The sequence below is a fragment of the Desulfoluna sp. genome (assembly GCF_030145185.1).
Classification (GTDB): Bacteria; Desulfobacterota; Desulfobacteria; order Desulfobacterales; family Desulfolunaceae; genus Desulfoluna.
Genome location: NZ_JAQYWB010000018.1, coordinates 1 through 56,956, shown reverse-complemented (window position 1 = coordinate 56,956; position 56,956 = coordinate 1). Strand labels below are relative to the sequence as shown.

The following is a 56,956-nucleotide window of genomic DNA, read 5'->3' as shown; positions in this document are numbered from 1 at the left end:
CGGTGGCCAAAATAATGATGATGGCAGCAAATACGTGTCTGCCGATATGTTTTAAGGAGAAGAAAGACAATGACTGTAGCAAAGACACAGATTGAGTTGGCCCGGGCGGGCGTGGTTTCCCCCCAGATGCAGCAGGTTGCCGAAAACGAGAATTATGCCCCCGAGCGGATTCGTGATTTGGTGGCCAAGGGGGAGATCGTTATCCCCAACAACCCCAAGTTCAAGGGGCCTGCCGTAGGCATCGGCACCGGCCTGCGAACCAAGGTGAACGCGTCCATCGGCACCAGCTCAGATATCTGTGATATCAAAAGCGAAATTGAAAAAGCCCTGGCCGCTGAGGAAGAGGGTGCAGATACCCTTATGGAACTCTCTGCCGGAGGGGACCTGGACCTTGTCCGTCGTGAAGTGCTGGCTGCAACCAACCTGCCCCTGGGTAACGTTCCTCTTTATCAGGCCTTTAAGGAGACGGCACGTAAGTGCCAGGATCCTTGCAAGCTGGACCCCGAATACCTTTTTGACCTCATTGAGCAGCAGCTTCAGGACGGTCTCTCTTTTATGGCGATCCATTGCGGGATCAACCAGTATACCATTGAGCGCCTTCGTAAGCAGGGTTTCCGCTATGGCGGCCTTGCCTCCAAAGGCGGCACCTTCATGGTCGCTTGGATGGACGCCACCAAGCGTGAAAACCCTCTTTATGAGCAGTTTGACCGTGTCTGCGCCCTGATGAAGAAATACGACGCGGTCCTCTCCCTGGGCAACGGCATCCGTGCCGGTGCTATCCACGACAGCCACGACAGAGCTCAGATGGCCGAGATGATCATTAACTGCGAGCTGGCCGATCTGGGCCGTGAAATGGGTTGCCAGATGATGGTGGAAGGCCCCGGCCATGTGCCCCTCGATGAAATCGAAGGCAACATCATGCTTGAAAAACGCATGAGCGGCAACGCCCCTTACTACGTCCTTGGCCCCATTCCCTGTGACTCCGGCGCTGGCTACGACCACATCACCGCTGCCATCGGAGCGGCCAGTTCCGCCCGTTTTGGCGCTGACCTCATCTGCTACATCACCCCCGCCGAGCACCTGGCCCTGCCCACTGTGCAGGATGTCCGCGAAGGCGTGCGAGCCACTCGCCTGGCCACCCGCATTGGTGACATCGCCAAGTATCCCAATCGTCGTGAAAACGAAAAGATGGCTGCCATGGCCCGTCGTGAAATGCGCTGGGATGACCTGGAAAAGTATCTCCTCTTTCCTGAAGTGGCCAAGTCCATTCGAGCAGAGCGCTGCCCTGAAAATGAAGACACTTGCACCATGTGCGGCGATTTCTGTGCCATGAAAAAGGGCATGGAAGTCTTCGAGCCCGACATCAAAGGCGACAAAATCTACAAAGGGTAACGCCGACCAAGCCTGCCTCCGAGGTCCAGGGGATTTTTTGATAGAGTGGTTTCCCCCCCTGGACCCCAGGTTCCAAAGACTTTCACCCCTCGTTCTTCGCGGTGAGATTTATTTGAGACGATTTTTCTGGGCAGCGCGCAACTGAGTTGTATGTGTACTTAAAATTTGGGGCTGGAGGTGTCGCTTGGGACTTTATCCGGGCTCAGCCCGAAGCGAATGTGATCGATCGAGCATTCGCACCCTGCTTTCGAGGTGGCTCACCTCGCCGCCGGAGGCCGTTTTTTTGCTTTTTTAACATGTGAGGAGGTTTCTGAATGAAATTGCTTGAAAAGACCCTCGGTTCCATTGTTGGGATTGATCGCGGAATTGAGGCGGTGGCTCTGAAGCGTCTGGCTGATCAGGCGCGGCCCCAGGGAAGTTTGGGGGTGCTGGAACCTCTGTCGGCAAGGCTTGCTGCCATTGCCGGGGTGATTGACGTTAAATTAGAAAAAAAAGTGGTGGTGACCTGCGCCGGCGATCACGGGATGGTGGAGGAGGGCGTCAGTCTTTTTCCCCAGGAAGTGACCGAGCAGATGGTGCACAACTTTGTGATCAAAGGAGCCTCCATCAACGTGCTGGCCAAGCACGCAGGGGCAGAGTCTCTGGCTGCGGACATTGGTGTGAAAGCCGAGTTTGACCCGACGCTGCCCATTATTCATAAAAAAGTGGCCCGGGGAACTGAGAATTTTACCAAGGGTCCTGCCATGACCCGTGAGCAGGCCGTGGCGGCCATCGAGGCGGGCATCGAGATCGTGGATGAGCTCGTGGCCGAAGGCCGGTTGGATATGCTTGGCACCGGAGATATGGGCATCGGCAACACCACGCCATCGACGGCCATCATCGCTGTGCTTTCCGGCGAGAAGGTGGAAGACCTCACCGGGCGCGGTACCGGAATCAACGACGCGGCGTTGCAGCGCAAGATTGATGTGATCAAAAAAGGGATTGCCGTGAACCATCCCGATCCCACGGACCCCATTGACGTCCTCGCCAAGGTGGGCGGTTATGAGATCGGCGCACTGGCCGGGCTCGTTCTGGGGGCTGCCGCCCACGGGATTCCTGTGGTGTGCGATGGCTTTATCTCCACAGCCGGCGCCCTGATCGCCGGCGACCTGGCCCCGATATCCAAAGAGTACCTCTTTGCCAGTCACCGATCCGTAGAAGTGGGGCACACCTTCATGCACGACCACCTTGGCGTGGATCCTCTGCTGGACCTGGGCTTCCGACTGGGTGAAGGCACCGGTGCGGCGCTTACCATGGAACTCCTCGATGCCTCCACCCGCATCCTCGCCGATATCCTCACCTTTGAAGAGGTGGCCATTAAAGACCCGCACACCAAAGGGTAGATCCTTTTGGTGATCCGTTGTGATACGATACCCCGGCATCAGAGATGCCGGGGTCTTTTTTTTGAAAACATGCCTTATTTGTGTGGTGTGTGGAACCACGTATCATGCATTACAAGTAGGCGAGTCGCACTGAATGGCTACATTTTTGGGAGGATGTATGGGCGATATGACGTCATATCTGAAGTTTAAAACCCTGTTGACGGGATACCGTCCGTATCGGCTTTTGCAAGCGGCTTTTGATGCCGGGGTGTTTGATTGCGTGGGAGAAGAGGCGGTGGCGGCTGACGTCCTCTGCCGGAAGGTCGGTTGGGACGAGGCTTTTGGATGCCGGGCGCTTTCTGCGCTGGTTGTTCTGGGCCTCTTGGAGGCGTCGCCCACAGGTTTTTGTCTGTCGAAAGAGGGGGCGCTCTTTTTTGGGACCGGGGCGCCTCATCCCATGGGCGGTACTCTGGATTTTGAGAAGCGACTCGTTGATTCCTGGGACCTTCTGGGTCAGACCTTGAAAACGGGGGAACGGGTCTATGCCGCTTCGGAGAAGAGTGAGGCGGAGTACAAAAAAGATCTGGCTCAGTATATCGACGCCATGGATGAGGCCGCGCGGATCAGAGCGGCAGAGCTCTGGCAGCTGGTGAAACCGGACACGGATCAGGGGCGTTTTGTGGAACTGGGCTTTGGCTCCGGGGCCTACAGCCTCTCCTTTTTAGAAAAGCATTCCGGTTGGACAGGGGCGCTTGCGGATCTCCAGGACGTGGTGGGTTTTTTTGCCGAAAAAAGGAAGCACCATCCCGCCTTCAGTCGCATCGGGCTCTCCTGCGTCAACCTTTTGGATGACCCTTGGGATCTCTCCGGGTGTGAAGGGGCGAATCTGCTTCTGCTCTCCAATCTGGTGCATTGCCAGGGAGACGTCGAGACCTTGGGGATCGTTCGTCGTGCCGCCGGCCTTCTCGCCCAGGGCGGCACCTTGGTGGTCCACGATTTTTATCGGGATCGGGGCGAAGCCGGAGGGATGTACGACCTTCACATGATGCTCAACACCTACAATGGAAAAGTCTACACCGTCGGCGAGATGCGGGCCATGGTGGAAGAAGCCGGGCTCTCTTTTGCCGGAGACATCTCGCTTCCGTCAGGGTCCTGCGCGGTGCTGGCACGAAAAGCGTAAGATAAAAATGCCTCCGGCTGCAAGGAGGCGCTCATTTTAACCTGGCATGGATCGCCCATCCTTTGGCCCCTCATCCCTTTTGTAAACCCTTTACAACCCGCCGTGCTCTGGCTATGATTCGGGCATTCTGAGTCACACGCAAGTAACTGACGCATGCTGCCGGCAGGTCGGCACCATGCTCTCATAGAGTCTTGGATCATTAGGCGCACGGCGCCTGTCATGATGAAAGAGTGGGGTTATGAAGTGGAACAGAGAGGTGTTTCTCCACAATCTGGAGGAATTGGTGACGCGCGAGTGTGGAGGACAGCTCGGTGAGCTGGACCGTACCGTTGGGATGACTGGTGCCTTTGAGTCATGGCGAGACGGCATCTCTCCGACCATCGATGCTATTTTTAAAATCTGTCAGACTTTTGACTGCGATATTACCTGGCTTTTGAATGGGTATAAGGGAGAGCAGGGATCCGTTATGGTGAACGCTCTGGTTTATATTCCCAAATACCGAGCGACCCTTTCCGGTGGCGGTGGCTCTTTTGAGACCACGGCCGAAGTGCTTGAAACCTGCCCCTTTGGAGAGCTATGGCTCAGGAAAAAGGGGACACCGTCGGCACTGGTTCTCTTTGATGTGGTGGGCGACTCCATGGCGCCCATGATCTGCGGCGGCGATACCGTGATGGTGGATCGTTCCCGAACCGGGGAAGATGGCGGTTTCAAAGGAGGGGTTTTTGCATTTCGCGAAGGCGACACCATCAAGATAAAACGGCTTTTTACCGAAGGCGCCTGTGTGCGCGTGCTCTCCGACAACAAGGCCGAGGCCGTGGACTATCAAGCCGACCTGACCCACTTTGAGGTGATCGGCGAAGTGGTTTGGGTGGCCCGGGATATCATATAATAAATAGGTGACCCCGATTACCATTATCAATCGCTATATTCTGAAAGAGCTGCTGCAGCCTTTTTTGCTTTGTCTGGGCTTTCTCAGTCTGGTCTTTCTCCTGACCAAAATTATCGACATCACCGACCTGGTGGTGAACTACCGGGCGAGCCTTTCCACTGTTCTTGCCATGGTGGGGTATACCCTCCCGGTGATGATGCAGTACACTCTGCCCATGTCCGTGATGATGGCGGTGCTGCTGACCCTGCTTCGAATGTCTGCCGATCAGGAAGTTGTGGCCATCAAGGCGGGTGGTGCGGGGCTTTCCGCTATTTTTTATCCGGTGGGGGCCTTTTGCCTGCTGGGGTCTTTGCTCACCCTTGCCGTTACGGTTTACGCCGTCCCCTGGGGAAACTATTCGTACAAAAAGATGGTGGTCAATATCGCATCCGCAGGGGTGGATGCCTCTATAAAAGAAGGGACGTTCAATACCAATTTTGACGGAGTGATGCTCTATGTGGAGCGGATCAACCCCGAGGACAAGAGCCTGCATGGTGTGTTTATTCGAGATACCCGAAATCCCGAGAGTGAGGTGTCCATTACAGCTCCCAGAGGGGTTCGGTTTTTTTCCAAACAGGCTGAGACCCTTACCCTTCGCCTGTTCAACGGTGAGGTGAACCAGGTGAATCTGGTGGATCGGGCGGTCAATGCCATCGGTTTTTCCACCTACGACATCCGGGTGAATTTTGGAAAACTTCATTCGGACAAGTCGCTGGGCAATAAGGCGCGTGATGAAATGAGCCTTTCGGAGCTTTCTGCTTACATCGCGTCGGAAAAGAAGGCCGGGCGTATCCCTGCCACCGCCATTATGGAGATCAACGAAAAATTTGCCCTGGCCCTGGCCGCTTTTACCCTGGGTATTCTCTCTATTTCCCTGGGACTTCGAAGTGCTTTTTCCCGCAAGAGTTCGGGTATGGGCCTCGGGCTGGTCTGTTTTCTTCTCTACTACGTGATGCACGCGGCCGGATGGTCTTTGGGGAAATCCGGGGTCCTTGCTCCGGAACTGGCGCTCTGGGTCGGAAATATTGTGATGGGGAGTGCCGGTCTGATTTTTCTTGCACGGGTCGCCCGTGAGAAGACTCTGGGGTTTGATGTGCTGGGCGGTTTTTTTCTTTCTCTTTTTCGGTGGGCCATGGCACCCCTTCGAAAGGGGGGCCGGTCATGAGTCTCATTCAGCGGTATGTCCTGAAACAGTTTTTTAAGTACTTTGCCATGATTCAGGTGGTGGTCTTCTTCCTCGTGGTGGCCATTGATTATCTTTCCTGGATTTCAAAGTTTCTCCAGGTGAATTACAACCTCCTGCACGGGGTGTGGTTCGTGGTGATGAGAAACCTGGGGATTATCGTGATGATGACCCCTGTCTGCGCTTTGTTGTCAAGTGTTGTCCTTTTTGGTCTCATGCGGAGAAATAACGAGATCATTGCCCTGATGGGGGGGGGGATCAGCGCATGGAAGCTTATAAAACCCCTTTCCGGGGCGGGCCTTTTATTGACGGTTCTGGTGTTTATTCTGGCTGAGACCGTGGTGCCTGTGGCGCTGAACAAAGCCACGCATATCCGTATGGTGGATATTAAAAAGCGAAATATTCAGACCACCCAGGGAAATAATATCTGGCTGCGGCATGGGCGTGAAATTATTTATATCAAGCATTACACCATCGCCACCAAGACCCTGTCCGGGATCTCCATCACCCGCTTTGCCGATGACTCCTTTGTGCCCGTTCGGCGCGTGGATGCGGCCTCCGGAGTTTATACGAGCAAAGGCTGGGCCTTGAAAGACGCCATTGTCCAGGAACCCTCGATCTCGGGCGGGCAGCGTTCTCAGTATGTGGACGCCGCCATCGATATGGTCGGGGTGTTGCCCGAGGATCTTGGGAGTGTGGTGAAAAAAGCCCGTGAAATGAGTTTTTTTAATCTTTGGGATTACATTCGAAAGATGGAAAAAGAGGGGTACGATGTCACCCGGTACCGGGTGAATTTTCAAGCCAAGATGGCCTTTCCTCTTCTTTGCCTGATGATGGTGATGATCGGATCCGGGATCGCCCTGACACGCCCGCGTCACGAAGGGATTCCTATCTCTGTGGGGATTGGGATTGGCATTGCCTTTCTCTTCTGGATCTTCTACAGCCTCTGCCTCTCCCTGGGGTATGGTGAGATGCTGCCCCCGTTTATCGCCGCCTGGGCCGCCGATGTGGTTTTTTTCTGTGCCGGGGGGCTGCTGTTGCAGGATATTGATTAAAAAAGAGCGTTCGTCGTTCCTGATTGCCGAGGCGCTGCGCTTCATCACGTTGGATCATGACCTCAGGATAAAAATTTGAGTGTATGGGAAAAATGACGGATTACATTGAACGTGCCTTTGAAGATGACGGCAGGACCTCGCTGATGTCTCCAAAGTTTGCCTTGCTGGGTCTTTCGAAAGTGTACGGCGCTTTGGGCCGTGCCAAGCGGGTGGCGTATGAGAAGGGTGTCCTGGAAGCAAAGCATCTCCCTGCACGGGTGGTGGCCATCGGCAACCTGACGGCAGGCGGTACGGGCAAGACCCCCATGACCCTTTTTGCAGCGCGGTGGTATCGGGCGCAAGGGGCTAAAGTGGCGATTGTGAGCCGAGGGTATGGCGGGAGCCTTTCGAGTCAGGGTGCCGTGGTTTCCGATGGGGACGCGATTTTTCTTTCGCCTTTTGAGGCGGGGGACGAGCCGGTGATGATGGCCGAGCAGCTTCCCGGTGTTCCGGTGGTGATCGGCAGCGATCGTTATGCCGCGGGCCTGGAGGCCTGTGACCGGTTTCGGCCTGATGTGGTGCTTCTGGATGATGCCTATCAGCATATTCGGTTGGCCCGGGATTTGAATATCCTCCTGGCCGATGGCGCGCGCCCCTTTGGGAACGGTCATGTCCTTCCACGGGGGCCTTTGCGCGAACCCCTTTCGGCCTTTTCATGGGCCGACGCCGTGGTTCTGACCCGGGCTGGAGCTGGGGATGTGACGCGTTTTTTGAGCCATCTACCCGGGCCGTTGAGAACCAAGGCTGCCTCCCTTCCTGTCATTGCCTCCACACATCGCGTCTCCCTGTCGGATGGGGCAGGCAACCCCTTGACGCCCCAGGCACTCGGCCCCGCCTTTCTTTTTTCAGGGATCGCAAAAAACCATGCTTTTGAAGAGGGGGCCAGGTCCCTTGGGGTGACCGTCGTTGGTGGGCACTTTTTTGAAGATCATCATTCCTATACCGAAGCGGAGATCGTCGCCCTGGAAGCAGAAGCCAGAGCCAGCGGCGCCTCCGTTCTTCTCACCACGGACAAGGATCGGGTGAAGGTGCGCACGCTGGCCTCTCTGCCCCTTTGCACCGTCTCCGTCTCCATTGAATTCAACGACGATCTCCCCGCCATCACGACCCTGTTAGCTACCCAGCTTTGATGAAAAAAGGGCCGCTGCCCAGCACAACAAAAAAGGCCTCCGGCGGCAAGGTGGCGAAGCAGCGGTAGCAAAAAAACGTGAACCCGGGTTTGTGCGTGCTCAACGGCTGTCGGTACCCTCAACTTCTTGTGTTTGCCTTCGCGTGAAGGGAGAGGGTAACGGGTGATTTGCCTGTAATCGTATCATTTACACGATTTCATCCTGTGAAACCCCTCTGTTGTGTGCTAATCAACTAGTTGACGATTCTATGTCAACGCCGGAGGAGAGTTCGTGTGGGAGCGGCTCTCTTCCGGCACTTTTTTTGAAGGCTTCGTCAAAAAGTCGTCGACTCTGTCCCACGATAGAACAGCTCATGGCCGGGCGCTTAAGATATTTGATATTGAAAAGCAGGTGGGATGACGTATCCAGAGACAAGGGGCATTCATTTGGCCCTTCGCTGGCCATGTCGTGTTTTACCGGCCCTGTTTCCTGCAGACCCCATGAAAAAAGAGGTCGACATAGTTGTCGGCGATCTCCTGAATGGTCAGAGGCCCTTCCGGTGTGTACCAGTAGGAGATGCCGGTGCACATCTGGAGCAGAGCCCGTGAGGAGAGAGTGACGTTATCAATTTCCAGTTCCTCTGTATCGATACCTTCCTGAAGCATTTTTTTGTAGATGCCCTCGTACTGATCCCGCATGCCGACAATTTTTTTGTAGTTGGTTAGGTCAAGACTTCGGAGCTCCGCGTCGGAAACGTAGGTCTCATCAGCATCCATGGCGTGAAACGCCACATGAGCGCGAATGGCCTTTCGTAATTTTTCTCGGGGGCTGGTCACCTCCTCGATCTCCCGGGAGACGCGAGTTATGAGGTTGACCATGGTGTCCTCCATAATCATAAAGAGGATCTCCTGCTTGGAGTTGAAATGGTGGTAGATGCTGCCGCCTTTGACCCCGGCGCGTTTTGCGAGCTCACGGAGGGTGGATCCGCTGTAGCCTTTTTCACGGAAGAGGCGTGCGGCTTCTCGAAAAATAATGGTTTTGCGCGAGGCGATGTGTGAGCTGCTCATGGGTGTGGCTCCTTGGGCTCAGTATCATGAGTGACTTAACCCGGATATTTCATGAGAAAACGGCCATGCCAAAATAATGGTATTTTATTACAGCGGGTTATCAAGAAAGGAATAGGCGTCTCAAAAATGCAAAATGTATTTCACCGTTTTCTGCTCGCCTTTCTCACCCTTCGGGCGAGCCGAGTGCACCCATCTTCTGCGTTATCAGAGCTTTGAGGTAAACCAATAGATCTGCAGCACTGATGCCTTGAATATGGGTGCACTCGACTCGTGAAATATTCGGGCTAACGTTAGTTAGGTTAGGATTCTATGGAAGGGAAAGTCAAGGGGGGAAAATAGGCTTTAATTTTTACATGAAATAGACTAATAGCAAAGGGTTGTATAATCTGGTGCGAACCATTTATGCCGATGTTATGATTGTTCACCCTGTGGGTGAGGGCAGGGCTTCGGCGTGTTTAACTTTTTTTGGGGTTTATTATGACATACCGTGGGCTCGTGCGTCCGTCCTGGAGCCGATTCTTTGTTGAGTTGCAGAAAGATCTGAAGTTGCTCTTTTTTTTGATCCTGTCCCTTCAGCTGTACCGTTTTTTTATTGTTTTTGTCTTTCGGTCCGCCATTGCGGAGAGTGTGAGCTCGGCCGATTATGGCCTCGCTTTTTTCAGCGGGATCCGTTTTGACGCACGGGTGTCCATGCTCTCTCTGATCCCCTCCCTGCTCGCCTCTCTGTCCTGCGGGGTATTTGACCTGCAAAGGTTCTCCACCGGCCTCAGAAATTGGACGGCACGGTTAATGCTCCTCTTGAATGCCATCATTTTTTCAGCGAACTATATGTTTGTCACCGAATACAAGGACACCTTCAATCAGTGGGTTTTCGGAGCGATTTATGATGATTTTGGAGCGGTCATCAAGTCGGCCTGGAGCACTTACCCTGTGGTGACCATCGCTTTTGTGGCCGTGTGTTTTTATTTTTTGAGCTCTAAGTTGGCTTTAAAGGCCATTGAAACCCCCATTGCTTCGGAGGTCTGGCTCCATCGCCTGGGGCGCTCGATTCCCATGAAGGTGGTTGCCACGACCCTGGTGCTTTGCCTGATGACCTTTTCCGCACGGGGTTCGGTGGCCCATCGCCCTGTTCAGCTGAAGGATGCGGGGGTTACCCGGGACTCTTTTTTGAATCGCATGGTGTTAAACCCCTGGTCAGCCCTTCGGTATGCCATCAAACACCACTCTCGGCTGTCGGGGGTCTCAGGGCTTGAAACCCTGCTTCCGGGGGGGGATATTGTCGGCGCTGCCGAAAGGGTGTTCGGACGCACCGGGTTTCATAACCTGGATGACGCCATGCAAAGGACCAGTCAGGGGATTGCTGAGAATCGGCCGCAGCATATCTTTTTTATCGTCATGGAGAGCATGGACAACTGGCCGATGATGGAGCGGTATCAGTCGATGGAGCTGATGCCGGAGATGGCCAGGCTCGGGCGCGAAGGGGTCCAGGTGGACAGTTTTCTGTCGGCTTCTTACGGGACCATGATCTCCCTGGCCGCCATTATGACAGGCTTGCCGGATGTGGGGGTCATCACCAATTACCAACCTTCGGCCCAAGCCCCCTTTCCCACATCCCTGGCCCCTCAGTTTAAGGGCTTGGGCTATGAGACGAACCTGTTTTACGGGGGGTACCTCTCCTGGCAGCGTCTGGATGATTTTTCCAGGAACCAGGGATTTGAGCACAGGTATGGCGGTAACCATATGGGGGATTGGCTCAAAGGCAATGAGTGGGGGGTGGATGACGAACTCCTCTTCGATTTTATCCTGAAGCAGCTGGACAAGGAGACCCCTTCGTTCAACTTTATTATGTCCACCTCCTACCATCCGCCCTACGACTTGGATGTTTACGGCAAAGGGTTTAACCTCAAAGAGATCCCGCAAGATCTTAAAGAGGCCTATGACGGCCAGGTCTCTCTCGATGTGCTTGGGCACCTTTGGTATTCGGATCACGAAGTGGGCCGGTTTGTGACGGAGGCGGAAAAACGGTTTCCCAACGCCTTGTTTGCCATCACCGGTGACCATTGGTCTCGAAGATTTTTAAACGAACACCCCTCACTTTATGAGCGTACCAGTGTTCCCCTCGTCCTTTATGGTAAAAAAGTGCTTGAGGGGGTTGAGATTCCTGAGCAGATGGCGGGCAGTCATATGGACATCATGCCGACCCTGTTTGAGCTGGCCGCCCCGGAAGGGCAAACCTATTATAGCCTGGGATCCAATATTTTAGATTCAAAGAGGGTGCAGATGGGGATTGGCCGTGGAATGATGGTGACACCTGGGGCCATGATCTCTGAGGGAAAGGTAGAGACACTTCCCTTTGGGGCGGGGACCCTTGCTCCGGACCCCGACGAGGCCGGTCGCCTTGTTCAGGCCTGGCAGGGCTTGGGATGGTGGCGGATTATGAAGGGAAGCGATTTACCGGGCGGGTGAAAGCCTGTGGCCGGAGTCGCTCCCTGACCCTTCACGCGAATGCGGACGCGAGGTGCTCAGAGTACCCACAGCCGGAGAGCATTCGCAAACCCGCATTCAAGGTAGCCTTACCTTGCTGACGGAGGCAATTTGGAAAAGGGCGACACGCCGGGGCGTGTCGCCCTTTTTTTATGACTGATTGAGGATGCGCTGCTCGATGCCCGTGGTGCTGTGACCTTCGATGAGGGGGACCAGGGCCACGCGACCGCCGTAGCTCTCCACCACCTCTTTGCCCACCACTTCGTGGGGTTTGTAGTCGGCCCCTTTGACCAGAATATCCGGCCTGACGGCCCGGATCAGTTCAATGGGGGTGTCTTCGTCGAAAATGACCACAAGATCCACGGAGGAGAGGGCGCTTAAGATGGCTCCGCGGTCCTCTTCTTTGAGGATGGGGCGCCGTTCGCCTTTGAGTCTGCGCACCGAGGCGTCGCTGTTGAGCCCTACCACCAGTCGGTCTCCCAGGTTTCGGGCTTTGTAGAGGATGTCGACATGGCCGGGGTGGAGAAGGTCAAAGCAGCCGTTGGTAAAAATGACCTCGTCGCCGTTTTCCTGCCATTGAGCCACCTTGTGGGCGGCGGTGGCACGGTCACAGGTCTTGATGAAATCAGGCCTTTTTTTGTCGCTCTCGATCTGTTTCAGCTCGCCGATGGTGACGGGGCGTGTGCCCAGTTTTCCCACCACAATGCCGGCTGCGGCATTGGCCAGCCGGGCGGCGGCCCCAAAGGGGATCCCGGCGGCCACGGAGGCGGCCAGGGTGGCGATGACGGTGTCACCGGCTCCGGAGACATCAAAGACTTCCCGGGCTTCTGTGGGGATGAAAAGGGCCGCTTCTGCTTCTCCTTTAAGGCACATGCCATCAGCCCCTCGGGTGAGGAGGAGGTGGGAGAGGCCGTAGGTGGTGCGGGTCTCCTCTACCTGGTCTGCGACCGCCGTTTCTCCCTGGTCCAGTCGGTGGCCGAGGACCAATTCCAGCTCGCTGGTGTTGGGGGTGATGCAGGTGGCGCCGTGGTAACGGTCCCAGTCGCTCCCTTTGGGATCGACAAAAACGGACACTCCGCTGGCTTCTGCCATGCGGATGAGTTGCTGGCAGAAGCCCTCGGTTTGCATCATCCCTTTGCCGTAATCGGAGAGGATCAGGGCGTCGGTTTTTGCCATGGCCGCTTCGCAGGTGGCCACCAGTTGAGCCTCATCAATTTTGGAGAGGGGGGCGACCACCTCGCTGTCCAGCCGGAAGAGCTGTTGCTTCTGGGCCATGATGCGGGTTTTGGTGGTGGTGGGACGGCCCTCTGACGCCATGAGTTGGGTGGTAATGCCCATGTCTTCGGCCAGCCAGGACAGTCGCCGGCCCGTCTCGTCATCGCCGAGAAGGCCCACGAGTGTCACCTGGCAGCCGAGGCCAGCCAGGTTGGCCGCCACGTTGCCGGCTCCGCCCATGATTTCTGAGGTCTCGCCCGTTTTTACCACGGGCACCGGGGCTTCCGGGGAGATGCGCTCCACCTCTCCCCAGATATATCGGTCCAGCATGATATCGCCGACGACAAGGACGCGGGCGCTGCTGAAGGTATCGATTTGGATTTGCATGATTTATCGCTTTCTTTGCTGTCACGGTTCAGCTTAGGGCTCAGGCAAAAAATAAATGCCCAAATTTCATAATAATGCCGCTGTGATTTGACCCGAGGAACGAGGGTTAAAACGCTGCGGCAACCTGCTTTCAAGGTGGCTCACCTTGCCGCCGGAGGCAAGGTTGCTAAAGGTTTCCCGCTTCGACTTCCATGATGGCCGAGGCGAGAAGGGGAATCATGATCTCGTGGTGGCCGGTGATGGCGTAGCCCTTGCCTCCGGGCATGACGGGGCGTGAGACCACGTTGACATGGGGGCGGTAGTGCTGGATCATGTCGAAGTTGGCCGTGGTGAAGTGGGTGACCTTGTGGCCGAGGTTTCGGGCCACGGCCAGGGCCTTTAAAAAGACCTCGGGCATAATGACTGCGCTGCCGAAATTGAGCACCACGCCGCCATCTCCGAGTCCGGAGACGCTGTGGGCGAAAATACGAAAATCTCTCAAGGAGGCTTCGCCGATGGCGGCTCCTTTGGCTGTGGGGTGCTGGTGAACGATGTCGGTGCCTATGGCCACATGGAGGGTGTAGGGGATCTCCAGCTCAAAGGCCCGTGCCAGCAAGGCGCGTCCTCTGTGGGGGGCGTCTTCTTCGATGAGGAGGGCGCCCACGGCCTGTCCGAAGCCTTCGGTTCCTGCCGCCGCTCTGACAGCAGCCTTGTTCACCAGGGCGGCCGTGTCTTCGGCCATGCCAAAGGAGCCGTCTTCAAGTTGGGTGGCCACATCTTCGGAGGTGTGCCCGAAACGGGCGAGCTCGGTGTCGTGGATGCCTGCCGCTCCGTTGGAGCCGAAGTGGGTGATGAATCCTTTTTGGGCCAGGTCTGCCAGGATGGGTGAGCAGCCTGTCTTGATAACGTGGCCACCGATCATGGCCATGACGGGTTTGCCCTTTGCCTTGGCAGCTACCACGGCGCGGGCCACGGCGAGCAGGTCATCGGCTTTGAGGATGGATGGCAGGTTCTTAAAGAACTGGGCCATGGGGATGCCAGCCTCAGACGGTGTCCCTTCAAGGGCGGTGGTCACCTTGGAGGGGCGCTGGGTGGCGGAGTAGGTTCGGACCTTGGTAATGTCTATCTCTTTATATCGGGTCATGGTATCACAGAGTCGTTGTTTGGGTTATGACGGCATGGGTCGCCTGGCGTGGGTTTGTATGAGGGGCCGTTTTTATGCGTTAAGTCATATCACAGCGTTGCCTGGCAGTGAAAGGGGATTTTCCCTGTGTACAGGGGGACGGTTGCGTGGCTTTTTCGCTTGTTAAGCGAATGTAACTATTCAGCTTGTGCCTTCGCGGCCCTGCCGGGGGTTAAATTTTTGAAAAGTTGAACAAACAGGTCTTGGTGGCTATCTCAGATTTACATCAAACCAAAGCGCATCTGCAAACCTGATTTCAAGGTGGCACGCCTTGCTGCCGGAGGCTTTTTTTTATAAAATTTATGTAAGGAATAGGGGATGGGGATAATTCCAGCCAGAAAGATTCTTGTGATTCGGACCTCGGCCTTGGGGGATGTGGTTCATGCCATGGCCATGATGGGTGCCCTGCGCCACGGCTACCCCGATGCGGAGATTACCTGGGTGCTTCAGCCCCTGGCTTATGAGATGGTTAAGCACCAGGGGGTGGCGGATCATTACGTGCTCTTTGACCGCAAAGGGGGCCGGGATCACTGGAAGGCCCTGAGGCAGCGCTTTAAAGGCGAGGTCTACGATGTGGTGCTCATGCTTCAGGTGAGCATCAAGGCCAGCGCTATCTCCACCCTGATCAAGGGGCGGATCAAGCTCGGATTTGACATGGCACGATGCCGGGAGTGCCAGTGGCTCTTTTCCAATCGCCGGATCCCGAAAAAAACGCCGGGCCATGTCCAGGATCAGTTCTTTGAGTTTGTGGAATATCTTGGGGTGACGGATTACCCCGTGGCGTGGAACTTCGGGTTTACAGAAGAGGAGGTGGCGGCGCGAGCCGCGTTTTTCGGCAAGTTCGCTGCACCGGCCGTTACCTTTGTGGTGGCTTCCTCCAGCCCCGATAAAGACTGGCCCGCCGAACGGTATGCCCGGGCGGTGGATCACGTGGCTCGAAAAGGGCTGGTGCCGGTTCTGACCGGTGGGCCCAGCCCGCGTGAAAAAGAGCTGGCCGATGAGATCAGCCGTCTCTCAGAACATACGCCGGTCATCGCCCTTCAGAACGGGATTCGAGACCTGCTCAAGGTGCTCTCCGGTTCCCTTGTGGTGGTCTCTCCCGATACCGGTCCCCTGCATATGGCCGTGGCCCTTAATGTGCCCACCGTGAGCCTTTTCGGGTACTCGAATCCCCGGCGCTGCGGGCCGTATCGCCGGTTTCAGGACCTTCTCATTGATCGGTTTACCGAAACCCAGGCCGAAAACAGCGCCAAACGCTATTTTAAAACAGGGCGCATGGAGTACATCTCCGTTGAGGATGTGATCGAAAAGATCGACCTGGCGCTGGAACGATACGTAGGGCAGGCGGGGCGGACGTAAGGGGCGAAGTTAAAAAAAATGTAACTATTCAGCTCCAAAAGAAGCCTCCGGCGGCAAGGTGGGGCCACCTTGAAAGCGGGTTTGCGAATGCTCTAAGGCTGTCGGTCTTCTGGGCGCCTCGCGTCCGCATTCGCGTTACGGGTGAGGGGGTGCATCGTACGCCGCAAGCGCATAAGCTGCGGGTGCTGCCGTGATGCCTTGGATGGGGCATATTTTTGCTATTTGTTCCCTGTCGATTTCATTCCTCTATGTTCTCAGGCGGCTGGAAATAAATAATCATACCTGCTTTCAAGGTGGCTCACCTTGCCGCCGGAGGCATTGCTTTTTGTACTTTTATATTTTTCTTGCAACCTTAGAGACTTTTCATCATTCGGACAAAGCTTTCACTCAAGGCATCGGGCAGGCGGTGCTTTTTGACGGCTCGGATCCAGCGCTTTACATAGAGGGTGGAAAGGGCTTTTCGGTTGTTTATGCCCTCCCGGGCTTTGTCAAAGTCGATGAGGACGGGGTGGCCTTCTTTCGTGACAATGATATTTCCCGGGTGGAGATCTACGTGGTGGAGACCTCGGTCAAGAAGGGCACTCATCTGTGGGGCGAGTTTCGAAAAGAGGATATCTTGCTCTTGTGGGGTCAGGGGCGCGGTGGCCAGGGTGTGATCATGGGGGAGGGTCTCCATGAGAAGCCAGCAGCAGCGAATAAAACGCCCCGATTCAATGACGCCCAGTGGGGTCGGGGTTTTGACCTCTGTCCCGGATAGTTTGACCAGGAGCTCGTATTCTTTGAAAGCCCGGGTTTTTCCCCGTTCAAGATAGTATCTCCGGTTTACCCTGCCCACGAGCCCGCCCCGTAAGTATGGCTTGATGGCCACATGTTTCCCCGAAATCCCGTCGATAAACTGCAGGGCACCCCGACCCCCTAATGTTTTTTGGCCTTTTATCAGGGTGGCGGGAAGGGCGGCTGTAAGGTAAATGCCTTCGGTCTGTGTGAGGGGCAGGTGGCTTGTGAGGGTGTAGGGTCCGATCTTCATGGGAGGTTTCCTTCAAGGAGGCGTTCCACAGCCGCGAGAACCTGTTCCGGGGTGATCTCTCGCATGCAGGCTTCGGTGCCCTTGGGACACTCCCGTTTGCCGTGGCGACCACAGGGCCGACAGGGGAGCTCTTTTTCCACCACAACGGCCCTGTTTTTCCAAGGGCCGAAGCCGAAGGCCGGGGTGGTGGAGCAGAAAATCGCCACGTTGGGAACCTTGAGAGCAGAGGCCATGTGCAGGGCCATGCTGTCGTTACATATGATAACCTTCGCTTGCTTGGCGAGCCAGATCATCTCCCCGATGCTCGTGTGCCCGGCCAGGTTCACGGCAGGAATCCCTTCGGACGCCCGTCGGCAGGCACCAGCTTCATCGGGGCCTCCGGCCACCACCACAGACAGGCCCCTGGCAAGAAGCGATTCCGCGACCTTGTGGTATCCTTCGGAGTGCCACATTTTTGTTTTCCAGGCGCTTCCCGGAACCATGAGAGCAAAAGGACCCGCCGGAAGGGCTTTTTTGACCGCATCGGAAATGTCATCGTCTGGTGGGGGAAAAAGGCGCATGTCGACATTTAATGCAGACACGTCGGTTTCACCCTCGAGAATGGCAAGGTTTCTCAGGACATCGTGGACCTCTGGATTACGCCGAAAGGTCTGGTGATAGAGAAAACGCCCTTTGGCATTTGAGAAACCGATTCGTTCCGGAATGCCGGCCAGAGCCAGCATGACGCTGGTACGGATGGATCGGTGCAGGGAATAGACCCGGTGAAAGCCCATAGATCTGAGGGAGGCTGCCATGGCTCGTAGACCCTTGATGCCCTTGGCGCTCCCACGCTTGTCAAAGGGGATGACCCCTGCAAGCAGGGGGTCGTGTTTAACAAGATGGCTGGACAAGGGCGTGGTCATCATCCAGAGCTCGGCATCGGGGTGGAGCGCTTTTATGCCCTCAATTACCGGGGTGGAGAGGATGGTGTCTCCAAGGAAGCTGGTTTGGACGATCAGAATTTTCATTGATTTTCGTGCGCTCGTAGGGGGTAAATGGTGCCTCATTCGTGCCATTGGATGTTTGTTTTCAAGATTGCCGGGGGCGTTCCACCTATAGCCGTGTGCTCTTCATCGAAGGTATTGCCGGAGAACAGCGTGGCTGATGCAACCACCGTATTCCCGGGAATGACGCTTCCTTTTAAAATCGTGCATCGTGCACCGATCCATACATGATCTCCAATGGTGATCCTTTTATTAGGATTGACCCTTTTCTCAGATAGCTGACAAGAAATGGTATGTTGGTCGGTGTCCATGATTAGGATATCCCAGGAGAGAAGCGTGTCGTTTCCAATCGTGATGGCCTCGGCGCAAATGATGGTGGACGCCGATGAAATTTGAAAGTTGTGCCCGATGTCGAGGGTTCCGGTAACGCTCAAGGCTGATCCATAGCCTATTTTGGCCTTGCCCCTGAACCTGAGAGTGCCGTCAAGCATGAAGAGGGTTCGTCTTGACTTAAAGTCAATTGTATCGACACTGCCAAACCCTATGCGTACGATACCCGGTTTGATAACGCCTATCTCTATACGGCCGCCGAGGTGAATGAAGCGTGTATTGTGGGAAACAATGACCGGAAACTTCAGAGCCACTGGGAGTTTAAAATACCTAAAATTGAAAATAAGCGTTTTGGGTATGGCCAAAACATACCGAAAAAACAAGATTAATTTTTTTTTGTGATTGTAGGATATTATCATTTCTATATTTCAATGGGGAGTTATTATTGGGTTACTTAGTAAATGGACCAAACTTAAGCAAAAATGGTAGGGGGAGCGTTCCCCAAACACCCCTGTAGCTTTTGCCTGCTGGGAAAACATGTGTATTGAAAGCCGAAATATCATTATTGATATACTAAATCAAGAAATTCCTTGATTTTGATGGCTTGTGGATTGTCCGCTGCTATGGTATTTCCATCTTGGAAATTGGGCCTGCTTTGGATATCACCTGAAATGTATTATACGATGTGATGCTGGAATAATAGCCCCTTGTTTGTTGATTCATAGGGCACTCATATCAAATGTTCGGGAGTTTAATGTGACTTTTTTTACCCCATTGTTCCCAGTCGGTTTACGTGAAGGCTCGTGTGATAACCGCTGTGAGCTCTGGTTCTCGTGTATTGGCTTTGTTGTTGTCTGCTTTTTTTTTCTGGTTAGTTTTTTTTCCAAGGCAGCCTTAAACATTACCGGAGGGCTGGCGCTGCTTTGTGCGTTGATTTATGTCGTGATATATGGCCGAAGCGTCTTAAACGATGTCTCGGGGCTGAAGTATCTGATTTATCCTGTGATCATCGGAGCGGTCGTCGCTCTGTTTTCCAACGATGGGGGGCCTCTGGCACCTTTTGAGTTTTTGAACAGGATGAAATTTATGTTTGTCCCTTTTTTTATGGGGGTTTTTGTCCGGTCCCGCAAGCAGCTGTATGTTCTGGTGGCATGCCTCATTATTTCAGGGCTTATAGCGACTCTGTATGGGGTGTTGCATCCTCAGCAACTGAACTTCGGATATTTCAAAGGGTACTACAAACTGGATCGAAGCGCGTCCTTGATCCTAACCATGTGCCTTGCCCTGTTGGCTGTTCTTCTTGAAGGGTGGCGGGAGATCCCGGGGAAGTGGCGTTGGTTTCTGTTAGGGCTTGCGTTTCTGTTTCATTGGGAACTGGTGATGTGCTCTATTCGTGGCGCATGGCTGGGCTATGTGGTGGGGATTGTGTTGCTTGTATTGGCGTCGAGGTCCCGTATGGTTATCTGCTTTTTTGTCGCCATGGTTGTGGCGGGGCTTCTGGTTGGAGCCGGGCACAGCCTTGTTAAGGGTGAAGTTGTGTCCATTTTTGATTTGAAAACCAACGCTTCGAACAATGCAAGGCTTCATCTTTGGAGGGGGGGCATTGATTTTTCTAAAGAGCAGCTTTTTTTCGGGTCCGGCGTGAAGGGGCTTGAAAAACAGTACGCAGATTTTTTCTCCCGGCAATCTGACGATTACAAAAAAAAGTACCACTATGCGGACAAGTATCATGCCGGTTTCCATAATAATTATATTCAGATACTTGTGGAGTCAGGGCTTGTTACGTTGATCTCCGTTTTGATGGGGTTTGGGGGCCTTCTGTGGCTTTTTTTCAAAAAAATACAGACGGTTTCTGGCCTTGAACGAGGGGTTGCGTTGGCTGCTTTTTCGGTATCAGGCGGTTTCCTGGTGAAGCAGTTTTTTCACATGCAGTTGACCTCTTATGGCTCGGTTGCCTTCTATTTTGTGTTGTTTTCCGGGATGAGCTTCAGTGCCTTGAAGAATAGGGAAAGAGAGCTTAAAGGGCTGAATTGAGACTTTGGATAATTTACGTAAGCAGTGTGTAATGCCACAGAAAATGGCCGACAATGAGCATGGGCGCCTTTGTCTTGCATGACCTTAGTGTAGGAGGATTGAATTGATGAATCATAATATCCTGCAGTTGTGTTTGTCCCCTGCCTTGGGGGGGTTGGAGTTGTATGTTAAAAGGCTCGCATCTTTTTTGAATGAAAATGGGGGGGTGACTTGCGTTCTAAATGAGAATGGCCGATTAAGGGATGCTTTTTCTGAAGAAAATCTGAATTTTATCGAAATGGAAAAACCATCCATTATTTATTTAATTTCGGCCGCTAAAAAAATTGCCCGCATCATTGATGAGAACGGAATTGATGTGATTCACATTCATTGGACCAAGGATATCCCTGTGGCGGTGTTGGCAAAATGTTTTTCCCGGCGAAACCCCAAGTTGGTCCAGTCTCGTCATATGGCCATGACGCGATTTAAAGGCGACCCTTACCACCGATTTTTGTATAAAAATCTGGATATGATGATTGCCGTCACAAAGGCGGTTCAAGCCCAGCTTGAAGCATTTATTCCCATGGAAATCAGGCCGACAGTGGAGACGCACTATATTGGAGCCGGAATGCCTCGGGTTATTGCCGATGAGGAGAGAATTGCACTAAGGAAACGCTATAATCTGGGCCATTCTTTTGTCGTCGGTATCGTTGGTCGCATTGAAGAAGGTAAAGGGCAGTACCTGTTGATTGATGCCATCAGGCAACTGAAAAGCGATGGGGTTGATGTAAAAGCACTTATTGTCGGTGATGCAATGTCGCTTGATTATCTGGAACAGGTGAGGGCAGGGATCAAACGCGATGAATTGGGAAAGGACATTATCTTTACAGGTTTTGTCAATCATGCCCAAGAACTTATGCAGATGTGCGATGCCATCGTTCTGGCCACCCACAATGAGACCTTTGGATTGGTATTGATCGAAGCCATGCAGTGTGGTGTTCCCGTTATCGGGAGCAACTGTGGTGGGCCGCTTGAAATTATCGAGGATCATCAATCAGGGTTATTGTTTGAAAGCCTGAACAGTCGAGACTTGGCCGCAAAGATTAAATATCTTATCGAAAATGCAGATGCCCGTATGTCGCTGGCGGAACAGGGGCGGCAAAGAGCACTTGAGCTTTTTAATGAGCAAAACCAATTTCAAGAGGTTGTGGGTGTATTGGAGGGTTTGACCGGGTAGCCATTCAGGATTAAGTGATGGCGCATAGATGAGGCTCGGTAAAAAGTAATTATACAGTTTACCGGTATTGGCCTCCTTACCGTTGATACGTATCAGTGAAAAGAATAATGTGGATACCCAATCTGCATCGGATCTGTGTTTGTATGTTTTATTATTGCGTGAACCCTTACCCATGCAGTTATAGTTGCAGTTGTGAGGCCCGGATGGATTCGATGGGAATCGCACTCATTCGAATGCAATGAAGTCGAAAAGGGTTTACTGAGTATCCTCTGATAAATTAGCTATAGCTTTAAATTTACCTGAATGGGCGAGAAAATTATGTTAAATTCTATTTTGGTCTATGCCCGAAATAAAGTGCGGGTAAAAGGTGATAATTCTTTGAGTATTGATAAAACAGCCCGTGTTAGAGGCTGCTTTATTTCCATACAGGGAAAGAATAACAGCTTGATAATAAAAGGCGCAGCCAATATCCGAGATACTTATTTTGAAATTGATGGGAATGATTGTTCGATAGTTATTGGTGAAAATTGTCGTATTGGTGATAATTGTTATCTGTCATCACGGGAAAAATGTGTCTCAATAACAATCGGCAATAATACATCTCTTTCGCGCAATGTGAAGATTATGACAAGCGACGGACACAATATAACCCAAGGTAAAAGACGAATTAATCCTGCCAAGAGCATATCTATTGGGGACCATGTCTGGCTTGCTGATGGTGTCGCTGTTTTGAAAGGGGGGGGGCAGTGGGCAGTAATTCTATTATAGGGCTTCATTCAGTGGTAACAAGGAAAATAGGATCAAACAAAGTCGCAGTGGGAAATCCTGCTGTCGAGGTTAAGGATGCTGTTGATTGGGATGAATGCTTAACATATTAGATATAGATGTCCAGAAAAACGCGTATTTATCTTTTTGTGTGTGGAATTTTCGTGATGCGGGCCGGTTTGTATGGTCAAAAATACGTATCCGCAAGGAGACAGGGTCTTCCAGAAAACAAGCCAACCGATTTCCGGTGCATGGAAAGATATAATTGCCCCAGTTTAAAGGCTGTGACATCTTGTTCAAAACCCGCTGAAGTGCCGGTTGTCATTTTTTTGTCAAGGCGTCCGTAACTTTTATTGTATGATTAAATTTTGTCTATTCTCTGTACCGTCTTGAATTATATGTTAATGATTGCTTTTGGAGATGAAAATGGAAGAATTTATATATGAAGGGGTAAGTATATATGTTGCCGATTATCTTAAAAAATCGGAGTTTTTAAAAAACTCTATTGTTTTAGATATTCCGGCTGGAGATGGTCGGTCAAGTGCGATTATGAAAGAAAAGGGGGCTGAAGTTATAGCCTTTGATCTTTTTCCTTCATTTATGAAAGCAAAAGGAATCAAATCAGAATTTGCAGATATGATGGATCGTATACCTCTGGATGATAAAACAGCAGATATGATCCTTTCGCAGGAAGGTGTCGAACATATACCTGATCACATGAAGCTTTTTCGAGAATTTAACAGGTTGCTGAAACCTGGCGGGCTTTTAGTTATTACAATTCCGAATAGGTCATGTTTGGTTGGGCGTTTTACTTCTCTCATACATGAAGGGGAAACTTTGCGGAATATGCCTCCTTCTGAGGTTGACAGTATCTGGCATTCTGAGGGAGATGGAAGAATTTATTACGGGCATCTTTTTACTCCAACCGCCCAGAGTCTAAGAGCTATGTCATCCATTAATGGCTTTGAACTTATTGAAAGCGTTCCATGTCAAAAGAGCAAGTCGTCGATTTTTCTTTTACCTTTCTTTTGTCCTTTTATTTGTCTCTTTTCTTCATATGCTTTCATTAGGAATTGTATTAAATGGAGACGAAATAAACCTGCCATTAAGTTATTTTGGAAACAATACAAAATTAATTTATCTCAAAAAACTTTATTAAATAAAAATCTTTTTTGGGTACTAAAGAAAAAGGATGATGCAGATCATACTCGAAAATGTATCGCTTCACTCTACAAGAGATAATGTAAATATCCGGAATTTCATATGAATAAAATCCTCGTCATACGTAACGACAAAATCGGTGACTTCATGCTGGCCTGGCCAAGCTTTGCCATGCTCAAAACATCCCTTCCTGACTGCCGGGTGGTGGCATTGGTCCCTCGGTATACGGCAGCACTCGCACGTCTGTGTCCGTGGATTGATGACGTGATCATCGATCCCACTAAAAAGGCCGATAAATCTGAGCAAAAAAAGGTGATCGAAGAGATCCGGGGGCATCGCTTCGATGCCTCGATCAACCTGTTCTCCACATCGTACAACGCCCTGGTGGTCTGGAGGGCGGGCATTCCATATCGCCTGGCGCCGGCGACCAAGCTGGCTCAGATTTTCTATACGCGCCGGATTACACAACGGCGGTCCCGATCGCTCAAGCCAGAGTATCAGTACAATCTGGATCTGATCCGTTCGTTTCTCGCTGAACGGGAGCAACCCATCATCGAGGTTCAGGCGCCTTATCTGACGATGCCCGCGGATCAGTTGTCTGCACAACGGCAGAAGCTTGCCAAGCAGCTTTCGATAAATGACGAAAAACCATGGGTTTACGTTCATGCGGGGTCAGGTGGGTCTGCCAATAATCTCTCCCTGGAACAATATGCGGCGTTGATTGTCGGGATGGATGTCCATTGCGAGGTGGTGTTAACCGCCGGCCCGGGTGAAGAAGCAAACGCTCGGCGGTTGCAATCTATGGTTGAATCGAAGGGCCGCCACGTGGCCCTGTACGATAGGAACGAGGGGTTGATCGACTTTACATGCGCCATTGCCTGTGCCGATCTCTTTATTGCCGGCTCCACAGGCCCCCTGCACATTGCCGGGGCCCTGGATGTTCCCACCGTGGGATTTTTCCCGCGCAGGCGCTCTGCCACCCCCCTTCGATGGCTGCCGCTTAATTCAGAAGGCCGGCATCTTTCATTTTGTCCGCCCGAGGGGGGTGGGGCTCAAGGAGAGACGGATATGAGCCGTATTGATGTGGAGGTGGTTCTGTCGGTGATCACTCCCTGGGCGTCTCAGTACCTGTCGTGATCCACAAATCGGCGTATTTTACGAAGGTGGAGTGCGCCGAGAGCAGGGACAGCAAAAATCCCTGTTTGCCGTCCAGAAATCCTGCCTTGAGAATATACATCTTCAGAAAACAGCCGATGGCATGATTGATGCCCTGGCTGATACTGCCTTTTTTACCCTTCTTTTCACGTTGCTCTGACCATGCCTTTGCGTACCCTGCTGATTTGACCAGGTAGTGGTGTAAATCGTTGTAGGTGTAGTGAATGGCGTCTCCCTCAAGATCCTCAACGCTCATGGTGTCGGTGGTTTCCACTTTTTCGTGGACCAGCGAATCGTCATAGTGCGTCAGCCGGGTCGGGTAGAGACGCACCACCCGATCCGGGTACCACCCGCAGTGACGGATATAGCGTCCAAATACCCAGCTTAAGCGGGAGATGCGGTACACGGCCAAGGGGTTGTCGGCGGCAACCGCCTCCTCAATGCTGGTGCGCAGTTCAGGTGTCACGCGTTCATCGGCATCCAGCCAGAGGACAAAATCGGAGGTGACATGCTGCTGGGCCAGCTGTCGCTGCGGGCCAAATCCAGGCCACGTCTCATTGACAAAAAAATGGTCGGTAAATTGCCTTGCCACCTGCTCTGTCGCATCCGTGCTGCCGGAATCGAGGATGACAATCTCATCCACCCAGCCATGAACGGTTTCGAGGCAGGCTTTCAGGTTGTCCGCTTCGTTTTTGACGATGACCGCAACGGTGAGGGTCGGTTTTTCTCTCTGGGGTTCAACCATGGTGTGTTTCACTTTTTTTTGATCGGTTCAAGGGGTCTGAAACAGGCGCTTCCGAGATATTAAAGCCTCCAGAAATCGAGTCCCAATTGCTTGACCTCTTCAGGGTCCAGGATTGATTTGACATCAATCAGGATGCCTTTGGGTTTTAATTTTTTTGCCAGCAGTTTCAGTGGCAAGGCTTTATACTCTTTGTGGGCTGTGGCGATAACGATGGCATCGACCTGGGTAATGGCGTCCAGAGCAGTCAGCTCTATGCCGTAATAGCGTTTGGCCTCAAGGGGATCTGCCAGCGGATCGTGCACTTGGGTTTTGATCCCGTAAGAGTGAAATTCTTCCACGATATCGACGACCCGTGTGTTGCGCAGGTCTGAACAATCCTCTTTGAAGGTTAACCCCAGGATGGCCACGGAGGAGTCGCTGTTTAAACATCCGCTTTTCATCAGGCGTTTGACCGTCGTCTGGGCAATGTATTTGCCCATGGAGTCGTTGCGTTTGCGGCCGGACAGGATCACCTCGGGGTGGTATCCCTCGATTTGAGCCTTGTAGGTCAGGTAATAAGGATCCACGCCAATGCAGTGTCCTCCCACGAGCCCGGGCCGGAAGGGCAGAAAGTTCCATTTTGAACCGGCCGCTTCCAGGACATTTAAGGTGTCAATGCCCAGGGTGTCGAAGATAATGGCCAGCTCATTGATCAGGGCGATATTCAGATCCCGTTGGGTGTTTTCAATGACTTTTGCCGCTTCTGCCTCTTTGATGGTTGTGGTCGGATGAACGCCGGCCGTGATGATGGTGCTGTAAAGCGCTGTGACCTTATCCTTCGTGTTCGGGGTGTCTCCCGACACCACTTTGATGATGGTGGTGAGGGTGCGCTCTTTGTCTCCCGGATTGATCCGCTCGGGAGAGTAGCCCACAAAGAACCCCTCTTTCCATTTCAGCCCAGACTCTTTTTCTAAAATGGGGACACAGATGTCTTCTGTGGCTCCGGGAAACACGGTGGACTCATAAATGACGATGGCCCCTTTTTTCATGTGACGCCCCACGGTCTCCGACGAGGAGATCAGTGGGGTCAGGTCGGGGCGTTGGGCCTCATCAATGGGGGTGGGGACGGCGATGATGATGTAATCGGCGTTTTCGATCCTTACAGGGTCTGTCGTGGCGGTAAAGTGAACGGCCGATGTGAAGTGGCCTTCATCCATTTCACCCGTTGGATCCACACCTTTGGTGCAGTGGTCTACCAGAGCTTTTTTGACGTCAAATCCGATGGTCTCGCAGTGTTTTCCAAATTCCAGGGCCAGGGGGAGGCCGACATAACCCAGGCCGATGATGGCGATGACGGGGGTGGGTGTGATGGGGGTACTCATCTCAAAGCTCCTTGGGTTTTGATTTTATAGAGGCATTTTTCCAAGAGGTTCCTGCGGGACACAGAGATTTATTCTGTCTCTTTGATCAGGCGTTCAACCCGGCAAATATCATCGGGGTGATCGACCCCGATGCTGTGGTGATGGGTAATGCCTACATGGATTCCTATTCCGTTCTCAAGGAGTCTGAGCTGCTCAAGTTTTTCCACCGTTTCCAGCGTGCTCTCTGGAAGGGTCGAGAAAATTTCCAGCGTTTTCATGCGAAAGGCGTAGAGACCGACGTGGCCCAGGTAGGCATCAAAGCGGCCATCTCTCGGGTAGGGGATGGGGGCGCGGGAGAAGTAGAGGGCGCGGTGGGCTTTGTCGATGACCACTTTGACCCGATTGGGGTTTTGGGCCTCTTCGGAGGTGATGGGGGTGGCCAGGGTGGTGACCTGAACGGTCGGGTCTCTGAAAAAGGGGGCGGTCAGCTCGGTGAGCATCTCCGGTGCAAGGGCCGGCTCGTCCCCTTGGATGTTGACGATGATGGCATCGTCTGGGGCGTTCAGGGCGCGGGCCGCTTCAAGAACCCTGTCGGTGCCGCTGCGGTGATCTGTGGCGGTCATGACCACGGGCACGCCGACGGTTTCAGCGGCTTTGTAAATGCGGGCATCGTCCGTGGCCAGGACAACACGGCTGATAGCCGGGCAGCTTGAGGCCCGTTCGTAGACGCGCTGGAACATAGGTTTTCCGGCGATAAGCGCCAAAGGTTTCCCAGGGAACCGGGAGGAGGCAAAGCGCGCCGGGATGATACCAATGCAGGGGGTGACTGTGGGCATGGGGAATAATCTCAGTTTATTAGTTTAGGTGGCAGGCAAAAAATAAAAGCACAAAAAGCAATGCCTCCGGCGGCAAGGTGTGCCACCTTGAAAGCGGATTACCCTTTGGATTTGCCCCTCGTTCCTCGGGTCAAATCCCAGTGATATTCTGGCGAATGACTGTCTGATTATTTATTTCAACCAACCTCAGTCATGATCGGTGGATGGCTCTAAGTCACGCCGAACAGGCGATGCGGGTATGCAGTTAACTTTTCTGCGTGACTCTGCTCTTTTCTATACCACTCCTGAAAGAGTGCGTGAAGTGTTGAATGAGGCGATCTGTGACCACTCGTAATTCCGCTTTCAAGGTGACTCACCTTGCCGCCCGAGTTATTTCGGTTACAGTCTACGGCTGAGTCGGATTTTGCCAACCTATAGCTCATGGTGTTGCGACGCACTGTGCGTTCTCTTGCCCTTCACGCGAATGCGGACGCTTTTCAGTTCCGAGTTCCGACTCCCGATGCGCATTCGCAAACCCGCTTTCGAGGTGGCACACCTCGCCGCCGGTGGCGTTATTTTTGCGCTGGCCTGTCTTGGGTGCCCAGCAGTCGGGTGAGATGACGGCAGGTGGCTTTTGTTCCGCCTCGACGGGTTTCGATGAGCTTTTGGAACTGGAGGCGTCGGTCGTTTCGGGTGGCGGGTTCATGGGCAATGCGGACCAGCTGGTTCGCTGCTTCGTCAGGGGTGGCGCAGATCCTCAGCAGCCCGGCGTCCTTCAGGTCGTCTCCCACCCAGGCGAAGTTGCTGTAGGATGGCCCCATCACGGGAATGAGCCCTGAGGCCAGGGGTTCCAGCATGTTCTGACCGCCCAGGGGGGCGAAGCTGCCGCCCACAAAGGCAGCATCGACCTGGGAAAAGGCGCTTCCCAACTCTCCGAAACGATCCCAGACAAGGAGGGACTGGTTGGCGTTAATGCTCTTGCACTGAGAACGTTTGATCGGGGGAAGGCCGTCTTGCACCAGGTTTTGGCACAGGGGCTCCACCCGCTCCATGTGGCGTGGAAACCAGGCGATGAGGGCCTTTTCGTCTTTTTTGAGAAGGGCATGGCACATGGCCATCACGGTGTTTTCTTCTTCTTCCCGAACGGACGCCAGGAGATAGATAGTGCGTGTTTCGGCACCGGGGAAGAGGGCTCTTGGGGTGTCGAGGGGGGTGTCAGGGGGAGGAATCCTGTCAAATTTGATGTTGGGGATCACCTCAATCGGGGTCTCAGGAAACAGGCAGGCCAGACGATGGGCGTCCGCCGTCGAGATGGCCGAAATGAACTCTGGGGCCAGGGGAGCCAGTAGTTTTCTGGCTCTGGCATAGCCTTTGAAGCTTGACGGGGTCAGACGACCGTTGATGACGGCAATGGGGGTCCCGTTTTTTTTGGCTGCGGCCAGCATGCCTGGCCAGAGCTCGAGCTCTACGAGGACAAGAAGGCTGGGGTTTACCTGGTGAAACGCCTGGTTCATCAGGCTGGGGGCGTCAAAGGGGGCGTAGCAGGTCGTTACCTGCGTGGAGCCCATGGCCGCAAGGCGTTGCTCAAGAACCTCCATGCCTTGCCGGGTGTGGGTGGAGATGAGAATGGATGGGGCGTCAGGGCCTGTCAGCATTGCCACCAGTTCGGCCGCGATATAGGCTTCTCCGGCCGATGCGGCGTGGATCCAGATATCTGACGGGGTGAGCTTGTTTTCTCGGAGGGTCCGCTGTCCATGCCCTTCTTTGAGGCGCTTGTGGTTTCGGGTCAGGGGCACAGCGGCCTTCCAGAGAAGGTTGTAGGCCGAAAGGGCAAGGCCAGTGCCGGAGAAGAGTGAAAGGGTCATGGTTTCCGGGCTCCGGGGTGGCGCCTGAATAGAGCGTGCGGTCACCCGTTGGGAATTGTGGGTTGATGGCGCCGTAAGGCTGGCGACGTAACGGCGTTTTAGCTTACGCCTCGGGCGGTGCAGGCCTGGCTCCCTGAAATTTTGATGGGATCATCAAAAAATATGGGAACAACAAACTCATAATGATAGGAGAAGCGTCGGGGTGTGTCAATTTAAATGGGTATTGGGTGGGTAAGCCCGGCATTGCGTGGGGCAAGCCCATCTGATATAGATAACTATTTGCAGAAAAAGCAACGTGTAATCCAGCCGAATCTGCGGGGACATGATCTGTGAAGAGCTTAAACCGCAGGTTGTGTCTCTGTCGGGGTTGTTGGCCTTATTATAATACATTGAATTGGATAGTCTCATGACGATTTCTCAGGAACTGATCGAAATTCTGGCGTGCCCGAAATGCAAAGAAAAAGTGGAACTTAATGAATCCGGCGATGGCCTGGTGTGTGCTGCCTGCAAGGTCGTCTATGAAATCAGAGAGGGTATCCCGGTGATGCTGGCCGAAGAGGCCAAGCCCCTGGCATAGATCATGAAACCGGGAAAGACGTTACCAGCAAAGCTGGTTATCGGCGTGCTGACCGAAGAGAGGCGCTTGCTTTCAGGCGTTGCCGCCGCCCTGGTGGGTCGGTTCGGCCCCGTGGACATGGTGAGCCGCTGGATGCCTTTCAGCGATACCTCCTATTATAAAAAGGAGATGGGAGGGCCTCTTTTCCGAAGGGTCTTCTCTTTTTCTCGCCTGGTGGGTCAGGAGACACTGGCTGATATCAAGCGGTGCACCAATACTATAGAGGATGATTTTTCAACAGAAGGAAACCGGCGGGTGAACTTGGACCCCGGAATTCTTCTTCACTCCCGGTTTGTGCTGGCCTCAGCCAAGGATTACACGCACAAAATCTATATCGGTAAGGGGATCTTCGCAGACCTTACCCTGACTTACAGAGCGGGGGCGTTTCGCCCTTTGCCCTGGACTTTTCCCGATTACACCGAGCCGTCGATGATCGGTTTTCTGACCGACGTCCGCAGGCGATATGATGTGTTACTTCATCAAAAAAAGGAACAGATACCCCAATGGTAAAAAGCATGACTGCCTATGCCCGGGCGGATAAAATGGACGGCAGCGTGACGGCCGAAGTGGAGCTCCGCAGTTATAACAGCCGATTTCTTGACGCCAACATTAAGGTCCCTCACGGGTACAGCCGGTTTGAAGAGAAGGTCCGCGGCGTGATCGCCGCACGGCTGGAACGAGGCCGGGTGGAAGCCCGTGTGGTGATTCGAAATGAAGCTGACGAAGCCATCGCTTTTAAAGCAGATACAGCCAAGGCCAGAGCCTATGGCGTGGCCTTGAAAGAGGCGGCCAAGGCGGCTGGTATCGACGCCGAGGTGACACTGGACCAGCTGCTGCACATCAATGGCCTGGTGGTTCCCAAAGAGATTGAAACGGATTTCGATCACCACTGGAGCGTGGCGGAATCATGCCTGGTGGAAGCCCTTGCAGGGCTTGATGCCATGCGGGCCAAAGAGGGTGAGTTTCTGGCCAATGACTTGAGGGAGCGGCTGGACAACGTGGAAGCTGCCCTGGATCTTATTGAGGAGGGGGCCGGGGCGCTCCCTGCTATTTATCGGGAACGCCTGTTGGACCGCATCGCTACCCTTTGTGGCAGCACCGTGGAAGTGGATGAGTCGCGGATCGCTCAGGAGGCAGCTCTTCTGGCCGATCGAAGCGATATCTCCGAGGAGATTACCCGGGTTCGAAGCCACATCCTTCAGTTTCGCGCCATCATGGCCGGAGACGAAGAGGCGGGCAGAAAGCTCAACTTCCTGCTCCAGGAGTTCAACCGGGAGTTCAACACGATGGGCTCCAAAATCGGGAAGGCCGAGATCGCTCATACCATTGTCTCCGTGAAGTCTGAACTCGAAAAGATGCGCGAGCAGGTCCAGAATATTGAGTAAGGCGTCAGAAGCCCTGTCATAGAGGTTTAAGAAAAAGCGCCTCCGGCGATCCTGCCGGAAGCGCTGAGCGGGATGTGCTCGTGACGCAAACGCATCCCGCCTCTCAGTGCGCGAATGCAAATCTTCGGGAACCTGAGAATGATCCCCGCTTCGCATTCGTGATTCAGCTTTTAAGGTGGTAGATTTTGCCGCCGGAGTGATTCCGGTTCATGTCAGCCCATGAGTCGCAAGTGAAAAGCAGGTTGCTGACCGGCATACTTCGGGCGAATGCGGAGGCATTACAGTCTCAAGAGGCACCTCCCGATGCGCATTCGCAAACCCGCTTTCAAGGTGGCACACCTTGCCGCCGGAGGCATCATTTTTTTATTTTTTGGACATGATTATGGAACAGCAGGCGTTATTGAATATTGGCTTTGGAAGCAGCGTGGTGGCGGAGCATGTGATCGCCATCGTCTCTCCCAACTCGGCACCCATGAAGCGATTAAAGGACGATGCCAAGGATGACAAGCGGCTGGTGGACGCCACCCATGGCAGACGGACCCGTTCGATTATTGTGATGGACAGCAACCATGTGATTCTTTCAGCCATTCAGGCGGAGACTATCTCCCAGCGGTATGCCCAGCTTCGGGACGGTGGGAAAGAGGAGAAGGCCGAGTAGGCCTTTTCAGGAGAGATTTTGAAACGACGAGGTAATATTTATATCGTGTCGGCGCCGTCGGGTGCTGGCAAATCCACCCTGTGTCGGGAGCTTTTAAAGATTTATCCCGACATCACTTACTCCATTTCACACACCACCAGGCGCCCTCGGGCCGTAGAACAGGATGGGGTGGACTACCATTTTATAGCCAAAGAAGCGTTTCAAGAGCGTATTGAGCAAGGGCTCATGGCTGAATGGGCCGAGGTGCATGGCAACTATTACGGCACCTCCCTTGAAACCCTGGAAGCGACCGTCTCCAAGGGGATCGACGTGCTTCTTGATATTGATGTGCAGGGTGCCCGTCAGATGTGTGAGGCGCTCCCCTCGTGTGTGACCATTTTCATCATGCCCCCCTCTGAGGAGGAGCTTCTGGCTCGTCTTGAGAAGAGAGGGACGGACACGCCTGAAACCATCAAGAAACGGATGAAGAATGCCGTGGGTGAAATGAATCAGCGCGATTTTTATCGCTATGTGATCATCAATGATGGCCTGGAAGAGGCGGTGGCCGCTTTTGTGGCGGTCGTGAAGGGCTGTCGTGACGGGGTGGCGTCATGATAAAAAATAAAAAGCAAAACACGCGGCCCAAACCTGCGGCAGGCCTTCTGTATGGCATCAATCCGGTCATGGAGGCCTTAAAGGCCGGAAGGCGCCAGATTCGTGAGCTGATTCTCGCATCGGGCCGACGGGATCGTCGGGTGGATGAGCTGGAGACGCTCGCCCGGGAGAAGAAGGTGCCGGTGAAGCGCGTAGAGGCAGACATGCTCGAAGAACTTTGCGGTACCAGCCACCATCAGGGGGCGGCCCTGGACGCTGGATCCCTTCCCGGTGTGGCACCGGAAGATGTTCTGCTTTTGGCCGAAAAGCGGGGCGAAGAGCCGTTTCTTGTGCTCTTGGACAGTATTGAAGACCCACGGAACCTGGGGGCCATTGTGCGCTCGGCCCATTGCGCCGGTGCCCATGGGGTGGTGGTGCCCAAAGATCGATCGGCTCAGTTGACGGCCCTGGTCTCCAAGGCGTCCGCCGGGGCTCTGGAACATATGCCGGTGGCTGTGGTGACCAACCTGGCCAAAACCATGGAGGAGCTCAAGGCAAAGGGGCTCTGGTTTGCGGGTCTGGATGCCGACGGGGAGAGTTCTCTGTTCGGCGGTGACTTTACGGGTCCTCTGGGGATCGTGGTGGGAAGCGAAGGCAAGGGGATTCGGCCTCTTGTTAAAAAGGGGTGCGACTTCATCGTCTCCATTCCCCTTAAAGGCGTGGTGGACTCCCTGAACGCCTCGGTGGCGGCCTCCCTCGTGATGTACGAGGTGGTTCGTCAGAGAGGCGACGCCGGATAATCATTTTCGGAAGGGTCGCGTGGGTACCTGATGGTGAGGAAAAAAAGCGCCGTAAAAACCAGCTTTCAAGGTGGCTCACCTTGCCGCCGGAGGCATCATTCTTTGGTTTTTCCTCTGCGGTGGGTTTCCGCTTTGGGGCTCATGATGCGGCACCTGATTTTTCCGCCCCGGTGTCGGGTCTGTGGGGTGTTGCTTCCCTGGGAGCGTGGAGGTGGTCTGCCACGGACAGGGGGAGAGGACCTGGTCTCCTTTTTTCACAGGGCGCTTTGTCCTGTGATGTGCACCTTGTGTCGAGGGGGTGCGGAAGAGCCTTCGGGCCAACGCTGCACGGCCTGTGGGATGCCTTTGGCAGGGGCGGTCTGCGACCCGCCTTTGTGCGGCTCCTGTATGGATCCAGATCGCCCGCTATCTCGCATGACAGCCCTCTTCCTTCACGATGGCGGGCCTGCCATGGCTGTAAGGGCTCTTAAATACCAGAACAAGCGAGCATTGGCGCCTCCCATGGGGCGCCTTCTTTTTGCCAGGGCTTTGCATGCCCATCTGGACGATGAGACGAAAAGGTGGGATATTGATCTGGTGGTTCCGGTGCCCCTGCATGGTAAACGGTTGCGAAAACGCGGGTTTAATCAGGTGTCTGTCCTCCTGAAAGCGTTTGAGGTGGAGGCGGGGCTGGATGTCTGCCACCGGTTGTTGCGTCGAAGGCGGGCCACCACCCCCCAGGCGGGTTTGACCCGAAAGGCACGATTAAAGAACATGAAAGGTGCCTTTGAGCTGCGCCCCGGTAGGGAGGTCAAGGGCCAGCGGATCCTTCTGGTGGATGATGTCTTCACCACCGGCTCCACCCTGATGGCGTGTGCCACGGTCTTGAAAAAACATGGAGCCGCCGAGGTTTCGGCCCTGGTTTTTGCTCGGCGGGATAGGGGGGCTGCATAAATTCACACAGGTTATTTTGCCTGCATTCCTGTGCGGGCTCTTTTTACCGCGGACTCGTAGAGACATAAATATGAGGTTGAAATGAATTCATCGGTTGTGGCCGGGATCGTGCAGTTTGATGTGGTGGAGGGGGCGCTTGAAGCGAACCTCACACGTGGGTTTCAGGGGATAATGCGGCTGGCCGAAGCCGGGTGTGATCTGGCGGTGTTGCCGGAGATGTGGAGTTGTGGATTCGATCACGCACATCTTGTTGACATGGCGAAGAGTACTCCAGGGATTCTTGCGAGGCTTCAAGCCCTGGCTGCCCGAGAGCGCATGGTCGTGGCAGGCTCCCTTCCCGAGGTGGTGGATGGCGCGGTGGTCAACACCCTCCATGTGGTGGACCGGGACGGTGAGATCAAGGGCGGGTATCGCAAGCTTCATCTGTTTACTCCAACGGGGGAGGATGCCCATTTCTCCGCAGGCCAAAAGGCGGTGGTGGCTGACACCTCCATAGGCCGGCTGGGGCTGATGATCTGTTATGATTTGAGGTTTCCAGAGTTGGCCCGGGGATTGGTGCTGGACGGGGCGGAAATTCTTGTGATCCCGGCCCAGTGGCCCGCGACTCGCCTTTCTCACTGGGAGGCTTTGCTGAAGGCACGGGCCATCGAGAATCAGTGTTTTGTTGTCGGGGCGAATCGCGTTGGGCGGTCCGGGGGGTTGGTCTATAAAGGCGGCTCGCAGATTGTCTCGCCACTGGGTGAAACGCTGGCCCATGCCGGGAGTGCGGAGGGTGAGGTGGTGGGTGCCATGGAATCGGAGGAGATGACAGCCTTCAGGACCCTTGTTCCTTGCCTTGAAGAACGGCGTCCCATGTGTTACAGCAGGAAATTGACAGAGACATGATGATACGTGTGGCGTCATGTGTTGTTTTGATGGGTTCTCCGCACCTCGGTATGTGACGAACCCATGTTTCTAAAGGGGAGGTCTCCATGGAGCGAATGTATTCAGGTGGGCTGGTCTATGATCGTTTTCCCGCTTTTTCCAGGATGTCCTGGCTTTTTCACGGGTGTTTTACGCGCAAGGGAGGGCACAGCGAAGGGCTTTATAAAGGTCTTAATGCCGGGGTCTCCTCAGGCGATGATACCCAGGTGGTGGCCGCCAACCGCAAGGCGATTCTGATCGAGTCCGGCGGTGAGGAGCTGGTGACGCTCTCTCAGGTTCACGGCAACGCCGTGCATGTCCATACCGGCCCGGGTGTGGTGCCGATAGAAGCGGACGCCGTGGTGACGGATCGGCCCGGCGCGATGCTGACCATCCTCACCGCCGACTGCCAGGCCGTGGTCCTTGTGGACCCGACGAAAAGGGTGGTGGCCAATGCCCATGCCGGATGGCGTGGCAGTGTGGCCGGGGTTCTTGCAGCCACCGTATCGGTGATGGAAGAGCGCTTCGGGTGTCGTCCTGCGGATCTGCTGGCTGGGATCGGACCGTCCCTTGGGCCCTGCTGTGCTGAGTTTACCCATTACAAACATGAACTGCCCAAGGCCTTTCATACCCATCGGGTGGGGTTTAACCACTTTGACTTTTGGGCTATCAGTCGGGATCAGCTGTGTCACGCTGGCCTGAAGGCCTCTCATATTGCAGCCGCGCAGCTCTGCACCCGATGCGATGCAGAACACTATTTTTCATACCGGCGGAATCACACAACCGGCCGCTTGGCAACGGTCATCGGCATCACGTCGTTGGCCCCCCAATAATTTTGAAAATCAATGGAATCACGATGAAACTTAGCGATTGCACCCTACTTTGGAACCGGGAGGTGAGCCCCGGATACTACCACATGGGCCTTGAGGCACCGGAGCGTTATAACGACGCCATGCCCGGTCAGTTTGTGATGCTCAAGGCGGAACGGGGGGGCACTTTGTTGCGGCGACCCTTTTCCATCCATGACGTGACACAGCGGGACGGAAAGACCATCGTGGTGCTTCTGTATAAGGTGGTTGGAGCCAACACCCGGGTCTACGGCGGAATGAAAGAGGGCGAGGTGCTCAGTATGCTCGGGCCTTTGGGGAATCGGTTTACCGAACCCGAGGCGGGCGAGTCCACCTTTCTCGCCGGGGGCGGTATCGGCATTGCGCCCATGCTTCTTCTGGCCAGACGGATGGTAGCGGGTGGAGCGAAACCCGCAGACCACACCGTTTTTATCGGGGGGCGGACCCAGGATGATGTGCTGGCGGAAGGGGCCTTTCGTGCCCTGGGTTTTCCTGTGGTGGTGACCACGGACGACGGCTCGGCGGGCGAGAAGGGGCGCATCACTGAGCCCATGGCGCGTCTGCTTGAAGAGAAGAGTCCTTCCAAGGTTTATGCCTGTGGGCCCCATCCTATGCTGGTGGGTGTTGCCCGGCTGATGGAGGGGCATTCGGCTCTGTGCGAGCTCTCCCTTGAGACGATTATGGCCTGCGGCATGGGGGCCTGTATGGGGTGTGTGGTGGAATCCAGTGACACCGATCAACCGTATCGGCATGTCTGCATCGATGGGCCGGTCTTTGATGCCCGAACCATTACGGTATAAATGAAAGGGGACGGTATGACGGATCAACGGCAGACGATACGCTTGACAGAGAAAGTAAAGGCCGCCGGCTGAGCGGCCAAAGTGGATCCAGGGGTTCTGGATCGCGTGGTAAAGGGGTTGAAGGTGAGCCATCCTCCTGAGCTCCTGGTGGGTGTGGAGGGGGCCGATGACGCAGGGGTGTATCAGCTGAGCGAGGAGACAGCGCTGATCCAGACCCTTGATTTTTTGACGCCGGTGACCGACGCCCCTTATGATTTCGGGCGCATCGCTGCGGCCAATGCCTTGAGTGATGTCTACGCCATGGGGGGGCGCCCTCTGACGGCCATGAATATTGTTTGTTTTCCCACGGAGAGTCTGCCGGAATTTGTTTTGGCCGAGACCCTTGCCGGGGGGCTCGAGACTATCCATGAATCAGGGGCCTGTCTTGTGGGCGGGCATAGCGTGGATGATGCGGAGTTTAAATACGGCCTTTCTGTCACCGGCATCGTGCATCCCAAGCGCCTGCTGACCAACGGAGGGGCAAAGGTTGGCGATGTCTTGATCTTGACCAAGCCTCTGGGCAGCGGCCTTCTCTCCACGGCTATTAAGGGGCAGGTGGCGGGCACAGAAGCGTCCGATCAGCTGGTTCGGGTCTGCGCCACATTGAACAAAGGGGCCGCCGAGGCTCTGGCGGCGTTTCATCCCACGGCCTGTACCGATGTCACTGGGTTTGGCTTTGCCGGTCATAGTCTGGAGATGGCTCGGGGGGCAAAAAAACGGTTTGTATTCTCTGTCTCCTCCCTGCCGGTGATGGAAGGGGCCCTTGCTTATGCGGAGATGGGGTTGCTTCCTGCAGGGGCCTATCGGAACCGTGATTTCTGCGGAGAGTCTGTGGAGCTGTATGCCTCGGTTTCCCGCAGCTACGGCGATCTTGTTTTTGATCCCCAGACCTCCGGTGGGCTGTTGGTGGCGATGCCGTCTCATGAGGCGAAGGCCTGCCTTGCTGTGATGGAAGATCTGGGCGTAAATGCCGCCATGGTGGGCGAAGTGTCCGGTGAGTCGGCTTGTGGGAAGGTCGAGTTTATCTGATCCTTTACGTTTTGGTGATCGGCGAATCCTCGGTGGGGCTCTATCCTGTGCTTAGACACGCGTCGTTGTCGGATTTACACGCAGGATCGGGTGGTTGGCTTTCAGAGGGGGTGCCCAGATCTGAATATCTTACATATTGGAGAGTATAAGTCTTTAAAAACTAGGATGTTCAGTGCTCTTTGGAATTGACTTCCAGTAATGCCCATGATAGGTGATTTAAGGCTGTATTGACTTGTAAAAAAGTCTTCTTCAGGAGCCGGGGGGGTAAAACGTTTGAATAAAGAGATTGCTCAAATATTCAAGGAGCTATCGTATTACAGCAGCCTGGGGCTTCAGGTAGGTATTTCAATACTGCTCGGCATTGGCATCGGCATCTTTTTGGATCAACATTTCGGAACCACACCGGTTTTGATGCTGATATTTCTCGGCCTTGGAATCGCAGCGGCGTTTCGAAATCTTCTTCTGGCGATCAAAAGAAGCAAAAAGATTTAGGCGAAAGGGTTTTTCATACGCATGGGGATTCAGCAGAAAATTTTGGGATTTGTTACCCGGGCCAACTGGGTGATTCTTGCCTTGGCAGCCGTTCTCGGGCCGATCATTTTTTCTGCGGATGTGGCCCTGGGGGTGACCTGCGGCGGACTCATTGTCACCATCAATTTTCATCTCCTTTCCCGCACTCTGGAAAAGGGGCTTCGACCCACCCATCTCTCTTCGGGGAATGTAATCCTGGCTAAGTACTACGTCAGGTTTTTGATAAGTGCGGTTATAATTTTTTTCCTCATTTCAAAGCATCTTGTGGATCCGTTGGGTCTCATTCTCGGACTCTCTGTGGTCGTGGTGAGTGTGACTCTGGCAACGGTGTGCGAATTGATGAAACTCATCTTTAGGGAGGCGGTGTAACCATGGAACATCCCTTTTTGTTTCTGGTTGACTTTTTCGATGTCAACGGGGCTCTTTACCATTTTGCTCACAAGTACCCTCATGTGATGTACACCTGGTTGGTGATGCTTTTGCTTGCAGGTTTCGGGTTTCTGGCGGCCAGAAAGCCAGGGCTGATTCCCACGAAAGGCCAGAATTTTTTTGAGATTGTGGTCGGTGGTTTGGAGGATTTTCTTGTGGAAACGGTGGGGGAAGAGGGACGATGGTTTACTCCCCTTGCAGCCACCATTTTTATTTTTATCTTTGTATCCAACATGATCGGTCTGGTGCCTGGGTTTTTTCCGCCCACCGCCACCCTCAACACCACGGGTGCCTGTGCCCTGGTTGTGTTTTTCTTTACCCATTATATCGGCGTGAAGTACCACGGTTTTAAATACGTGAAGCACTTTATGGGCCCGGTCTGGTGGATGGTTCCTCTGATTATGCCCATTGAGATCATTGGCCATCTGGCCAGGGTTCTCTCCCTCTCTTTCCGTCTCTTCGGTAACATGATGGGACACGAGCTGGTTTTGGGTATTCTTTTTATGCTCGCCGGTCTCTACTTTGCCCCGCTGCCCATTATGGCGCTGGGTATTTTTGTGGCCTTTGTTCAGGCCTTTGTGTTTTTTCTCCTGTCTATTATTTATTTTCAGGGATCTTTGGATCACGCACACTGATCTGCACTGTTCGTATGGATTATACGGCTTATACATTGGGATAATGGAAGAAGCCGAACACCAATACACTCTACATTAAGGAGAAAGAAATGGAAGCATTACAGTTTTTCGTGGTCAGCTCTTTTTCAGCCGCTCTTGCTATCGCCATCGCCGCTTTCGGTTGTGGCATCGGTCAGGGCATGGGTCTTAAAGCCGCCGTTGAAGGGATCGCAAGAAACCCCGAATCTTCTGGTAAAGTAACTGTAACCATGCTCATTGGTCTTGCTATGATCGAATCTCTTTGTATCTATGCGCTGGTTATCTCTTTGATTCTTATCTATGCACATCCCCAGGCAGCAGCCATCGCAGCTCTCCTCGGTTAAGAAGAGACTTCGTTGTCTGACATATTTAAGGGTCGGCTCGTTTTTGTAACGATCCGGCCCTTTTTTTATATTCAGGCGGCCGAGGACTCTGTTTGTGTGCGGGGCTAAAGATCCCTTGACCCTCTGAAAGTCAATCATATATAGTGTGACTATTCGGTATGGCGAGATTCAGCAGGCGGGGCTTTTTTCTGGATATGCCTTCATGGCGGCTTATGTTTACCCGCTTTTGCCACGTCATTTTGAATCCTTACCACCCATCACTTTGTCGTAACCCACCCAGCCGGGTTACGGTCTTGTTATCCTGGAGTTCTGTCGCATGCCGTTTCTGATACTTAAATACCAAGGAAAAATGATCCGGCAATACGCTTTGGAGTATGGGTACCCCCTCTCCATTGGTCGGAACGAAAAGAACGATGTTATTATCGGTAACCTCGCGGTCTCCGGGTTCCATGCCCGTGTGGAGTTTCGGGAAGACAGCGTTGTTGTCTCCGATCTTGAGAGTAAGAATGGGACCTATGTTAACGGAAAACGCGTGAGCAAAGCCGTCCTGGGCAATGGGGACGAACTGGGGGTGGGAAAGCATCAGCTTCTTTTTTCGGAGAACCGAGCGGACGTTACCTTCCATGAAACACCCCTGACAGCCTTAAGAGCCGGGAGCCTGGACGTCACCATGGCTCTTGACATGTCGGACCTGAAAAACGGTCAGCAGCGCTCTGTCAAAGGTCTTTCGAAGAAACCTCTTCCGATCCTCGTCTTTAAAAAGGGCGGGAGAGGGCGTATTGAGTTAGGGAATCGCTACACGCGGATGGGAAGTGCCCGGTCCAATGAGGTGGTGGTAAAAGGCTTTCTGGTGGGGAAAAGAGCAGCCACTGTGGTCCGACGGGATGATGGGTATTATCTGAATCATGTCTCCGGCTTGATCAAACCCCGATTGAACGGGGTTAAGGTGGGCAAGGAGCCTGTGAAACTCTCGCATGGTGACACGGTGACCCTGGGAAAATCCAACCTTCGCTTTCTCTCCAAAGTTCGGATGCGCAAAGTGGACGGAGAAAACCAGCCCTCGAATGGGGAGGTTCCCTCGGCCTCTTTGGCTTGATTGTTTGTAACTATTCAGCTCCCAAAAAAGCCTCCGGCGGATGCGCTTTGCCCCTCGCTTGTCGCGCCGTAGCCCATTGACACGGGTTGGGCTATGACTCACAGACACGGGCGAAGGCGGATTCCTCGGGTCAAATCACATCCGCCTTTAAAGTAAAAATTCACCCAAAAAGTTTTTTTAAAACCTGTTTGTTAAACTTTTTAAAAGTTTAGCCCCCGGCAGGGCCGCCGGAGGCATAAACTGAATAGTTACGATTGTTTTAGGGTTTAAAAAAATGAAGAGCGGAAGCCGTCTGCCCCGAAAGGGCAAGGCGGCTTTTTTTGTGGGGTCAGGCTGTCAGATGAGGCAGGGCTTCCTTGAGGTAGTGTCCCGTGATGGACGCGGGATTGTCGGCCACTTCCTCCGGTGTTCCGACGGCCACTATCTCGCCGCCTCCGTCGCCTCCTTCCGGCCCCAGATCGATGAGATGATCGGCACACTTGATCACATCCAGGTTGTGCTCAATGATGATGATGGTGTTTCCGGCATCCACCAGTCGGTTTAATACCAGCATGAGTTTTCGGATGTCTTCCAGGTGGAGGCCGGTGGTGGGCTCATCGAGAATATAAACGGTGTGTCCTCCCCCTCTTTTGGACAGTTCCTTGGCCAACTTGATTCGCTGGGCTTCCCCGCCGGAAAGGGTGGTGGCAGACTGGCCCAGATGAATGTAGCCCATGCCCACGTCAATCAGGGTTTCCAGCTTGGCCCGCAGCACCGGATAACTCTTGAAGAATTCAAAGGCCTGATTGACGGTCATATCCAGTACTTCCGCGATGTTTTTGCCCTTGTAATGGACGCCCAGGGTGTCTCGGTTGTAGCGTTTCCCTCCGCAGACATCACAGGGGACGTAGACATCCGGCAGAAAGTGCATCTCAATTTTGATGATGCCGTCTCCCTGGCACGCCTCGCACCGTCCTCCCTTCATGTTAAAACTGAACCGTCCTTGTTTATACCCTTTTTCCCGTGCGTCCTTTGTCTTGGCAAAGATATCCCGGATGGCATTGAAGAGGCCCGTGTAGGTGGCCGGGTTGGACCGCGGTGTCTTGCCGATGGGGGATTGGTCGATGCCGATGACTCGATCCACCAGGGTTAATCCTTCAATCCGGGTGTAGGCTCCGGGGCGTTCTTTGGCACCGGCAAGTTTTTGGGAGAGCACCCGCTTCAGGGTGGTGAGGACCAGGGTGGATTTTCCGGACCCGGAGACGCCGGTGACACAGGTGAGTGTTCCCAGGGGAAAACTCGCCGTGACGTTCTTCAGGTTGTTGGCGGTGGCACCGGTGAGGGTGAGGTTCCCTTTTTCGTGGGGCCGTCGTTTCAAGGGGGGGTCGATACCGCGTCTGCCGGAAAAGTAGAGGCCGGTGAGGGACTCTTCGCAGGCGGTGATGCCGGCAGGGGGGCCGGAATAGACCACGTGGCCTCCTCGGATGCCGGCGGCCGGGCCCATGTCAATGAGATGATCGGCTGCGTAAATCGTATCGGTGTCGTGTTCGACGACCAGGACGGTGTTTCCCAGGTCGCGAATTTTTTTCAAGGTATCGATCAGGCGTCGGTTGTCCCTCTGGTGGAGGCCGATGCTGGGTTCGTCCAGGACATAAAGAACCCCGGAAAGTTTGGATCCGATCTGGGTGGCCAGGCGGATGCGCTGGCTCTCTCCTCCGGAGAGGGTGGAGGCGCTTCGGGAGAGGGTGAGGTAGGAGAGCCCCACGTCTGTGAGAAAGGAGAGACGGCTTGAGATTTCCCGTAAGATCGGAGCGGCCACCAGGGCCGTTTTGCCCTCAAAAGAGAGGTCGGAGAAGGTGGAAAGGGCCTTCTCAACAGACATGGCGCTGATGTCGGAGATGGAGTAGGGCCCGATGCGGACCGCTCGTGCCAGCTCATTCAGGCGAGTCCCCTTGCAGGGGCTGCAGGGACGGTAGGTCATGAATCGGCGTATGTCTTCCTTTTCCGAGGCGGTGGTGGCCTCATTCAGGCGTTTTTTAAGGGCCGGAATGACGCCTTCAAAGGGGGTCTCGTAGGTGACACGTCGTCCTTTTTTCTCGAAATAGAAGGGGATCGTTTCCTTGCCGGATCCTTTCATGATGACTTTTTTGAAGGCGGCAGTCAGGTCTCGAAACGGTGTGTAGATCGTCGTGTTGTAATGGTGGGTCAGGGCATCGAGAAACTCTGCAAACTGAACGGAGCTTCGAGAGGCCCAGGGTGCGATGGCTCCCTCCCGGAGGGAGAGGTCGGGGTCCGGAACGATGAGTTGGGGATCAAAATCTTCGATGGTTCCGAGGCCGCCACACCCCTGGCAGGCACCTAAGGGGGAATTGAAGGAGAAGGACGCCGGGGTGTAGTCAGGCAGGATGATGTCGCAATCCGAGCACCCGTTTTCCTCGGTGTAGACGATGGTTCGATGGGTGGCGCTGCCCCCCTCTTCAAGGAGATCAATGTTGGCTTTGCCACCGGCGGTGCGGGCGGCCAGCTCCAGAGAGTCTGCAAAACGGTTGCGCATGCCCTCTTTGATCACGATGCGATCGATGATGACGTCAAAGGGGGTGTCGGCCACCCGGAAATTTTCGGGGAGATCATCCAGCTCGTACAGGTGGGATCCCACGCGGACCCGTGAATACCCTTCACGCCTCAGGCGCCTGAGCGTGGCAGCCGCGGCATCGGGTGGCATGGGGGGAAGGGGGGCCAGGACCATGATACGGGTGCCGGGTGGCTCGGACAGGACCTCGTCGATGATTTCATCCAGGGACCGAAACCCCACTTCTTTGCCACATTTCGGGCAGTGCGGGGTGCCTGCCCTTGCGAAGAGAAGCCGCAGAAAGTCATAGATTTCCGTGACGGTTCCCACGGTGGATCGGGGGTTGTGGGAAGAGCTTTTCTGCTCAATGGCTATGGCTGGAGAGAGTCCGTCGATAAAGTCCACGTCGGGTTTCTCCATTTGGCCCAGGAATTGGCGTGCGTAGGTGGAGAGAGACTCAACGTAACGCCTTTGGCCTTCGGCGTAGAGGGTATCAAAGGCCAGGGAGGATTTACCGGAGCCCGACAGGCCTGTCACCACCACCAGAGCATTCTTTGGAAAAGAGACGTCAATGTTTTTCAGGTTGTGCTGTCGGGCTCCCGATATGGTGATTTTGGATTGAACCATGGTGTGATCGTTTCCTGTGAGGGGTCAAGGCGCGCATGCGTCATCTCGTGTCCGGTGGCGAGCGATTGATGAACAAATCGGGCACGCCGCCGGGGAGGCAGGGGCATTCCAACGACGGTTTATTTCAAGGGCCGGTTTGTCTTCAGGCGGTTACATGCCTGCTTGGCGGCCATTTCCATGGCGCAGAGGAGGCTGTTTTCGGAGGCGATGTTTTGCCAGGCAATGTCGTAGGCGGTGCCGTGATCCACCGAGGTTCGAATGATGGGAAGTCCCAGGGTGGTGTTCACTCCATCATGAAAATGGACCATTTTGAAGGGAATAAGGCCCTGGTCGTGGTACATGCATACCACCGCATCAAAATGCCCTTCAACGGCTTTAAAAAAGACGGTATCCGGGGGCATGGGGTCGCTGATGGTACAGTCTGGATGCATGGCGCGCGCTTGCATGACCGCAGGGGCGATAAGGCGACTTTCTTCGTCGCCAAAGAGCCCCTCTTCGCCGGCATGGGGGTTGAGCCCGGCCACGGCGATGCGTGGGGCCGGGATGCCGAACCGCTCTTGAAGGGATCGGGCGGTTAGGCTGATCAGGTCCTTGATCATCGGGGTGGTCAACTCGAGGACGACCTGGCTCAGGGGGATATGGATGGTGACCAGCACCACTTTTAAGCGATCGCCAGCCATCATCATGGCGAATTCGGTCGCCCGGGTTCGTTCTGCGATGAGTTCGGTGTGTCCGTGGTATTCGGATCCGGCCAGTTTCATGGCCACTTTGTGGATGGGGCCGGTGACGATGGCATCACAGCCCCCGTCGAGGGCCAGGTCTACGGAGCGGGTGATACAGTTGATCATTGCCTGGCCGGTACGGGCCGTGGGCGCTCCGGGGATGACCTCATCCCGGGAGAGGGCAGAAGCGGGGAGAAGGTCCACGATACCGGGAGTGAACTGGGCTTCGTTGACGTCTTGAATCGGGCGGATAGTCAGGGGGACACCGGTGGTCTCTATCGCTTTTTTGATCACCTCGATATCTCCCACAAGCAGGGGGCGCATGCCCTGATACGCACGGGGGGAGTGAAAGGCTTTGACTGATAATTCCGGGCCGATGCCGCAGGGGTCGCCCATGGTCAGGGCCAGCAGAGGGGGCTGGATCATGTTTTCTCCTTATTAATATAAAGGTGAGGGGGCCGTCAAAGGTCATCGGGCCTTCACCTGTGGGGTTTGGCTGTATCGTTCGGGGTTCCGGTGGGGTTCAAGATAAAAACAGGTGAGAACCCTTGAATACCGAACATCATCCCATCATATATATCAGCAGCCTCGACGTAGGGGAATGTAAAAAAAAGAAAGGGGGGGGACCAATGCCCTTGCCCTGGCTTGAGACACTCGATGGGGAACCCGGGAGCCTTTCCCTTATATTGTGGTGGTGGACTCTCTCGCCTCAACAGGTGGGGGGCGGGTGGGTAAATGGGTGTGTTATAGGGACCTTGGATGCAACAACCGCGGGGGCGTCAGGAGAAAAAAGAGGAATGCTTCTAAGGGTTTTAAATGGTGAAGTATTTGTGGCGGTGGAACAGAACGGATGGGTGGCTCCGGTGAAATATGGAGCAAATCGAAGTAAAATAGCGAAAAATGAAGATTTCAAATTTATCGAGATAGTCGAGGAAATCATGGATCCGTTGAATATAGTTGGATAATCCTTCGTTGAAGGATTGAGAATGTTTAAGGGGGGTTGCGTTTTTCGCCAACGGGATACGTCTTAAAAACAGATACTTGAATAATCATGACGAGGGAATGCCGTGGGTCTTGAAAATCGCAGATATTCGGGTTGACGGGGTCATCACGTTGGATTAATACCAATTTAAATCACGATGGAGGATCCCGTCCTCTGATTCTATCCTTGGTATTCTGCAATGTATCGGGAATAATCGAAAATTTTGGTGTATTAGAACGAGCCCTGTGTCAGGGAATAGCCTCTTATTGTTTTTTATCTGGTGAGCATACTGTATGGAATCGGTTTGGAATAATGTTAAAGCTGTGTTGGAGGGGAGACTTCCCGGGCACAGCTTCCGAATGTGGATTGAACCTGTAAAATTTGAGAACAGGAGTGGAGATGCCTTCCGGGTCTCGTGCCCCAATTCCTTCTCAAAAAAGCGCGTTCAAGATCACTACGGTTCCATGATTCAGGATGAAATACGCACCCTGTTGGGGTCGGATATCAGTCTCTGTTTGGATGTGCGAAAAGGTACAAACGGCTCCAGCCGTCCCCCGCTGATAAAAAAAGGGCTGAGAAAGGTGGAGACCCAGCTGGTGATCCCCAACGTGGCCAATCCGGTGATGCACAGTGGTCGCATGTTGCGCCCTGATTTTACCCTGGATGATTTTGTGGTCTCGGGCAATAACGATTTTGCCTATTCGGCGGCCCTCTCCCTGGCTTCGTCCACCCAAAGACAAAATAGCTCTTTGTTTCTTTTGTCCGATACGGGCATGGGCAAGAGCCACCTGACCCAGGCCATCGGTCACCACATCAATCGAAAGAAACCGGGCGAACGCGTTTATTACATCACGGCGGAAGACTTCACCAATGAAATGATCGGCTCGTTTAAAAACGATACCGCCGGTCAGTTTAAGGACAAGTATCGTTCCCAGTGTGATGTGCTGCTTCTGGAAGATGTTCATTTTCTTGGGGGCAAGGAGCGCACCCAGATTGAGCTGGCCATGACCCTGGACTATCTGATGGAGTCTGGGAAAAAGATCATGTTCTCCAGTTGCTATCTGCCCAATGATATTCCCAAGATGAATGAGCAGCTGGCCTCACGTTTTACCTCGGGACTTATTTCCCCCATTGAAGATCCCAACTTCAGGACCCGTGTACGAATCTTGAAGAAGAAGGCAGCTGCAAAGGGGTACCATCTTTCCATGGATGTGATCGAGTACCTTGCCGGTGAACTCACCGACAATATACGGCAGCTTGAGAGCGGCCTTGTCTCTGTCAGCGCCAAATCGTCCCTTATGGGCGTTCCTCTGGATCTGGATCTGGCGGAGAGTGTGGTGAAGAATATCGCCACCAAGAAGAAGAGAGTCACCATCGACGTGATCAAGAAACTTGTTTGCCGAGAGTTCAATATTACGCCGGTCGACATTGTTTCCAAATCCCGGAAAAAGACCATTGTTAAACCCCGCCAGGTGGCCATCTACCTCTCCCGGAGGTACACCGACCAGCCTCTTCAGGCCATCGGCAAAAATTTCAACCGTTACCATGCCACCGTGATGCATGCGGTTGGAACCATCGAAAAGGACATCCGTCAGGAGGTCCAGATGCGAAATCAGATTGATTACCTTTCCAGGAAAATTGAAAACGGCGATTTTTAAAGCGATCTTTTTGTAGGCAGGGGAAGCTGTTGTGACAGAGGCTCTCAAGCTGAAAACAGTCATTTTTGTCGTTTAATGCGATCACGTGGAGGGCTTCGTGCAACCACTTTTCGGGGGTGGATTTCATGTGGCCATGGGATAAACCGATCTGGGGTATGGATTCGAAAACGAAAAAACGCCTCACAGAGGCCCTGGAGAAGAGGGCCCCGGCCATTGTTTGCCCTGATTGTTTTCTCATGAAATATCAGGGTTAGGGCTTGGTATGGATCCACATGAAGTCATGCGTCTCCAGGTGGAGAGTCTGCGGGAGTTGAGCCGGCAGATTCATTCGTAACCCTTGTTATTATGATGTCCATTCGCAATTCCCCTCTTTTTCTTCTGGTTATTTCATTAAAATAAAATTCATGAACAAATGATTCGCACAGGCGTAGGGGCATGATATGATGCTGATTTGTTTGCTGGGGTGATATCAACGGTGGTTTGATGGATTTATCCAGTGCCGGTGCAGGACGGTTTCAGCTGTTGCCGGGTCTTATGGTTCATTTATTCTGGGGCTTCATGCTCTGGCAGACGCGGTTTTCTCGAAGAGAACCCACCGGTAGGGTCCGGGTGAGGACGGTATGGATTTAACGCGAAGGGCGCTTTCCGCCCTGAAAAAAATATACGGCAAAGAGCGGCTGAAAACCTCGTTGGAAGACCGGGTTTGCTATGCTTACGATGCACGGAACATGACATGCACCCCCGATGCGGTGGTGTTTCCAACCTCTGCTGAGGACATTTCACAGACCCTGGCCCTGGCCCATGCGTCGGGATTTCCCGTGGTGCCCCGGGGCAGCGGAACTGGAACCACCGGGGGTTCTGTGGCTGTGGATGGGGGGGTGATTCTTGTGACCACCCTGATGAACCGGATTCTCGAAATTGATACGGATAATTTTACGGCCGAGGTTGAACCGGGTGTGATTACAGGTGATTTCCACCGGGCTGTGGAGGCGAAAGGGCTTTTTTATCCGCCCGATCCCTCCAGCGCCGGGGTCTCTACCCTTGGGGGCAATGTCGCCGAGTGTGCCGGTGGCCCTCGGGCCGTGAAGTACGGCGTGACCCGGGATTATGTCCTGGGTGTGGAAGCGGTTCTGCCCACAGGGGAGATCATTCGCACCGGCGTCAGAACCGCCAAAGGGGTGGTGGGGTATGATTTGACCCGGCTTCTGGTGGGGTCGGAGGGGACCCTGGCCGTGGTGACGCGGATTCTGCTCAAGCTTTTGCCTTTACCCGCTGCCACAGCAACCCTGAAGGTCTCTTTCAGGAGCATGGAAGAGGCGGCAGAGGCCGTGACCCGGATTATTGCCTCAGGCACCCTGCCCCGTTGTGTCGAGTATATGGACGAGGCATCTATTGTCTGTGCCCAATCCATTGCCGATCTCGATCTCCCAGAGGGCTGTCGTTCGATTCTTCTTATTGAGGTGGACGGCTCGTCATCGGAGGTCCTCACCTCGCTCGCGACGGTGACGGGTATCGTCACGGAGGCCGGGGCCATGGCCGTTGAGGAGGCACGAAATGACGACGAGGCGAAACGTCTCTGGACCGTTCGGAAGAAGGTCTCACCGGCCCTCTATCTCTTTGGCCCGGACAAGATCAATGAAGATATCGTCGTGCCGCGAAGTGCGATTCCCCAGATGGTGAAGAAGATCGAAGCCCTGAAAAAAGAGTATGGGCTTCCCATGGTGAGTTTCGGCCATGCCGGAGACGGAAATATTCATTTTAACGTCATGATTGATAAGAAGGACCCGGTGCAGCGACTTCGGGCCGATGCCGTCATAGACGAGATCTTTGACCACACCCTGGCCCTTGGGGGAACTCTTTCCGGAGAACACGGGGTCGGGATCACCAAACGGGATTACATCGGAAAAGAGATCGGCGAAAAGGAATTGGAGTTGATGCGGGGTATTAAAAAGCTCTTTGACCCGAAAGGGATCTTGAACCCGTCGAAAATTTTTTGAGACAAAAATCTTAAAAAGGCTGGGGGCACGATGATAACTCGCTAAAAAAGACCCTTTCGCGGTTGATCGTCAGCCCGCTTTTTTTAAAATCAAAAAACCCGGCAGGGCGTCTCCATAGACAGGAGGCTCGGCCGGGTTTTTTTGTGGATATCTTGCCTTTTCAGGTCTTACTGGAGTCGGGCGGGCATGGAGTCGCTGCTCATGAGATCTTCGATGAGCTCCATGCGGTCATTTTGATCCCGCTCGATGATGCATTTAAGGCAAAGGGCGCAGTGTTTGGTGCACACTTTGTCGTTGATGTCGAAGTTTCCGAAGCAGTCGATATACGCCTCAGATTTTTGGGTGAAAACAATATCGTTGAGCATAGATCCCCTTATTATTTTGATGGCTCTGGGTTTGCGGCAACTCCCGTTCGGATTGTTGGGTCCGTGGCCCTTTAAAAGGGGGCCGGGGTGTGCGGCTCTGCAGGCCTCATGTCATCAACAGCGTGATCATTTCCTGATGAATACCCCCATTGGTGGCAAGCATTTCAACCTCACCAGGTGTGTACTTTTTCCCGTTGAAATCGGTGATACGGGCTCCGGCTTCTTCCGCGATAAGGACGCCTGCCGCCGTGTCCCAGGCCTTGAGGTTTTCTTCCCAGAAGCCGTCAAAGCGTCCGCAGGCGAGGAAGCAGAGGTCGAGGGCTGCGGAGCCTAAGCGGCGAACGCCCTGGGCCGCATCGAGACAGGATTCAAAGCGAGAAAGAAGCCTGGGCATGATGTCTCGAACATTGTAGGGAAATCCGGTGACCAGAAGGCTCTCTTCCACCGTGGCCGCCTCACTGACTGAAATGGGTCGGCCGCAGAGGGTGGCTCCTTCTCCCTTTGTTGCCATGAAGAGTTCTTCGGTGATGGGGTTGAAAACCACCCCGAAGACGGTTTCGCCATGGGCCTGGAAGGCGATGGAGACAGAAAACAGAGGCAGGCCGTGGGCAAAATTTGTGGTCCCGTCCAAGGGGTCGATGACCCATCGGTAAGGACTCTCTCGATGGCTTGCCCCACTTTCCTCTGCAAGGACATCATGGTCAGGAAAGCGGCGGGTCAGGGTTTCTATGATCGCCGTCTCAGAAGCGGTATCCGCTTCGGTGACCAGATCAATCCGTCCTTTTCGGTCCACTCTGAACGAGCTTCCGTACATATCGGAAAGAATCCGTCCCCCTTTAAAGACGGCGGAAAGGGCCGTATTTTTAATTGCTTCCATATCCATGGCTAACACATTTATCCTTTTTGCCCTGGTGAGTCAACATCTATGATGGCACAGGCAAGGGTCCATATATAGGGTGTTCGCTACGTTTATTCATCCATGCTCGGCAGATCTTCCGGAAGGGTGTCGGTGAGGAGGGTTTCTATTCGATCTTCGATGTCGTGGAGCAGTGGGGTCAGCGTGGCGCGGTTAAGGGCGGAGATGAAGAGGCCCCCATGCTCTCTGGAGAGTCCATCGCGTCTCTCGTTATCAATGCGGTCGACTTTGTTGAACACCTTCAGGGTGGGGATGGCGTCGAGCTTCAGGTCTGAGAGGATTTTTTCCACGGAATCGATCTGTTTTTTGCATTGCGTATTGGAGGCATCGATGATGTGGAGAAGAAGATCCGCCGATTCCAACTCTTCCAGGGTGGCCCGGAAGGAGACCATCAGCTCTTTGGGCAGGTCCCGGATAAACCCGACGGTGTCGGTGATGATCACTTCGATATCCTTTGGGAATCGAAGACGCCGACTGGAGGGGTCCAGGGTGGCGAAAAGGCGGTCTTCCACCAGGACCCGGCTTTGGGTCAGGGTGTTGAGCAGGGTGGATTTCCCCGCGTTGGTATAACCGACAATGGAGACCACGGGGACCCCTTTTCGGTTGCGTTTGGCCCGTTGCTGGCCTCGCTGTATTTTGACGCTCTCAATCTGTTTGGACAGGACGGTGATGCGGTCCCTCACGCGCCGTCGGTTGAGCTCGAGTTTGGTTTCACCGGGGCCGCGACCTCCGATTCCGCCGGTGAGACGGCTCATGGCGGTGTTTAAGGTGATCAGTCGCGGGAGCATGTATTTGAGCTGGGCCAGCTCCACCTGGAGTTTGCCTTCCCGTGTCTGGGCCCGTCGTGCAAAGAGATCTAAGATCATCTGGGTGCGGTCAATGACTTTTATCTCTACCTGATCGGTGATGGAGCGGATCTGTGCCGGGGAGAGCTCCTGGTCAAAGATGAGGATGGAGGCACCTTTCTGCATGGCGGCGATGGTGATTTCGCTGAGTTTTCCGCTTCCTAAGAGGTGCTTGGGGTCATTTTTTTTGCGAATTTGAAGCACGGTTTCCACGATATCGATGTTGCAGGATCGGGTCAGCTCTTCGAGTTCATGGAGGGATCCCATGGCCTCTTTTCGAGGGCGAGTCGTGACGCTGACCAGAATGGCCCGTTCTTCGGCATCTCCGGCGGAGAGAACCCGTTCTTTACGGGTCAGTTCCTCTTCAACTTCCTTCACGATAACGTCCAGGTCATCGCGGAGATGGCCTGGGGCCATGGGGGGCAGCTCGATGGTGGGGCTGCCGGTCTCTTCGGGGGTGACGTGGGCGGTGTGGACCCGGTGCACCGATCCTTCAGGGGTCAAGGTGATGGCGGCCATGAGGTCAAAGCGAAGCAGGGCAAGGTCGGTGTGGTCGTCTCGGCTCAGCCCCTCCTCGGGCTTGAGGTGGGTGTGGATATACCGAAGTCCGAGAAGGCGACCCGGCAGGGGGGTGTAGCCCTTGAGCTCCGGAATGTAGATCTGATCCGGGGTGCCGACAATGACGAACTCCACTTTTCCAGCGCGAGTGGCAAGAACGGCCACCTGTCTTCTGATTTCATGGCTGAGGGTGGCCAGCTCGTGGGCCAGGTCGGCGTTGACGGCGACCCCTTGGGGGAGGCGCCGTCGGTAGAGGGATTCCAGGCGTTTCTTCTGGTTGGCCTTCAGGCCTTCGATATGCCCGAGTACTTTTTTCATTCGTTGTCCGGCAGAGAGTAATCGCCGATGGCGGCGTTTTCAAATCGGGTGTATTTGCCAATAAAGGTCAGATGTGCCGTGCCCACAGCACCGTTACGGTTTTTGGCGACGATGATTTCGGCTTTGCCTTTGTTGGGACTGTTCTCTTCCTTATTATATACCTCGTCGCGGTAGATGAAGGCGACGATGTCGGCATCCTGTTCGAGAGAGCCTGACTCCCTGAGGTCGGAGAGGAGGGGGCGTTTTTCCGCCCGCTGCTCGAGCATACGGTTGAGCTGAGACAGCGCAATGACCGGGACGTCCATCTCCTTGGCCAGCCCTTTAAGGGAACGGGAAATTTCAGCAATCTCCAGGTCGCGCCGGTCTCCGGTGGTTCCAGACCCACGCATGAGCTGGAGGTAATCCACGATGATCAGGCCCAGTTCCCGGTCTGCCCGGAGGCGTCGGCATTTGGCCCGTATCTCCATGACGCTGATACTGGGGGTGTCGTCAATGTAGAGAGGGGCCTGACTGATGACGCTTGCGGCTTCAGTTACCCGTTCCCAGTCATCGGCTCCGATGGTTCCGCTCTTCAGTTTTTCCGAGTTGACTCGGGCTTCGGCGGTGAGCAGACGCATGGAGAGCTGCTCGCAGCCCATTTCAAGGGAGAAGATAGCCACCAGCTGATCTTCAAGGACCGCCACATTGCGTGCCAGGTTGAGGACAAAGGCTGTTTTGCCCATACTGGGTCGAGCCGCCAGAATGATCAGGTCGCTTTTCTGGAGCCCGGAGGTGAGCTTGTCTACCTGGGTATAGCCCGTCGGGACACCCGTAAAGTCGCTTCCGCTGTTCTGGCGTTCTTCAATGGTGGTGATGTTGCTGTTGATGAGATCGTTGATATGGGAAAAGGAGGGTTTGATCTTGGAGTTGGAAATCTCGTAGATCGACCCTTCCGCCGTATCGATGATCGTTTCCACCGGCCCCTGCTCTTCCATGCAGTTGTTGATGATCTGTGAACAGGTTTCGATCATGCGCCGAAGGCAGGCTTTGTCCCGGATAATTTCGCCATGTTTGACGGCATTGACGGAGATGGGGACACTGTCCACCAGGTGGGAGAGGTAAGCAGCGCCGCCGATTTCATCCAGTTGGCCTTTCTGTGTGAGGCGGTTGGCAAGGGTCACGATATCCACCGGCTCAGATCGGGCAAACAATTCGGTCATGGATTCATAGATCTTCTCGTGGGCTGGCTTGTAGAAGTCTTTGGAGGTCAGCATCTCAATGACATCCACCAGGGTGTCATTGTCAATGAGGATGGAGCTTAAGATGGACTCCTCCGCATCCAGGGCGTGGGGAGGGAGTTTTCCCCTGAAGCCACCGTCATCTCCGCCCGCCTGGCGGTTATCGGACTGTTTTGTTCTGGGCTTTTGCGACCCGAAATTCGTGAGCATGATGCTGTTGGTCTCTTTTTTTCGTTTTTTTGTCGTTGGTATGAGGTCGGGACGTTTTTTTAAAAGAGCTATCAGGTCCCCGGGACGATGGCAATACTTTCCCCCAGGCTGCGGATGAAAATATCAGGGGCTGTGGTACAGGGCAGGGGGGCAGCTCCTTGTTGCATCGTTCCGTCTTTCGCTCAAATAAAAAAAGGGGGCCCGCCGGATATCGGCGGACCCCCTTATGGCTTTTCAGTCTTGGAGAAAGAGGAGGTTACTCCCCTCCTTCCTTGGCTTCCGCCTTCACCTCAACGGTGATTTCAGGCTCAACGTCCTTGTAGAGACGGACGGGAACCTTGTAGGTACCCAGCTCCTTGATGGGAGCGGCCAGAAGCAGCATGCGCTTCTCGATGGTCACTTCCTGGCCCTTAAGGGCTTCCAGGATGTCCTGGGCAGTAATGGAGCCGTAGAGACGATCTTCATGGCTGACCTTGGCGATGAGAGTACAAGAAATTTCCTGTACTTTTTTAGCCAGTTCTTCAGCCTGCTCGCGCTCTTTGGCGATCTGAAGTTCAAATCGAGCCTTCTGCTGCTCCAGAAGTTTTCTATTCTGGGGCGTGGAAAGGACGGCTTTCCCGCGGGGGAGGAGGTAGTTGCGTGCGAATCCGTTCGCAACGGTAGCCTCAGCGCCGATAATGCCCAGAGTATCGATGGTTTCTGTTAAAATAACTTTCGTTGCCATAGTTTCCTCCACTGAAGGGGGGGGCACCCTCTTCAAAGTGAACCCGGAACCGTGTCCGGATATCCGGCTTTGTTCAGTTTGTCATCGAAGCGGCTTGCGCCGCACCGCGCATTATGAATCCAGATTTCCGACGTAAGGCAGCAGCGCAATGGTACGCGCGCGCTTGATCTCACGGGTAAGAACCCTCTGGTGTTTGGCACAGGTGCCGGTGATGCGTCGGGGAATGATTTTTCCGCGTTCAGAGATGAAGTACTTGAGGACGCGGGTTTCTTTGTAATCGATGACGATACTGGAGTCGGCACAGAAACGGCAGACCTTCCTGCGATGGTAAGTCTTTTTGCGACCGCCCTTGCGTCCGGGTTTCCCTTTTCCTTTTCCTCGTGCTGGTACGGCCATCTTATTCCTCCTCTTTGGTCTCAGGTTCTGCAGGTTCCTCAGCTTTTACCTCTACAGCGGGGGCCTCTTCAGCAGGTGCTTCTGCAGCAGGTGCCTCTTCGGCAGGAGCTTCAGTTGCAGGAGCTGCTTCTGCAGCAGGTGCCTCAGTCGCAGGTGTTTCCACATGCGCCACTGTTTTGGGTGCAGCGTCTGCCTCTGCGGCAGCGGCTTCGGCCTGTTCTCTCTCTGCGATAACGTCGGCTGGGTTGACGTCGTCACCGAGAATGATGGTCATGAACTTGAGAAATTTATCGTCAAGGCGGAAATTTCGCTCCAGCTCGGAAATCAATGCACCGTCGCCGCAGTAGTCCACTCGAACATACTGGCCACGTGATTTTTTGCTGATTTCGTAAGCAAGCTTGCGTACGCCCCAGTCATCGAACTCAATCATGACGCCATTAAAAGCGGCAATGACCTCTTTGACCTTCTCGTAACGCTGGTTGCGAACCTCCTCGCCCAGATCGGGATCGAGGATGAATACGGTTTCGTAACGTCTCATGTAACCTCCTTATGGATGTAAAGCCCTGCGCTGATTTTAACGCAGAGCAAGGATCTAAAGGCCAATACCGGCCTTGAAAAACTTCCCTTATTAACACTCTTTTCAAAGGGATGTCAAGGGAGGAACCGGAACCCTGTGAAGGCCGGGGGACGTGGGGTGCATGGGGGCTGTCCCGGCTCGTTATCGCGGCGTTTTTTAAGACCCGGCGGTGGATGCCGCGATGCTGCTGAGGTGAACCAGGGCGAGCTCTCGTACCTTTTTTTTGTCCAGCTTCTGCACATCGGTGAGGGGCATTTCGTCGACAAAAAAGACGGACTTTGGGACCGCATATCGGGCCACGTGTTCTTTGACAAAGGCAATGAATTCGTCTGGGGTGACCCGGTTTTTATAGCCAGGTTTCGGCTGAACGCAGACGACCACCCGTTCACTGCCTTCGCGATCTTTGTCTGGGACACCGACGGTGGCTGCGTGTTCAATGGCCGGGTGGCTGTAAAGGATGTCATCGACCTCCCGGGAATAAACCTTGTAGCCAGAGACATTGATCATGTCTTTGGTGCGATCCACGACGGTGAAGTAGCCGTGTTCGTCGACGGTCACCACATCTCCGCTGTGGATGTATCCCTTTTCATCGACGCCGGTCTCCTCATCCGGCCAGTAGCCGAGCATGCGCTGGGGGCCACGCAGCAACATTTCACCGCGGACGTCAGGGGGGAAGTGGTCTGTGTCGGCGAGGAGCCGGCCGGTGCCGGGTTCTATGATGCAGAGATCGGTGTCGGGCATGGGGATGCCTGTGGCTCCGTGTTTTTCCGGGGTTTTTCCCTTTGACGCCGATTGACGGGTGAGGGCCAGAAGCAGGGAGAGACCCCGTGTGATGACGTACCCCACCGCCTTGGGGCCTATCAGTCGCAGGAGGCGGTTGAGAAGAAAGCTCAGGCCCGGAATGCCCAGGGTGAAGGTGAGGATCCTCTGAATCCATCGACCGCCCATGGCCCGCAGGAGCAGTGAGGGGTTCAGGTGGGTGCTGGGCGACATCTCGGAGAGCCCGTAGCCCTCCATGATGGCTCCGCAGGCGCTTTTTTCGAATTGTTTTTGTGTGCTCGGGGGCAGGGGGGCCGATCCGGAAACCCCCAGCACGGTGATCCCCTTGAGTTCGGTTTCCGCCATTTTCATAAACTGGACCGGCACGCCGAGCTGCAGGAGGGGATAGTGGGTGCGAATCATGGTGACCATGGCGTCTGTGTCTCGGGCGTCGGGGATAAGGATCTGGTTGTAGCCTTCAAGGGTCATGGTATGCATGATCATATGGCCGTATGAGTGAAAGAGGGGCAGGCCAAGCAGTGT

At 54.2% G+C, this 56,956-nt stretch carries 53 protein-coding genes; 33 read left to right on the top strand and 20 right to left on the bottom strand.

Annotated features, from left to right (window positions below):
- Window positions 1–69 precede the first annotated feature (69 nt).
- From thiC to lpxK, 7 genes are all read left to right on the top strand, one after another.
- Complete coding sequence (gene thiC / locus Q1Q75_RS07710; protein ID WP_300668902.1) at window positions 70–1,392, top strand: phosphomethylpyrimidine synthase ThiC; 1,323 nt, start codon at window positions 70–72, stop codon at window positions 1,390–1,392.
- Between the two features lie 314 nt (window positions 1,393–1,706).
- Window positions 1,707–2,774, top strand: coding sequence for a nicotinate-nucleotide--dimethylbenzimidazole phosphoribosyltransferase (gene cobT / locus Q1Q75_RS07705; RefSeq protein ID WP_300668899.1), 1,068 nt, complete (start codon window positions 1,707–1,709; stop codon window positions 2,772–2,774).
- A 166-nt stretch (window positions 2,775–2,940) separates the two neighbouring features.
- The gene (locus Q1Q75_RS07700; RefSeq protein ID WP_300668896.1) at window positions 2,941–3,933 is read left to right on the top strand and encodes a methyltransferase; all 993 of its coding nucleotides are present in this window, start codon (window positions 2,941–2,943) and stop codon (window positions 3,931–3,933) included.
- A 238-nt stretch (window positions 3,934–4,171) separates the two neighbouring features.
- Complete coding sequence (locus tag Q1Q75_RS07695) at window positions 4,172–4,822, top strand: S24 family peptidase (protein ID WP_300668894.1); 651 nt, start codon at window positions 4,172–4,174, stop codon at window positions 4,820–4,822.
- Between the two features lie 7 nt (window positions 4,823–4,829).
- Complete coding sequence (gene lptF, locus Q1Q75_RS07690; RefSeq protein ID WP_300668891.1) at window positions 4,830–6,026, top strand: LPS export ABC transporter permease LptF; 1,197 nt, start codon at window positions 4,830–4,832, stop codon at window positions 6,024–6,026.
- Window positions 6,023–7,099 (top strand): LPS export ABC transporter permease LptG, encoded by a 1,077-nt coding sequence (gene lptG / locus Q1Q75_RS07685; RefSeq protein WP_300668889.1) that lies wholly within the window; start codon window positions 6,023–6,025, stop codon window positions 7,097–7,099. The genes lptF and lptG overlap by 4 nt, the downstream gene beginning before the upstream one ends.
- Window positions 7,100–7,182: 83 nt before the next feature.
- Complete coding sequence (lpxK, locus tag Q1Q75_RS07680; protein ID WP_300668887.1) at window positions 7,183–8,268, top strand: tetraacyldisaccharide 4'-kinase; 1,086 nt, start codon at window positions 7,183–7,185, stop codon at window positions 8,266–8,268.
- A 452-nt stretch (window positions 8,269–8,720) separates the two neighbouring features.
- Here the strand turns inward: lpxK and Q1Q75_RS07675 are convergent, their stop codons facing one another.
- The gene (locus tag Q1Q75_RS07675; protein WP_300668885.1) at window positions 8,721–9,314 is read right to left on the bottom strand and encodes a TetR/AcrR family transcriptional regulator; all 594 of its coding nucleotides are present in this window, start codon (window positions 9,312–9,314) and stop codon (window positions 8,721–8,723) included.
- Window positions 9,315–9,791: 477 nt separating this feature from the next.
- Here Q1Q75_RS07675 and Q1Q75_RS07670 point away from each other — a divergent pair, with 477 nt between their 5' ends.
- Window positions 9,792–11,780 carry an LTA synthase family protein gene (locus tag Q1Q75_RS07670; protein WP_300668883.1) on the top strand — a complete coding sequence of 663 codons (1,989 nt, stop codon included), beginning with the start codon at window positions 9,792–9,794 and terminating at the stop codon, window positions 11,778–11,780.
- 168 nt (window positions 11,781–11,948) lie between these two features.
- Here the strand turns inward: Q1Q75_RS07670 and hldE are convergent, their stop codons facing one another.
- Together hldE and Q1Q75_RS07660 are read right to left on the bottom strand one after the other, a co-directional pair.
- A complete protein-coding gene (hldE, locus tag Q1Q75_RS07665) occupies window positions 11,949–13,400 on the bottom strand; it encodes a bifunctional D-glycero-beta-D-manno-heptose-7-phosphate kinase/D-glycero-beta-D-manno-heptose 1-phosphate adenylyltransferase HldE (RefSeq protein WP_300668880.1) in 1,452 nt (483 codons plus the stop codon).
- A 166-nt stretch (window positions 13,401–13,566) separates the two neighbouring features.
- Entirely contained in the window at window positions 13,567–14,523 is a 957-nt protein-coding gene (locus tag Q1Q75_RS07660; RefSeq protein WP_300668878.1) for a hypothetical protein, read from the bottom strand.
- Between the two features lie 357 nt (window positions 14,524–14,880).
- Between Q1Q75_RS07660 and Q1Q75_RS07655 the strand changes: the two genes are divergently transcribed.
- Window positions 14,881–15,921: a glycosyltransferase family 9 protein gene (locus Q1Q75_RS07655; protein ID WP_300668876.1), complete on the top strand. Its 1,041-nt coding sequence runs from the start codon at window positions 14,881–14,883 to the stop codon at window positions 15,919–15,921.
- Between the two features lie 352 nt (window positions 15,922–16,273).
- Here Q1Q75_RS07655 and Q1Q75_RS07650 read toward each other — a convergent pair whose 3' ends face one another.
- From Q1Q75_RS07650 to Q1Q75_RS07640, 3 genes are read right to left on the bottom strand one after another with little or no spacing between them, the layout of a single operon-like run.
- A complete protein-coding gene (locus tag Q1Q75_RS07650) occupies window positions 16,274–16,948 on the bottom strand; it encodes a lipopolysaccharide kinase InaA family protein (RefSeq protein WP_300668874.1) in 675 nt (224 codons plus the stop codon).
- Window positions 16,945–17,955 (bottom strand): glycosyltransferase family 9 protein, encoded by a 1,011-nt coding sequence (locus tag Q1Q75_RS07645; protein WP_300668872.1) that lies wholly within the window; start codon window positions 17,953–17,955, stop codon window positions 16,945–16,947. The genes Q1Q75_RS07650 and Q1Q75_RS07645 overlap by 4 nt, the downstream gene beginning before the upstream one ends.
- A gap of 35 nt (window positions 17,956–17,990) precedes the next feature.
- Window positions 17,991–18,680: a hypothetical protein gene (locus Q1Q75_RS07640; protein ID WP_300668868.1), complete on the bottom strand. Its 690-nt coding sequence runs from the start codon at window positions 18,678–18,680 to the stop codon at window positions 17,991–17,993.
- A gap of 667 nt (window positions 18,681–19,347) precedes the next feature.
- Here Q1Q75_RS07640 and Q1Q75_RS07635 point away from each other — a divergent pair.
- The 5 genes from Q1Q75_RS07635 to Q1Q75_RS07615 all read left to right on the top strand — a co-directional run bounded on the left by Q1Q75_RS07635 (window position 19,348) and on the right by Q1Q75_RS07615 (window position 24,574).
- Entirely contained in the window at window positions 19,348–20,295 is a 948-nt protein-coding gene (locus Q1Q75_RS07635) for an O-antigen ligase family protein (RefSeq protein ID WP_300668866.1), read from the top strand.
- Window positions 20,296–20,401: 106 nt separating this feature from the next.
- Complete coding sequence (locus Q1Q75_RS07630) at window positions 20,402–21,511, top strand: glycosyltransferase family 4 protein (protein ID WP_300668863.1); 1,110 nt, start codon at window positions 20,402–20,404, stop codon at window positions 21,509–21,511.
- A 318-nt stretch (window positions 21,512–21,829) separates the two neighbouring features.
- The gene (locus Q1Q75_RS07625) at window positions 21,830–22,279 is read left to right on the top strand and encodes a hypothetical protein (protein WP_300668860.1); all 450 of its coding nucleotides are present in this window, start codon (window positions 21,830–21,832) and stop codon (window positions 22,277–22,279) included.
- Between the two features lie 423 nt (window positions 22,280–22,702).
- Entirely contained in the window at window positions 22,703–23,518 is an 816-nt protein-coding gene (locus Q1Q75_RS07620; protein WP_300668858.1) for a bifunctional 2-polyprenyl-6-hydroxyphenol methylase/3-demethylubiquinol 3-O-methyltransferase UbiG, read from the top strand.
- Window positions 23,519–23,539: 21 nt separating this feature from the next.
- Window positions 23,540–24,574 carry a glycosyltransferase family 9 protein gene (locus tag Q1Q75_RS07615; protein ID WP_300668855.1) on the top strand — a complete coding sequence of 345 codons (1,035 nt, stop codon included), beginning with the start codon at window positions 23,540–23,542 and terminating at the stop codon, window positions 24,572–24,574.
- Here the strand turns inward: Q1Q75_RS07615 and Q1Q75_RS07610 are convergent.
- From Q1Q75_RS07610 to Q1Q75_RS07595, 4 genes are all read right to left on the bottom strand, one after another.
- On the bottom strand, window positions 24,543–25,337 hold the full coding sequence (locus tag Q1Q75_RS07610; protein WP_300668852.1) for a glycosyltransferase family 2 protein: 795 nt from the start codon (window positions 25,335–25,337) through the stop codon (window positions 24,543–24,545). The genes Q1Q75_RS07615 and Q1Q75_RS07610 overlap by 32 nt on opposite strands.
- A 59-nt stretch (window positions 25,338–25,396) precedes the next feature.
- The gene (locus tag Q1Q75_RS07605) at window positions 25,397–26,698 is read right to left on the bottom strand and encodes a nucleotide sugar dehydrogenase (RefSeq protein ID WP_300668850.1); all 1,302 of its coding nucleotides are present in this window, start codon (window positions 26,696–26,698) and stop codon (window positions 25,397–25,399) included.
- Between the two features lie 68 nt (window positions 26,699–26,766).
- Window positions 26,767–27,513, bottom strand: coding sequence for a 3-deoxy-manno-octulosonate cytidylyltransferase (gene kdsB / locus Q1Q75_RS07600; protein WP_300668847.1), 747 nt, complete (start codon window positions 27,511–27,513; stop codon window positions 26,767–26,769).
- 551 nt (window positions 27,514–28,064) lie between these two features.
- Window positions 28,065–29,357: a glycosyltransferase N-terminal domain-containing protein gene (locus tag Q1Q75_RS07595; RefSeq protein ID WP_300668844.1), complete on the bottom strand. Its 1,293-nt coding sequence runs from the start codon at window positions 29,355–29,357 to the stop codon at window positions 28,065–28,067.
- Between the two features lie 406 nt (window positions 29,358–29,763).
- Here Q1Q75_RS07595 and Q1Q75_RS07590 point away from each other — a divergent pair, with 406 nt between their 5' ends.
- From Q1Q75_RS07590 to Q1Q75_RS07515, 16 genes are all read left to right on the top strand, one after another.
- The gene (locus Q1Q75_RS07590) at window positions 29,764–29,934 is read left to right on the top strand and encodes a Trm112 family protein (protein ID WP_300668842.1); all 171 of its coding nucleotides are present in this window, start codon (window positions 29,764–29,766) and stop codon (window positions 29,932–29,934) included.
- A 3-nt stretch (window positions 29,935–29,937) separates the two neighbouring features.
- The gene (locus tag Q1Q75_RS07585) at window positions 29,938–30,483 is read left to right on the top strand and encodes a DUF4416 family protein (protein ID WP_300668839.1); all 546 of its coding nucleotides are present in this window, start codon (window positions 29,938–29,940) and stop codon (window positions 30,481–30,483) included.
- A gap of 5 nt (window positions 30,484–30,488) precedes the next feature.
- On the top strand, window positions 30,489–31,358 hold the full coding sequence (locus tag Q1Q75_RS07580; protein ID WP_300668836.1) for a YicC/YloC family endoribonuclease: 870 nt from the start codon (window positions 30,489–30,491) through the stop codon (window positions 31,356–31,358).
- A 382-nt stretch (window positions 31,359–31,740) separates the two neighbouring features.
- On the top strand, window positions 31,741–32,016 hold the full coding sequence (locus tag Q1Q75_RS07575) for a DUF370 domain-containing protein (RefSeq protein WP_300668833.1): 276 nt from the start codon (window positions 31,741–31,743) through the stop codon (window positions 32,014–32,016).
- Window positions 32,017–32,034: 18 nt separating this feature from the next.
- Complete coding sequence (gene gmk, locus Q1Q75_RS07570; protein WP_300668830.1) at window positions 32,035–32,610, top strand: guanylate kinase; 576 nt, start codon at window positions 32,035–32,037, stop codon at window positions 32,608–32,610.
- Window positions 32,607–33,389, top strand: a complete 783-nt coding sequence (rlmB, locus tag Q1Q75_RS07565) for a 23S rRNA (guanosine(2251)-2'-O)-methyltransferase RlmB (protein ID WP_300668827.1) — start codon at window positions 32,607–32,609, stop codon at window positions 33,387–33,389. The genes gmk and rlmB overlap by 4 nt, the downstream gene beginning before the upstream one ends.
- 387 nt (window positions 33,390–33,776) lie before the next feature.
- The gene (locus Q1Q75_RS07560; protein ID WP_300668824.1) at window positions 33,777–34,322 is read left to right on the top strand and encodes a ComF family protein; all 546 of its coding nucleotides are present in this window, start codon (window positions 33,777–33,779) and stop codon (window positions 34,320–34,322) included.
- Between the two features lie 81 nt (window positions 34,323–34,403).
- Window positions 34,404–35,207, top strand: coding sequence for a carbon-nitrogen family hydrolase (locus Q1Q75_RS07555; protein ID WP_300668822.1), 804 nt, complete (start codon window positions 34,404–34,406; stop codon window positions 35,205–35,207).
- An 86-nt stretch (window positions 35,208–35,293) separates the two neighbouring features.
- Window positions 35,294–36,058, top strand: coding sequence for a peptidoglycan editing factor PgeF (gene pgeF / locus Q1Q75_RS07550; protein ID WP_300668819.1), 765 nt, complete (start codon window positions 35,294–35,296; stop codon window positions 36,056–36,058).
- A gap of 23 nt (window positions 36,059–36,081) precedes the next feature.
- Window positions 36,082–36,873, top strand: coding sequence for a dihydroorotate dehydrogenase electron transfer subunit (locus tag Q1Q75_RS07545; RefSeq protein WP_300668816.1), 792 nt, complete (start codon window positions 36,082–36,084; stop codon window positions 36,871–36,873).
- 15 nt (window positions 36,874–36,888) lie between these two features.
- A complete protein-coding gene (gene selD, locus Q1Q75_RS07540; RefSeq protein ID WP_300668813.1) occupies window positions 36,889–37,941 on the top strand; it encodes a selenide, water dikinase SelD in 1,053 nt (350 codons plus the stop codon).
- Between the two features lie 273 nt (window positions 37,942–38,214).
- On the top strand, window positions 38,215–38,433 hold the full coding sequence (locus Q1Q75_RS07535) for an AtpZ/AtpI family protein (RefSeq protein WP_300668810.1): 219 nt from the start codon (window positions 38,215–38,217) through the stop codon (window positions 38,431–38,433).
- 42 nt (window positions 38,434–38,475) lie between these two features.
- Window positions 38,476–38,841 (top strand): ATP synthase subunit I, encoded by a 366-nt coding sequence (locus Q1Q75_RS07530; RefSeq protein WP_300668807.1) that lies wholly within the window; start codon window positions 38,476–38,478, stop codon window positions 38,839–38,841.
- A gap of 2 nt (window positions 38,842–38,843) precedes the next feature.
- Window positions 38,844–39,536, top strand: a complete 693-nt coding sequence (gene atpB / locus Q1Q75_RS07525) for a F0F1 ATP synthase subunit A (RefSeq protein WP_300668804.1) — start codon at window positions 38,844–38,846, stop codon at window positions 39,534–39,536.
- Between the two features lie 89 nt (window positions 39,537–39,625).
- Entirely contained in the window at window positions 39,626–39,898 is a 273-nt protein-coding gene (atpE, locus tag Q1Q75_RS07520; protein WP_300668802.1) for an ATP synthase F0 subunit C, read from the top strand.
- A gap of 316 nt (window positions 39,899–40,214) precedes the next feature.
- Window positions 40,215–40,994 carry an FHA domain-containing protein gene (locus tag Q1Q75_RS07515; protein ID WP_300668801.1) on the top strand — a complete coding sequence of 260 codons (780 nt, stop codon included), beginning with the start codon at window positions 40,215–40,217 and terminating at the stop codon, window positions 40,992–40,994.
- A gap of 328 nt (window positions 40,995–41,322) precedes the next feature.
- Here the strand turns inward: Q1Q75_RS07515 and uvrA are convergent, their stop codons facing one another.
- Window positions 41,323–44,169 (bottom strand): excinuclease ABC subunit UvrA, encoded by a 2,847-nt coding sequence (uvrA, locus tag Q1Q75_RS07510; protein ID WP_300668800.1) that lies wholly within the window; start codon window positions 44,167–44,169, stop codon window positions 41,323–41,325.
- Between the two features lie 119 nt (window positions 44,170–44,288).
- Window positions 44,289–45,317, bottom strand: a complete 1,029-nt coding sequence (pdxA, locus tag Q1Q75_RS07505) for a 4-hydroxythreonine-4-phosphate dehydrogenase PdxA (RefSeq protein ID WP_300668798.1) — start codon at window positions 45,315–45,317, stop codon at window positions 44,289–44,291.
- Window positions 45,318–45,439: 122 nt separating this feature from the next.
- On the opposite strand from pdxA, the gene Q1Q75_RS07500 reads away from it, so the two are divergent.
- The 3 genes from Q1Q75_RS07500 (at window position 45,440) to Q1Q75_RS07490 (ending at window position 49,528) form a co-directional block, all read left to right on the top strand.
- Window positions 45,440–45,856 (top strand): hypothetical protein, encoded by a 417-nt coding sequence (locus tag Q1Q75_RS07500; protein ID WP_300668796.1) that lies wholly within the window; start codon window positions 45,440–45,442, stop codon window positions 45,854–45,856.
- A 310-nt stretch (window positions 45,857–46,166) separates the two neighbouring features.
- Window positions 46,167–47,531, top strand: a complete 1,365-nt coding sequence (gene dnaA, locus Q1Q75_RS07495) for a chromosomal replication initiator protein DnaA (RefSeq protein ID WP_300668794.1) — start codon at window positions 46,167–46,169, stop codon at window positions 47,529–47,531.
- Window positions 47,532–48,151: 620 nt separating this feature from the next.
- On the top strand, window positions 48,152–49,528 hold the full coding sequence (locus tag Q1Q75_RS07490; RefSeq protein ID WP_300668791.1) for an FAD-linked oxidase C-terminal domain-containing protein: 1,377 nt from the start codon (window positions 48,152–48,154) through the stop codon (window positions 49,526–49,528).
- Between the two features lie 167 nt (window positions 49,529–49,695).
- Here Q1Q75_RS07490 and Q1Q75_RS07485 read toward each other — a convergent pair whose 3' ends face one another.
- The 8 genes from Q1Q75_RS07485 to Q1Q75_RS07450 form a co-directional block, all read right to left on the bottom strand.
- Complete coding sequence (locus Q1Q75_RS07485; RefSeq protein WP_300668789.1) at window positions 49,696–49,893, bottom strand: hypothetical protein; 198 nt, start codon at window positions 49,891–49,893, stop codon at window positions 49,696–49,698.
- A gap of 106 nt (window positions 49,894–49,999) precedes the next feature.
- Window positions 50,000–50,776 (bottom strand): inositol monophosphatase family protein, encoded by a 777-nt coding sequence (locus Q1Q75_RS07480; protein ID WP_300668786.1) that lies wholly within the window; start codon window positions 50,774–50,776, stop codon window positions 50,000–50,002.
- Window positions 50,777–50,862: 86 nt separating this feature from the next.
- Window positions 50,863–52,530 (bottom strand): GTPase HflX, encoded by a 1,668-nt coding sequence (gene hflX / locus Q1Q75_RS07475; RefSeq protein WP_300668784.1) that lies wholly within the window; start codon window positions 52,528–52,530, stop codon window positions 50,863–50,865.
- Window positions 52,527–53,957, bottom strand: coding sequence for a replicative DNA helicase (gene dnaB, locus Q1Q75_RS07470; protein ID WP_300668781.1), 1,431 nt, complete (start codon window positions 53,955–53,957; stop codon window positions 52,527–52,529). Before dnaB ends, hflX begins: the two co-directional genes overlap by 4 nt.
- A gap of 256 nt (window positions 53,958–54,213) precedes the next feature.
- The gene (gene rplI / locus Q1Q75_RS07465; RefSeq protein WP_300668778.1) at window positions 54,214–54,681 is read right to left on the bottom strand and encodes a 50S ribosomal protein L9; all 468 of its coding nucleotides are present in this window, start codon (window positions 54,679–54,681) and stop codon (window positions 54,214–54,216) included.
- A 111-nt stretch (window positions 54,682–54,792) separates the two neighbouring features.
- Entirely contained in the window at window positions 54,793–55,077 is a 285-nt protein-coding gene (rpsR, locus tag Q1Q75_RS07460) for a 30S ribosomal protein S18 (RefSeq protein WP_300668774.1), read from the bottom strand.
- A 1-nt stretch (window position 55,078) separates the two neighbouring features.
- Window positions 55,079–55,615, bottom strand: coding sequence for a 30S ribosomal protein S6 (gene rpsF / locus Q1Q75_RS07455; RefSeq protein WP_300668771.1), 537 nt, complete (start codon window positions 55,613–55,615; stop codon window positions 55,079–55,081).
- A gap of 195 nt (window positions 55,616–55,810) precedes the next feature.
- A partial coding sequence (locus Q1Q75_RS07450) for an AMP-binding protein (RefSeq protein WP_300668768.1) occupies window positions 55,811–56,956 on the bottom strand: 1,146 nt, incomplete at its 5' end.

Excerpts from the sequence above, each read along its gene's own strand:
- thiC (WP_300668902.1), top strand. The coding sequence starts at position 70 with ATGACTGTAGCAAAGACACAGATTGAGTTGGCCCGGGCGGGCGTGGTT.
- cobT (WP_300668899.1), top strand. The coding sequence starts at position 1,707 with ATGAAATTGCTTGAAAAGACCCTCGGTTCCATTGTTGGGATTGATCGC.
- Q1Q75_RS07700 (WP_300668896.1), top strand. The coding sequence starts at position 2,941 with ATGACGTCATATCTGAAGTTTAAAACCCTGTTGACGGGATACCGTCCG.
- Q1Q75_RS07695 (WP_300668894.1), top strand. The coding sequence starts at position 4,172 with ATGAAGTGGAACAGAGAGGTGTTTCTCCACAATCTGGAGGAATTGGTG.
- lptG (WP_300668889.1), top strand. The coding sequence starts at position 6,023 with ATGAGTCTCATTCAGCGGTATGTCCTGAAACAGTTTTTTAAGTACTTT.
- lpxK (WP_300668887.1), top strand. The coding sequence starts at position 7,183 with ATGGGAAAAATGACGGATTACATTGAACGTGCCTTTGAAGATGACGGC.
- Q1Q75_RS07675 (WP_300668885.1), bottom strand. The coding sequence starts at position 9,314 with ATGAGCAGCTCACACATCGCCTCGCGCAAAACCATTATTTTTCGAGAA.
- Q1Q75_RS07670 (WP_300668883.1), top strand. The coding sequence starts at position 9,792 with ATGACATACCGTGGGCTCGTGCGTCCGTCCTGGAGCCGATTCTTTGTT.
- hldE (WP_300668880.1), bottom strand. The coding sequence starts at position 13,400 with ATGCAAATCCAAATCGATACCTTCAGCAGCGCCCGCGTCCTTGTCGTC.
- Q1Q75_RS07660 (WP_300668878.1), bottom strand. The coding sequence starts at position 14,523 with ATGACCCGATATAAAGAGATAGACATTACCAAGGTCCGAACCTACTCC.
- Q1Q75_RS07655 (WP_300668876.1), top strand. The coding sequence starts at position 14,881 with ATGGGGATAATTCCAGCCAGAAAGATTCTTGTGATTCGGACCTCGGCC.
- Q1Q75_RS07650 (WP_300668874.1), bottom strand. The coding sequence starts at position 16,948 with ATGAAGATCGGACCCTACACCCTCACAAGCCACCTGCCCCTCACACAG.
- Q1Q75_RS07645 (WP_300668872.1), bottom strand. The coding sequence starts at position 17,955 with ATGAAAATTCTGATCGTCCAAACCAGCTTCCTTGGAGACACCATCCTC.
- Q1Q75_RS07640 (WP_300668868.1), bottom strand. The coding sequence starts at position 18,680 with ATGATAATATCCTACAATCACAAAAAAAAATTAATCTTGTTTTTTCGG.
- Q1Q75_RS07635 (WP_300668866.1), top strand. The coding sequence starts at position 19,348 with ATGTTTGTCCCTTTTTTTATGGGGGTTTTTGTCCGGTCCCGCAAGCAG.
- Q1Q75_RS07630 (WP_300668863.1), top strand. The coding sequence starts at position 20,402 with ATGAATCATAATATCCTGCAGTTGTGTTTGTCCCCTGCCTTGGGGGGG.
- Q1Q75_RS07625 (WP_300668860.1), top strand. The coding sequence starts at position 21,830 with ATGTTAAATTCTATTTTGGTCTATGCCCGAAATAAAGTGCGGGTAAAA.
- Q1Q75_RS07620 (WP_300668858.1), top strand. The coding sequence starts at position 22,703 with ATGGAAGAATTTATATATGAAGGGGTAAGTATATATGTTGCCGATTAT.
- Q1Q75_RS07615 (WP_300668855.1), top strand. The coding sequence starts at position 23,540 with ATGAATAAAATCCTCGTCATACGTAACGACAAAATCGGTGACTTCATG.
- Q1Q75_RS07610 (WP_300668852.1), bottom strand. The coding sequence starts at position 25,337 with ATGGTTGAACCCCAGAGAGAAAAACCGACCCTCACCGTTGCGGTCATC.
- Q1Q75_RS07605 (WP_300668850.1), bottom strand. The coding sequence starts at position 26,698 with ATGAGTACCCCCATCACACCCACCCCCGTCATCGCCATCATCGGCCTG.
- kdsB (WP_300668847.1), bottom strand. The coding sequence starts at position 27,513 with ATGCCCACAGTCACCCCCTGCATTGGTATCATCCCGGCGCGCTTTGCC.
- Q1Q75_RS07595 (WP_300668844.1), bottom strand. The coding sequence starts at position 29,357 with ATGACCCTTTCACTCTTCTCCGGCACTGGCCTTGCCCTTTCGGCCTAC.
- Q1Q75_RS07590 (WP_300668842.1), top strand. The coding sequence starts at position 29,764 with ATGACGATTTCTCAGGAACTGATCGAAATTCTGGCGTGCCCGAAATGC.
- Q1Q75_RS07585 (WP_300668839.1), top strand. The coding sequence starts at position 29,938 with ATGAAACCGGGAAAGACGTTACCAGCAAAGCTGGTTATCGGCGTGCTG.
- Q1Q75_RS07580 (WP_300668836.1), top strand. The coding sequence starts at position 30,489 with ATGACTGCCTATGCCCGGGCGGATAAAATGGACGGCAGCGTGACGGCC.
- Q1Q75_RS07575 (WP_300668833.1), top strand. The coding sequence starts at position 31,741 with ATGGAACAGCAGGCGTTATTGAATATTGGCTTTGGAAGCAGCGTGGTG.
- rlmB (WP_300668827.1), top strand. The coding sequence starts at position 32,607 with ATGATAAAAAATAAAAAGCAAAACACGCGGCCCAAACCTGCGGCAGGC.
- Q1Q75_RS07560 (WP_300668824.1), top strand. The coding sequence starts at position 33,777 with ATGGATCCAGATCGCCCGCTATCTCGCATGACAGCCCTCTTCCTTCAC.
- Q1Q75_RS07555 (WP_300668822.1), top strand. The coding sequence starts at position 34,404 with ATGAATTCATCGGTTGTGGCCGGGATCGTGCAGTTTGATGTGGTGGAG.
- pgeF (WP_300668819.1), top strand. The coding sequence starts at position 35,294 with ATGGAGCGAATGTATTCAGGTGGGCTGGTCTATGATCGTTTTCCCGCT.
- Q1Q75_RS07545 (WP_300668816.1), top strand. The coding sequence starts at position 36,082 with ATGAAACTTAGCGATTGCACCCTACTTTGGAACCGGGAGGTGAGCCCC.
- atpB (WP_300668804.1), top strand. The coding sequence starts at position 38,844 with ATGGAACATCCCTTTTTGTTTCTGGTTGACTTTTTCGATGTCAACGGG.
- atpE (WP_300668802.1), top strand. The coding sequence starts at position 39,626 with ATGGAAGCATTACAGTTTTTCGTGGTCAGCTCTTTTTCAGCCGCTCTT.
- Q1Q75_RS07515 (WP_300668801.1), top strand. The coding sequence starts at position 40,215 with ATGCCGTTTCTGATACTTAAATACCAAGGAAAAATGATCCGGCAATAC.
- uvrA (WP_300668800.1), bottom strand. The coding sequence starts at position 44,169 with ATGGTTCAATCCAAAATCACCATATCGGGAGCCCGACAGCACAACCTG.
- pdxA (WP_300668798.1), bottom strand. The coding sequence starts at position 45,317 with ATGATCCAGCCCCCTCTGCTGGCCCTGACCATGGGCGACCCCTGCGGC.
- dnaA (WP_300668794.1), top strand. The coding sequence starts at position 46,167 with ATGGAATCGGTTTGGAATAATGTTAAAGCTGTGTTGGAGGGGAGACTT.
- Q1Q75_RS07490 (WP_300668791.1), top strand. The coding sequence starts at position 48,152 with ATGGATTTAACGCGAAGGGCGCTTTCCGCCCTGAAAAAAATATACGGC.
- Q1Q75_RS07485 (WP_300668789.1), bottom strand. The coding sequence starts at position 49,893 with ATGCTCAACGATATTGTTTTCACCCAAAAATCTGAGGCGTATATCGAC.
- Q1Q75_RS07480 (WP_300668786.1), bottom strand. The coding sequence starts at position 50,776 with ATGGATATGGAAGCAATTAAAAATACGGCCCTTTCCGCCGTCTTTAAA.
- hflX (WP_300668784.1), bottom strand. The coding sequence starts at position 52,530 with ATGAAAAAAGTACTCGGGCATATCGAAGGCCTGAAGGCCAACCAGAAG.
- dnaB (WP_300668781.1), bottom strand. The coding sequence starts at position 53,957 with ATGCTCACGAATTTCGGGTCGCAAAAGCCCAGAACAAAACAGTCCGAT.
- rplI (WP_300668778.1), bottom strand. The coding sequence starts at position 54,681 with ATGGCAACGAAAGTTATTTTAACAGAAACCATCGATACTCTGGGCATT.
- rpsR (WP_300668774.1), bottom strand. The coding sequence starts at position 55,077 with ATGGCCGTACCAGCACGAGGAAAAGGAAAAGGGAAACCCGGACGCAAG.
- rpsF (WP_300668771.1), bottom strand. The coding sequence starts at position 55,615 with ATGAGACGTTACGAAACCGTATTCATCCTCGATCCCGATCTGGGCGAG.